The 57,671-nt window shown below is 45.6% G+C and carries 50 protein-coding genes (1 of these 50 only partly in view); 34 read left to right on the forward strand and 16 right to left on the reverse strand.

Going from position 1 to position 57,671, the window contains the following annotated elements; genetic code table 11:
• Positions 1-423 precede the first annotated feature (423 nt).
• Both EPL05_RS01335 and can read left to right on the forward strand, forming a co-directional pair.
• A complete protein-coding gene (locus EPL05_RS01335; protein WP_128531711.1) occupies positions 424-1,167 on the forward strand; it encodes a YoaK family protein in 744 nt (247 codons plus the stop codon).
• Between the two features lie 23 nt (positions 1,168-1,190).
• Positions 1,191-1,862, forward strand: a complete 672-nt coding sequence (gene can / locus EPL05_RS01340; protein ID WP_128531712.1) for a carbonate dehydratase — start codon at positions 1,191-1,193, stop codon at positions 1,860-1,862.
• Positions 1,863-1,998: 136 nt separating this feature from the next.
• On the opposite strand, the gene pruA is transcribed toward can, so the two are convergent.
• The gene (gene pruA / locus EPL05_RS01345; RefSeq protein ID WP_128531713.1) at positions 1,999-3,636 is read right to left on the reverse strand and encodes an L-glutamate gamma-semialdehyde dehydrogenase; all 1,638 of its coding nucleotides are present in this window, start codon (positions 3,634-3,636) and stop codon (positions 1,999-2,001) included.
• 290 nt (positions 3,637-3,926) lie between these two features.
• Here pruA and EPL05_RS01350 point away from each other — a divergent pair, with 290 nt between their 5' ends.
• Entirely contained in the window at positions 3,927-4,214 is a 288-nt protein-coding gene (locus EPL05_RS01350) for a hypothetical protein (RefSeq protein ID WP_128531714.1), read from the forward strand.
• Between the two features lie 39 nt (positions 4,215-4,253).
• Positions 4,254-6,026, forward strand: coding sequence for a DUF4209 domain-containing protein (locus EPL05_RS01355; RefSeq protein WP_128531715.1), 1,773 nt, complete (start codon positions 4,254-4,256; stop codon positions 6,024-6,026).
• 74 nt (positions 6,027-6,100) lie between these two features.
• Here EPL05_RS01355 and EPL05_RS01360 read toward each other — a convergent pair whose 3' ends face one another.
• Together EPL05_RS01360 and EPL05_RS01365 are read right to left on the reverse strand one after the other, a co-directional pair.
• Positions 6,101-6,658: an arylesterase gene (locus tag EPL05_RS01360; protein WP_128531716.1), complete on the reverse strand. Its 558-nt coding sequence runs from the start codon at positions 6,656-6,658 to the stop codon at positions 6,101-6,103.
• Positions 6,659-6,727: 69 nt separating this feature from the next.
• Positions 6,728-7,066 carry a hypothetical protein gene (locus EPL05_RS01365; RefSeq protein ID WP_128531717.1) on the reverse strand — a complete coding sequence of 113 codons (339 nt, stop codon included), beginning with the start codon at positions 7,064-7,066 and terminating at the stop codon, positions 6,728-6,730.
• A 114-nt stretch (positions 7,067-7,180) separates the two neighbouring features.
• Between EPL05_RS01365 and EPL05_RS01370 the strand changes: the two genes are divergently transcribed.
• Together EPL05_RS01370 and EPL05_RS01375 are read left to right on the forward strand one after the other, a co-directional pair.
• Positions 7,181-7,453: a hypothetical protein gene (locus EPL05_RS01370; protein WP_128531718.1), complete on the forward strand. Its 273-nt coding sequence runs from the start codon at positions 7,181-7,183 to the stop codon at positions 7,451-7,453.
• 353 nt (positions 7,454-7,806) lie between these two features.
• Positions 7,807-9,093, forward strand: coding sequence for a hypothetical protein (locus tag EPL05_RS01375; protein WP_128531719.1), 1,287 nt, complete (start codon positions 7,807-7,809; stop codon positions 9,091-9,093).
• Here EPL05_RS01375 and EPL05_RS01380 read toward each other — a convergent pair whose 3' ends face one another.
• Positions 9,094-10,035, reverse strand: a complete 942-nt coding sequence (locus EPL05_RS01380) for a DMT family transporter (protein WP_128531720.1) — start codon at positions 10,033-10,035, stop codon at positions 9,094-9,096. It abuts the gene before it with no gap.
• Between the two features lie 157 nt (positions 10,036-10,192).
• Between EPL05_RS01380 and EPL05_RS01385 the strand changes: the two genes are divergently transcribed.
• From EPL05_RS01385 to EPL05_RS01405, 5 genes are all read left to right on the forward strand, one after another.
• Positions 10,193-10,609: a GNAT family N-acetyltransferase gene (locus EPL05_RS01385; protein ID WP_128531721.1), complete on the forward strand. Its 417-nt coding sequence runs from the start codon at positions 10,193-10,195 to the stop codon at positions 10,607-10,609.
• Positions 10,610-10,815: 206 nt separating this feature from the next.
• On the forward strand, positions 10,816-11,931 hold the full coding sequence (locus EPL05_RS01390; RefSeq protein ID WP_128531722.1) for a M42 family metallopeptidase: 1,116 nt from the start codon (positions 10,816-10,818) through the stop codon (positions 11,929-11,931).
• 74 nt (positions 11,932-12,005) lie between these two features.
• Positions 12,006-12,905, forward strand: a complete 900-nt coding sequence (locus tag EPL05_RS01395; RefSeq protein ID WP_128531723.1) for a nucleotidyltransferase family protein — start codon at positions 12,006-12,008, stop codon at positions 12,903-12,905.
• 279 nt (positions 12,906-13,184) lie between these two features.
• Positions 13,185-16,118 carry a M16 family metallopeptidase gene (locus EPL05_RS01400; RefSeq protein WP_128531724.1) on the forward strand — a complete coding sequence of 978 codons (2,934 nt, stop codon included), beginning with the start codon at positions 13,185-13,187 and terminating at the stop codon, positions 16,116-16,118.
• Between the two features lie 726 nt (positions 16,119-16,844).
• Positions 16,845-17,219, forward strand: a complete 375-nt coding sequence (locus EPL05_RS01405) for a response regulator transcription factor (RefSeq protein WP_128532056.1) — start codon at positions 16,845-16,847, stop codon at positions 17,217-17,219.
• On the opposite strand, the gene EPL05_RS01410 is transcribed toward EPL05_RS01405, so the two are convergent.
• Complete coding sequence (locus EPL05_RS01410) at positions 17,216-18,352, reverse strand: DUF922 domain-containing protein (RefSeq protein WP_128531725.1); 1,137 nt, start codon at positions 18,350-18,352, stop codon at positions 17,216-17,218. The two genes, EPL05_RS01405 and EPL05_RS01410, sit on opposite strands and share 4 nt — an antisense overlap.
• A gap of 227 nt (positions 18,353-18,579) precedes the next feature.
• On the opposite strand from EPL05_RS01410, the gene EPL05_RS01415 reads away from it, so the two are divergent.
• The 8 genes from EPL05_RS01415 (at position 18,580) to EPL05_RS01450 (ending at position 28,623) form a co-directional block, all read left to right on the forward strand.
• Positions 18,580-21,735 carry a tetratricopeptide repeat protein gene (locus EPL05_RS01415; RefSeq protein ID WP_243837185.1) on the forward strand — a complete coding sequence of 1,052 codons (3,156 nt, stop codon included), beginning with the start codon at positions 18,580-18,582 and terminating at the stop codon, positions 21,733-21,735.
• 14 nt (positions 21,736-21,749) lie between these two features.
• A complete protein-coding gene (locus EPL05_RS01420; RefSeq protein WP_128531726.1) occupies positions 21,750-23,597 on the forward strand; it encodes a porin family protein in 1,848 nt (615 codons plus the stop codon).
• 38 nt (positions 23,598-23,635) lie between these two features.
• Entirely contained in the window at positions 23,636-24,736 is a 1,101-nt protein-coding gene (locus EPL05_RS01425) for an HU domain-containing protein (RefSeq protein ID WP_128531727.1), read from the forward strand.
• Between the two features lie 51 nt (positions 24,737-24,787).
• The gene (locus tag EPL05_RS01430) at positions 24,788-25,501 is read left to right on the forward strand and encodes a MotA/TolQ/ExbB proton channel family protein (protein ID WP_128531728.1); all 714 of its coding nucleotides are present in this window, start codon (positions 24,788-24,790) and stop codon (positions 25,499-25,501) included.
• A complete protein-coding gene (locus EPL05_RS01435) occupies positions 25,498-25,899 on the forward strand; it encodes an ExbD/TolR family protein (RefSeq protein ID WP_128531729.1) in 402 nt (133 codons plus the stop codon). The genes EPL05_RS01430 and EPL05_RS01435 overlap by 4 nt, the downstream gene beginning before the upstream one ends.
• Positions 25,900-25,969: 70 nt before the next feature.
• On the forward strand, positions 25,970-26,785 hold the full coding sequence (locus tag EPL05_RS01440; protein ID WP_128531730.1) for an energy transducer TonB family protein: 816 nt from the start codon (positions 25,970-25,972) through the stop codon (positions 26,783-26,785).
• Positions 26,786-26,882: 97 nt separating this feature from the next.
• Positions 26,883-27,311 carry a four helix bundle protein gene (locus EPL05_RS01445; RefSeq protein ID WP_128531731.1) on the forward strand — a complete coding sequence of 143 codons (429 nt, stop codon included), beginning with the start codon at positions 26,883-26,885 and terminating at the stop codon, positions 27,309-27,311.
• 4 nt (positions 27,312-27,315) lie between these two features.
• Positions 27,316-28,623: a bifunctional folylpolyglutamate synthase/dihydrofolate synthase gene (locus tag EPL05_RS01450; protein ID WP_128531732.1), complete on the forward strand. Its 1,308-nt coding sequence runs from the start codon at positions 27,316-27,318 to the stop codon at positions 28,621-28,623.
• A 113-nt stretch (positions 28,624-28,736) separates the two neighbouring features.
• Here the strand turns inward: EPL05_RS01450 and EPL05_RS01455 are convergent, their stop codons facing one another.
• Positions 28,737-29,261 carry a GNAT family N-acetyltransferase gene (locus EPL05_RS01455; RefSeq protein WP_128531733.1) on the reverse strand — a complete coding sequence of 175 codons (525 nt, stop codon included), beginning with the start codon at positions 29,259-29,261 and terminating at the stop codon, positions 28,737-28,739.
• 151 nt (positions 29,262-29,412) lie between these two features.
• Here EPL05_RS01455 and mgrA point away from each other — a divergent pair, with 151 nt between their 5' ends.
• The 3 genes from mgrA (at position 29,413) to EPL05_RS01470 (ending at position 33,623) form a co-directional block, all read left to right on the forward strand.
• Positions 29,413-30,402 carry an L-glyceraldehyde 3-phosphate reductase gene (gene mgrA, locus EPL05_RS01460; RefSeq protein ID WP_128531734.1) on the forward strand — a complete coding sequence of 330 codons (990 nt, stop codon included), beginning with the start codon at positions 29,413-29,415 and terminating at the stop codon, positions 30,400-30,402.
• Positions 30,403-30,601: 199 nt separating this feature from the next.
• A complete protein-coding gene (locus EPL05_RS01465) occupies positions 30,602-33,070 on the forward strand; it encodes a DUF5686 and carboxypeptidase regulatory-like domain-containing protein (protein ID WP_128531735.1) in 2,469 nt (822 codons plus the stop codon).
• A 151-nt stretch (positions 33,071-33,221) separates the two neighbouring features.
• On the forward strand, positions 33,222-33,623 hold the full coding sequence (locus EPL05_RS01470; RefSeq protein ID WP_128531736.1) for a VOC family protein: 402 nt from the start codon (positions 33,222-33,224) through the stop codon (positions 33,621-33,623).
• 189 nt (positions 33,624-33,812) lie between these two features.
• Here EPL05_RS01470 and EPL05_RS01475 read toward each other — a convergent pair whose 3' ends face one another.
• Positions 33,813-34,346 carry a GNAT family N-acetyltransferase gene (locus tag EPL05_RS01475; protein ID WP_128531737.1) on the reverse strand — a complete coding sequence of 178 codons (534 nt, stop codon included), beginning with the start codon at positions 34,344-34,346 and terminating at the stop codon, positions 33,813-33,815.
• Between the two features lie 125 nt (positions 34,347-34,471).
• On the opposite strand from EPL05_RS01475, the gene guaA reads away from it, so the two are divergent.
• The 4 genes from guaA (at position 34,472) to EPL05_RS01495 (ending at position 41,169) form a co-directional block, all read left to right on the forward strand.
• Entirely contained in the window at positions 34,472-36,001 is a 1,530-nt protein-coding gene (gene guaA, locus EPL05_RS01480; protein WP_128531738.1) for a glutamine-hydrolyzing GMP synthase, read from the forward strand.
• Positions 35,958-37,208 carry an ABC transporter substrate-binding protein gene (locus tag EPL05_RS01485; protein ID WP_128531739.1) on the forward strand — a complete coding sequence of 417 codons (1,251 nt, stop codon included), beginning with the start codon at positions 35,958-35,960 and terminating at the stop codon, positions 37,206-37,208. The genes guaA and EPL05_RS01485 overlap by 44 nt, the downstream gene beginning before the upstream one ends.
• Positions 37,205-38,416 (forward strand): RsmB/NOP family class I SAM-dependent RNA methyltransferase, encoded by a 1,212-nt coding sequence (locus EPL05_RS01490; protein WP_128531740.1) that lies wholly within the window; start codon positions 37,205-37,207, stop codon positions 38,414-38,416. The genes EPL05_RS01485 and EPL05_RS01490 overlap by 4 nt, the downstream gene beginning before the upstream one ends.
• 344 nt (positions 38,417-38,760) lie before the next feature.
• Entirely contained in the window at positions 38,761-41,169 is a 2,409-nt protein-coding gene (locus tag EPL05_RS01495; protein ID WP_128531741.1) for an ABC transporter permease, read from the forward strand.
• An 88-nt stretch (positions 41,170-41,257) separates the two neighbouring features.
• On the opposite strand, the gene EPL05_RS01500 is transcribed toward EPL05_RS01495, so the two are convergent.
• The 7 genes from EPL05_RS01500 to EPL05_RS01530 all read right to left on the reverse strand — a co-directional run bounded on the left by EPL05_RS01500 (position 41,258) and on the right by EPL05_RS01530 (position 48,748).
• A complete protein-coding gene (locus EPL05_RS01500) occupies positions 41,258-41,461 on the reverse strand; it encodes a hypothetical protein (protein WP_128531742.1) in 204 nt (67 codons plus the stop codon).
• A 10-nt stretch (positions 41,462-41,471) separates the two neighbouring features.
• Positions 41,472-42,386: a hypothetical protein gene (locus EPL05_RS01505; protein ID WP_128531743.1), complete on the reverse strand. Its 915-nt coding sequence runs from the start codon at positions 42,384-42,386 to the stop codon at positions 41,472-41,474.
• Between the two features lie 5 nt (positions 42,387-42,391).
• Entirely contained in the window at positions 42,392-42,961 is a 570-nt protein-coding gene (locus EPL05_RS01510) for a MarC family protein (protein ID WP_128531744.1), read from the reverse strand.
• 13 nt (positions 42,962-42,974) lie between these two features.
• Positions 42,975-44,141, reverse strand: a complete 1,167-nt coding sequence (locus tag EPL05_RS01515) for an MFS transporter (RefSeq protein ID WP_128531745.1) — start codon at positions 44,139-44,141, stop codon at positions 42,975-42,977.
• Between the two features lie 79 nt (positions 44,142-44,220).
• Complete coding sequence (locus EPL05_RS01520; protein ID WP_128531746.1) at positions 44,221-45,696, reverse strand: amino acid permease; 1,476 nt, start codon at positions 45,694-45,696, stop codon at positions 44,221-44,223.
• Positions 45,697-46,122: 426 nt separating this feature from the next.
• A complete protein-coding gene (locus EPL05_RS01525) occupies positions 46,123-46,422 on the reverse strand; it encodes a hypothetical protein (RefSeq protein WP_128531747.1) in 300 nt (99 codons plus the stop codon).
• Positions 46,423-46,504: 82 nt separating this feature from the next.
• Positions 46,505-48,748 carry a sodium-translocating pyrophosphatase gene (locus EPL05_RS01530; RefSeq protein ID WP_128531748.1) on the reverse strand — a complete coding sequence of 748 codons (2,244 nt, stop codon included), beginning with the start codon at positions 48,746-48,748 and terminating at the stop codon, positions 46,505-46,507.
• 153 nt (positions 48,749-48,901) lie between these two features.
• Between EPL05_RS01530 and EPL05_RS01535 the strand changes: the two genes are divergently transcribed.
• The 6 genes from EPL05_RS01535 to EPL05_RS01560 all read left to right on the forward strand — a co-directional run bounded on the left by EPL05_RS01535 (position 48,902) and on the right by EPL05_RS01560 (position 54,774).
• Entirely contained in the window at positions 48,902-50,380 is a 1,479-nt protein-coding gene (locus tag EPL05_RS01535; protein ID WP_128531749.1) for an APC family permease, read from the forward strand.
• 81 nt (positions 50,381-50,461) lie between these two features.
• Positions 50,462-51,889 (forward strand): D-alanyl-D-alanine carboxypeptidase/D-alanyl-D-alanine endopeptidase, encoded by a 1,428-nt coding sequence (dacB, locus tag EPL05_RS01540; protein WP_243837186.1) that lies wholly within the window; start codon positions 50,462-50,464, stop codon positions 51,887-51,889.
• A gap of 153 nt (positions 51,890-52,042) precedes the next feature.
• Entirely contained in the window at positions 52,043-52,405 is a 363-nt protein-coding gene (locus EPL05_RS01545) for a hypothetical protein (RefSeq protein ID WP_128531750.1), read from the forward strand.
• 123 nt (positions 52,406-52,528) lie between these two features.
• Positions 52,529-53,383: a bifunctional helix-turn-helix domain-containing protein/methylated-DNA--[protein]-cysteine S-methyltransferase gene (locus tag EPL05_RS01550; protein ID WP_128531751.1), complete on the forward strand. Its 855-nt coding sequence runs from the start codon at positions 52,529-52,531 to the stop codon at positions 53,381-53,383.
• Entirely contained in the window at positions 53,371-54,093 is a 723-nt protein-coding gene (locus EPL05_RS01555) for a 2OG-Fe(II) oxygenase (RefSeq protein ID WP_243837187.1), read from the forward strand. The genes EPL05_RS01550 and EPL05_RS01555 overlap by 13 nt, the downstream gene beginning before the upstream one ends.
• 84 nt (positions 54,094-54,177) lie before the next feature.
• Positions 54,178-54,774: a hypothetical protein gene (locus tag EPL05_RS01560; RefSeq protein ID WP_128531752.1), complete on the forward strand. Its 597-nt coding sequence runs from the start codon at positions 54,178-54,180 to the stop codon at positions 54,772-54,774.
• On the opposite strand, the gene EPL05_RS01565 is transcribed toward EPL05_RS01560, so the two are convergent.
• Entirely contained in the window at positions 54,775-55,782 is a 1,008-nt protein-coding gene (locus EPL05_RS01565; RefSeq protein WP_243837188.1) for an MBL fold metallo-hydrolase, read from the reverse strand.
• A 101-nt stretch (positions 55,783-55,883) separates the two neighbouring features.
• Between EPL05_RS01565 and EPL05_RS01570 the strand changes: the two genes are divergently transcribed.
• Positions 55,884-56,189, forward strand: coding sequence for a hypothetical protein (locus EPL05_RS01570; RefSeq protein WP_128531753.1), 306 nt, complete (start codon positions 55,884-55,886; stop codon positions 56,187-56,189).
• A 5-nt stretch (positions 56,190-56,194) separates the two neighbouring features.
• Here the strand turns inward: EPL05_RS01570 and EPL05_RS01575 are convergent, their stop codons facing one another.
• Entirely contained in the window at positions 56,195-57,289 is a 1,095-nt protein-coding gene (locus tag EPL05_RS01575; protein ID WP_128531754.1) for an AI-2E family transporter, read from the reverse strand.
• A 174-nt stretch (positions 57,290-57,463) separates the two neighbouring features.
• On the opposite strand from EPL05_RS01575, the gene EPL05_RS01580 reads away from it, so the two are divergent.
• Positions 57,464-57,671, forward strand: partial view of a CatB-related O-acetyltransferase gene (locus EPL05_RS01580; RefSeq protein WP_128531755.1) — the start only. 440 nt of this gene lie beyond the right edge of the window; only the first 208 of its 648 coding nucleotides appear in the window; it begins with the start codon at positions 57,464-57,466; its stop codon lies beyond the right edge, outside the window.

Raw genomic sequence — 57,671 nt, forward strand, 5'->3', positions numbered from 1 at the left:
GCTTTCTATCTCCCGCGCGTCATTGCTGTAAGGGCACAAAGCAATCTCCCTATAGGCTGAGTCGTCTGAACCGGGATTTATCAGATTTATAGGATTTCTGGGATTTGTTTTGCGAAAGAGAACAACCAACGAAGCCCGCTCCTAAATCGGCCTTGGCCTGTTCGGCAACCACTACAACTGCTAAAACACAACCGTTAATAGAACAGGGCGCAGCCGAGAGTTTTTTCTTTGGTTCGTTTCTTTTTTTCGGAAAAAAAGAAACGAACATCCACAGGCTTAACAAAAACCACCGCTGCTCCTAACAAGGCACAACAGAACGATCAGCCGAAGCTAAATCTACACTTCTAAAATTTGCCCCATCTAATCCCGCATAATTTATATATGTTTATCCATTAAACATTTATCCATTTCATAACCCCTCTTATGCTGCGCGAATCAAAAGCCGACCGTACCCTCCGTGGAAACCTGTTGCTTGCCTCCTCTACGGCGGCAGTTTCGGGCATTACCAATGTGGCAGGCGTGGTGGCATTTTTAGCGTTTACCTCCAACATAACCGGGCATGTAGCCAATTTGGCCAGGCACATGGTTGAGCAGAATTTCGGGGAGATCATCGTATTCGCTATCTGGCTGGCCATGTTTTTCTCGGGAGCATTTTTGGCTACCTATATTGTGCGCAGTTACGAAAGCAAAAGCTATTACAAAGCGCATTCTATCCCTATTATTATCGAAACCATTATCCTGTTGTTCGTGGCCATTTATGGGCACAATTTTTACAAGGAAACCCAAACAGAGCGCGAAGTAGTGATCGCCGCCATCCTATTCGCCATGGGCTTGCAGAATAGTTTGGTATCTACGATCTCGGGCGGATTGATCAAATCCTCGCACCTCACCGGCCTGTTTACAGACCTGGGCGGAGATATTGCCGACTGGATGCACGCCAAAAAAAATGTAACCGAAACCACCCGCCACAAGGTATACATCCGCACTACGGTGCTGGGCTTTTACTTTTTGGGTTGCCTGGCCGGCGGTTACCTTTTCGATCTGTACGATTTTGCTATTTTTTATTTTATACCTGCAATACTTTTAACAATTTTGTATTACGATCTTTCGCCGCTGGCGCTGCATAAAGTGCTGCGGCGGTTTTCGCGAAATAAAACATCAGCATAAAACATCATAAAACCTATTATACCATGTGCGCAAAAACTACAAAGCCTATACACGATACCAGCCATATCACCTATGAAAGCCTGCTGGAAGGTAACCGCCTTTTTGTTGAAGAGACCCTGCAGGAAGACCCTGATTACTTTACTACCCTGGCAAACGGACAAAAGCCGCCGGTTTTATGGATCGGCTGCGCCGATAGCCGGGTACCCGCCAACCAGATAACGAATACTAACCCGGGCGAGATATTTGTACACCGTAACATTGCCAACATGGTGATCCACACCGATATGAATATGCTGAGCGTGCTGGATTACGCCGTAAACGTACTACAGGTAAGGCATGTAATTGTAACCGGCCATTACGGTTGCGGCGGCGTGCTGGCATCCATGACCAATAAACAATTTGGTATTATTGACAACTGGCTGCGCCATATTAAAGATGTTTACCGCGTACACGCCCAGGAGCTGGATGCCATTACCGACGAAGGCAAACGTGGCGACCGCCTGGTAGAACTCAACGTGATAGAGAACGTAAATAACCTCTGCAAAACCTCCATTGTACAAAACGCCTGGCAAAACGGGCAGGAACTAAGCGTACACGGTTGGGTGTACAGCCTTGCTACAGGTATTATTACCGATATGAAGGTAAGCGCCAACAACAACTCCAAAATGGATGAGGTGTTTAGGTTTGAGAGGTAGAGTCAAGAGACAAGATAAAAGTAAAACAACCGATTTATGAGAAGAGCCAGAGATTTGGATAATGATTATCCAAATCTCTGGCTCTTTCTTTTTCTATGAAGCTGTCTTGTCTCTTGGTTCTTATTTCTTGATTCTATTAAACTTCTTTCTGCAAAAATGGGTACCTGTAATCCGTAGGAGAATCAAAGGTTTCTTTAATGGTACGTGGCGATACCCAACGCAGCAGGTTGATCATTGAGCCTGCCTTATCGTTAGTACCGCTTCCGCGGGCACCGCCGAATGGCTGCTGGCCCACTACGGCACCGGTTGGCTTATCGTTGATGTAGAAGTTACCCGCGGCATTGCGCAGCTTGTAGGTAGCCTCGGCAATGGCATAGCGGTTTTGTGACAGCACCGCGCCGGTTAAGGCGTAGATGGATGTTTTATCGATGATGCTCAGCGTTTCGTCCCATTTGGCATCCTCGTAAACGTAGATGGTTAATACCGGGCCGAATAACTCTTCGCACATGGTCACGTAGTATGGGTCCTGCACCTGCAGTACGGTTGGCTGCACGAACCAGCCCTGGCTTTTATCGTAACCGCCGCCGGCGATGACCTCTACGCCTTCGTCCTTTTTGGCAGCGTCGATATACTTAGCCAGTTTATCAAAACTTACTTCGCTGATAACGGCATTAATAAAATTCTCAAAATCTTCGGTAGGGCCCATTTTAAAGGTGGCCATTTCGCGCTGCATGTGTTCCTTTACCGCAGGCCAAAGGCTTGCCGGGATGTAGGCACGTGACGCTGCCGAACATTTCTGTCCCTGGTATTCAAAGGCGCCGCGCATCAATGCTACCGCAACCGCATCAGCATTGGCACTTGGGTGGGCAAGCACAAAATCCTTACCGCCGGTTTCGCCCACAATGCGCGGGTAGGTTTTGTATTTGTGTATGTTGGTGCCTATAGTTTGCCAGATGTGCTGGAAAACCTTGGTAGAACCGGTGAAGTGGATGCCCGCAAAATCAGGGTGGTTAAATACTACCTCGCCAACTTCGGGTCCGTCGGCGTAGATCAAATTGATCACACCATCGGGCACGCCGGCTTCTTTAAAGATCTGCATAATTACGTTGGCAGCGTACACCTGTGTATCGGCAGGTTTCCAAACCACTACGTTACCCATCATGGCCGCGCTGGCTGGCAGGTTACCCGCTATAGCCGTAAAGTTGAACGGCGTAAGCGCGAAAACGAAGCCTTCTAAGGGCCTTTGCTCCAAACGGTTCCACACGCCTTTGCCCGATACAGGGGGCTGCTGGGCGTAGATCTCCGTCATGTACTGCACGTTAAAACGCAGAAAATCTATCAGTTCGCAAGCCGAATCTATCTCGGCCTGGTAGGCATTCTTACTTTGGCCAAGCATGGTGGCCGCGTTCAGTTTATAACGGTACGGACCGGCTATCAGCTCTGCTGCTTTTAAAAATATGGCTGCACGCTGCTCCCATGGCAGGTTCTCCCAGTCGGCTTTAGCGGCAAGGGCTGCATCAATGGCGGCGGTAACGTGGGTTTTATCTCCGTAGTGAAAAACGCCCAACAGGTGCTGATGATCATGCGGCGGGCGAAGCTCCACCAGTTTGCCGGTGCGTACCTCTTTGCTGCCAATGTACATAGGTATATCCAGTTGCTGGGCGCGGGCCTCGGTAAGGGCCGCTTTAAGCGCTGCACGTTCCACACTGCGCGGGCCGTAGTTTAAAACAGCCTCATTTACAGGCGGCGGAACGTTAAAAAATCCTTTAAGCATAGGTAATAATTTAAGGCTGCAAAGATAAGGGTAAATGTGCAGATGTGCGAATATGCAGCTAAGCGGATTGTTTTTTGTGACAGGAGGGGGACAGTTGGCAGTGGGTAGTCTCCCCAACGTCCTTGCGAGCGATAGCGCGGCAATCATCGGCAAGAAGAGCGGCTTGCAATCTATTGGTTCTGTTGTGCCCTGTTAGGTATAGCAGTAAATTATATTAAGCCTGTGGATGTTCATTTCTTTTGACAGCAAAAGAAACGAACCAAAGAAAACTGCCGGCTGCGTCCTGTTCTATGAAAGGTTGTGCTTTAGCAGGTGCGGTAGTTGCCGAACAGGCCAATGCCGGTTTTGCGGGCTTCGTTAGGTCTGGCTTATTACTTTGTCATGTTGAAACGAAGCATCTACTCATAGCCATACTCGCCACATCGTCTTTGCGAGCGATAGCGCGGCAATCGTCGGCAAGCAGGACGGCTTTGCAATTGGCTACCTTGCATGCGGGCCACAAATCGGGGATGCTTGTGGCGGCAGCGGCGGAACGACCGGCTTTTATACTAATAGACCCTGCCCATCACCGAATTTAAAATCCCTCATAAGGTTAAAAAAAAATTGCATATTTATATGTGTATTCCATTCAAGCCATATTAGAGCCGATTGATGTCCTATCCTGTACAAGACTGGATGAACGCGGGGTAGCAAAGCACATCGACAACTTCATTCAATCCTGTGATGGCCATGTTGATGAAACTTTGCATTGGGAAAAGGCAGCATTCGAATTTCACCCGAATTATAAAAACAAAGAAACCGGTTGGGGAACATATCACGGACCTATGTACATCTGGCCAAATGAAAAAGGTCAATCGATGGAATGCCCATCAATCCAGATGCTTTCTGAAACCATATTAGATTATTACCACAGTCGAGCAGTGCAGGCACAAAATCCCATTTTAACCGCCCGCTATTACGGACTTGTTTATGACTTTTACCACCGAATTACAAATAAACGGACTCCGTACGATATCAAAACAAATTATGTAAAGGCTTTAGTCGAAACTGCAAATGGCGCTTATTACACGTCGCCGATATATGTTGTAGAAAAACTCAGGCGCGCCTTGGAAATAGCACTTTCTATTTCGAATCGTGAACTGATAAACCTGACGAAAGACGGGATTATTTCATTTGAAAATAAGACGGCTGAAGACAAATTTCCTGGACTTTGGGGATACTCATTTGATTTGTTAGTACTCCAAAACCGGAATAAATCTATTCTCGAGGATCTAGAAGAGCAACAGATTGTCCAAACGATGAAAGATAGATTGAAAAGGCTTCTTTTATGTGAGAATGATAAAAGTTCCTCTTTTAGAAACTCAGAGTTCGCTGCAACATACCTCGCTAAACATTTCAGATCGAAAAGTGATCATAAAAGTAAGATTAAACACATTGAAGAAATTACCGACAGGATTGAAAGTAGAATGCTGGATGAAACTTCCGGAAGCAAAGCAGTTGCAGAATATGAAAGACTTCATAAATTGTGCACAGAGTTTGGGCTCAATGACCGCGCGAAACGTTATTTAATTAAAATAAGAGAGTTGGGCCGCAAGGCCCATGATGAAATGTCAGTATTCAGGTTTGAACACTCTATTTCCAATGAAAAGCTCGAAGCATTTGCATCTATCATATTCAAAGGTAGGCCGGTTGATAAAATCCTCAAAATTGCCCATAGCTTTATTCCTGATTTGGGCGCAATAGAGCAATATGTTAAGGATGACTTTAAGGCGAACCCAGTCAGGTACATTGTAACGCAAAGGCTCATGGATCGGCAAGGGCGTACAATGGCTGTGATTGGCCCAATTGAAACCGATTTGGAAGGACATATTTTCTATTACGCATTTAGAGTTCTAAAAATAAATGTAGCTCCTTATTTAAGCTATGTACTTCATAAAGCAAAAACCGATATGGAATTTGAGAAAAGTGATATTTTGAAAGCTTTCGAAGGAAGCCCCGTTGTAAGTCCTGCGAGATTAAAAATAATCGAAGCTGGTCTTGATGCTTATTTTGACCAGAACTATCTCGTCGCAATTCATTTGCTGATCCCGCAGATTGAAGAAGCTCTGAGAAATACTCTCGAGATTCATGGCGGCGTAATATTAAATTATAGGGAAGATGGTTCAAGCTACGTAAAGACACTTGATAGCATCTTACGTGACGAAATTACCGTGAGAGTCTTAGGTGAACACGTTACAAATTATTTCAGATTGTTACTTACTGACCAACGCGGATGGAATTTGAGAAATGACGTTTGTCATGGCCTAAGTGAACCGGAAAGCTTTACAAACATGGCAACCGACCGGGTTATTCACGCGATTTTATGCCTCACGAATATCAAGACCTTTTAAAATATGTAATCAGCCTATGCCGGTAGTATTACCGCACCATCCCAGTGCCCGGAAGATTAGCAATAAAACCAACCTTAGGCTAACACGCCCTTTAACACGGGCCAAACCAGTTCGGCCACTACTTTATAGCCTTCGGCGGAGGGATGCAGCCTATCCCATAAATTAAAATGCTTTTTGCCGGCCACGCCTTGCAGGAGGAAAGGAACCAGCGCCATGTTGTTGGCGTTTGCCAGCCTGGGGTAAATAGTGCTGAATTGTACGGCCACATCGCCGCCCAAAAACACGGGGATCTCCATGCCCAGCATCACCAGCTTTGCCTGCGGATATTTTGTTTTTACCTTATTGATGATGGCCTGCAGGTTTTGAGCGATGGTGTTAGGCGGCGTACCGCGGCGGATATCGTTAATGCCCAGCTCCAGGACAAAAACATCTACAGGCTGGCTCAGCCAGTAATCCAGTCGTGCCAAGCCCCCGGTGGTGGTATCGCCGCTTTGGCCGGCGTTACTCACGCGATACTGCAAGCCCGCGGCAGTCAGCTTGTCCCCTATCAACGCCGGGAACGATTGCGTAGCCGCGTTGGCCAATCCATAGCCCGCCGTTAAACTATCGCCAAAAAACAGAATGTGCTTCATGGCAAATTAACGTGATACCGTTTGAGTTGTTTTATTTCCGAAACCATTAACCCGCTACCCCAACGGTATTTATATCCGCCATAAACCGGGGTGGTCGCGGTAGTGGCTAATGTTTTCTATGATCTCCTGTACGTCGTCTGTGCTGAGTTCGTAATTGCCGTCGGCTGTGTAGGTGAAAAGTTTTCCCGGTTGTTCAAAGGTGATAAAACCCATGTAATTTGGGCTTTTCTTTTTTTCCAGCAGCAGTTCTTTTTCCTTCAGTTTTATCATGGCGGCATCCTCAAAGCCCTCGTCGCGGTAAACATTGTAAGTGTAAGTAATTACGGTGTGCCCATCCAAATGCGCCTCGGTATTGGGGATCACCATCACGGGCAATTCGGCTCCAACTTTAAAAAATATAGGATTCATGGCGTCTATGGGTTATTCACAAATAACACCACACTATTCAATTAGTTTAGGCGATTTATAAAATGAGTTTAAATACTTTGTTTTTGTATTTTAGAGCAACAAATCACCCTGCTGATGATCCAGTTCAACCTTCCCGGCAACCTCACCCTCCTGTTAGAGCCTGCCAATAAAAAGTTCCGGCTGGTATTAATCGACGGCACTCAGGAACTTGCCTGCCGCAAAGAAACCCGGACTAATCTCAAAAGGTTTATCACATCAACAGAAAGCCAATTATTTAAAGGCAGGCTCCAATTATACAAGAACGATGACGCAATTATAATAAAGCTGAAAGGGGAAGATGTTGGTGCGATAACGTTATCTGAATTGGAAAAGGCGTTAGAAACTTAAGCAGGTGCAAAAGCCTCACCTATATCCTCTCCAACGGAGAGACTTAGAGAACCCTCTCCTTTGGATAAGGGCACAGGGAATCCCTTTTAAAATTCAGGATTGGCAATTTTCGGCTAAAGCCAGTTCTTTCGTTCCATTGTAACCGTTGGCTAAAGCCGAACGGCAATGGATGAAAAAAAGTATTGTTTCTACATTTATTGCCGCCCCCTTTAGGGGACGGATGGCATAAAACATAACATGGCTTTAGCCAAAATCAGCCTAAAAGTTTAAAATCGATTTCCCCGGAGAAGGACAGGTTGAAGCTACAACCTACCCAAAAAATCACTATATTACCGCTACCTATTTTACCCTTTATGACAAACGCTGCCGAACCCGCCTACTGGTCCGCCCCGAGAAAAATTGCCTGCCGTTTTTTTGTGGTATTTTTTATCCTATACGTTTTCCTCAACCCAAACGGGGTAGTACCCAACGTTGATACGGCTTACGAGTTTTATATCGCACCTTTCCATTGGTTAATGGTGTGGATAGCCGCGCATATTCTGCACCTGGCCAAACCCGTAACCCAGTTTACCGGCGGCAGCGGCGATACTACTTATGATTACCTCATCCTGCTGTTTATCACCTTTGTGGCTACGGTAAGCGCCATCATCTGGTCGGTTATTGACAGGAAAACACGCAACTATAACAAGCTTTTTTATTGGCTAACGGTTATTGTACGATATTATTTGGCTATTACCATGGTGGTTTATGGCGGGGTAAAGGTTATTAAGCTCCAATTCCCCGGTCCCTCTCCGGATAGGCTTTTGCAGCCTTTGGGCAGCATGTCGCCTATGGGGCTGGCGTGGTCGTACATGGGCTACTCCGTAGGTTTTAACTACTTCACCGGCTTTGCCGAACTTAGTTGCGGGCTGCTGCTTTTCTTCCGTAAAACGGCAACGTTGGGCGCGGTAATAGGGCTTGTTGTTACCGGCAATATCATGGCCATTAACTATTGCTTTGATGTACCTGTAAAACTGCTGGCAACCATGCTGGTGGTGATGAGTATTTTCCTGCTGAGTAAGGATTCTATCCGGCTCATTAATTTCTTTTTCCTGAATAAACCGGCGGAGCCGGCCAACCTCGATCCGCATAAATTTAAAGCCCGATGGAAGAATATTACACTCGCAACTATTAAATACGTGTTTATTTTCTATACCGTGGTAGGCAACTTTGTCAGCGATGTGCAGGCCATGAGCCTATATGGCGATAAAGTAAAAAAGCCGCCGCTGTACGGCATTTATAATGTGCAAAGCTTTGTGCGGAATAACGACACCATCGCTCCCCTGAACACCGATACCACCCGCTGGAACAAATTGGTAATTAGCTACGCAGGTAGTGCAAGGGTAAAACTAATGAACGACAGCAGCAAGCGGTATAATTTTGTGATAGATACCCTAAAACATACCATTGTAATGAATACCTATGCCGATACTGTTAAGAAAGCACACTTTACTTACCAGCTCAAAAAAGACACCCTTTTGATGGTGAGTACATTCCCAAAAGACTCGCTGCGCATCCGCATGAAAAAGTTTGATATGAATAATTTTATCCTGATCAAACGCGGCTTCCATTGGGTGAATGAGGTGCCTTTTAACAGGTAGCTAAGCGGCAGCCTTCTTTCGGAATTTGCTGAAATCTATCCGCGTGAGGTAAACGCCGCCAAGGATGATGAACAGGCAGCCAATTTGCCCTATGGTGATGGTTTCGCCGTAGTACCAGCCCCAGCCAAAGGCCACAAAGGGAATGCCGTAGCTGGCCGTAGAGGTAAACAGCACACTGGTGCGTTGTACCAGTGCGTAAAACAGTACCCAGGCCAATGCAGTGCCCAGCATCCCTAATGTACACACGGCCACAACGGCCTTAATGTACCGCGGCTGAAGAAGCGGCAGGCCGAAGAAACCTGTTTGCCATAAAATAATGAGCGAGGGCAGGCCTACTGATACTAAACTGAAAGCGGTAATAATTAGCGGACTCACTCCATTAAGGTACCTTTTCACCACAATGATATTGATCCCGTAAAATATAGTAGCCAATATCACCAGCCCGGCATAACCTATTTGCCCGTACCCGGTATGCTTTTGCACTACATAGAGCAGCACAATACCGCCGAAGCCTATGATAATGCCTATGATATGGGTAAACGGGATCTTATTCCCGAAGAACAGGAAACCGAAGATGATGGCGAATATGGGCGTAAGTGAGTTGAGGGTGCCGGCGAGGGCACTGTCTATCCTGGTTTCGGCAATGGTGAACAAAAAGGCGGGTAAAAAGCTTCCGAAGAACCCCGAGAACACCAGCCAGCCCGAAAGCTTAAAGGGTATTTTACCACGATGCCTGATAAGCACCGGCATAAGCACCACCCCGGCAGTTATAATGCGGATGGCGGCTACCTGCGATGCGGTAAGCAGCGGTTTGCGCTCATCATCATACAATCCCAGTTTCATCAGGATGAACGAACTCCCCCATATTAAACAGATAGCAAAAAACATGAGCCAGTTGATGAGTTTGGGCGGGAAAATAGTATTGGGGACTTGCTGCGGCATGGTGCTGCAATTTAATATAAAGAAGGTTAAGCTAAAGGCAAAGTTTTAATTTGTCCGTTTTGGTCCCGCCTTACTGCATTTGTGGTTACTTCTGCTGTCTTCTTTTTCAAAAAAACATTTTGTCTCCCTCATCAAAAACCTTTTACCTTTACCGGTAATGTTAAGCATCGAACAAATACGCCCCGAACTTACCTGGCGCTTACGGCGCGAGGTGCTGTACCCCAACGAGCAACTGGCCGATATGGCCATGGAAGAAGATAATCAAGGCTATCATTTTGGTGCCTTTCACGATAACGCGCTGATAGCCGTCGTTTCCTTGTTTCAGCGCGAGCGCGATTGGCAGTTCCGCAAATTCGCGGTAGTCGATGCCTTGCAGGGGCAGCAGGTGGGTACGCAGTTGCTTGATTATATTACCGCTTTTGTGGTAAAAGAAAACGGCGGCTTGCTTTGGTGTAATGCCCGGTTATCGGCCATTGGTTTTTACAATAAATTTGGCTTTAGCGCCGTTGGCGAAGTGTTCCATAAAAATGGCTTCGATTATATTATTATGCAAAAGGATATACCCTCGGGATAAAAAAATAACAGGTCAGCCTGCCTCGCGCAAACTGACCTGTTCAATTAACTGATCTTATTTATTAACGGGGCAAAGTTGAGTTTATAGTGTTAAAACTGTGTTAACAAACAAACATTATTTAATATACCGTGTAAAGGGTATTGCGGCAATATCAACCGCTTTACTATATTTGCGAATGGCCATCCAACGGCCTCATACTTATATCAATGGCTAAAAAGAAAACTGAAGTTGAGCAGAAACCTGCCGTAGTTACCGAAAATTCCCTTGCATTCTTCGAAAAATATATCAATAACGCCTCGCCTACCGGCTTTGAGTGGAAAGGCCAGCAAATGTGGCTGGATTACCTTAAACCTTACATCGACGATCATTTTGTAGATAATTATGGCACCGCTGTAGGGGTAATAAACCCTACTGCCGAATACAAAGTAGTGATTGAGGCCCATGCCGATGAAATATCGTGGTTTGTAAATTACATCACCAGCGATGGTTTGATCTACGTGATCCGCAATGGCGGGTCTGATCACCAGATAGCACCTTCAAAACGGGTAAATATCCATACCGATAATGGCATTGTAAAAGCAGTTTTCGGTTGGCCGGCCATACACACCCGCCTCGGCGGCGAAAAAGAAGAAGCTCCTACTCTTAAGAACATTTTTCTGGATTGCGGCTGCACCAGCAAAGAGGAAGTTGAAAAACTGGGCATCCACGTAGGTTGTGTGATCACTTACGAAGATGAATTTATGGTGCTTAACAACCGTTATTATGTTGGCCGCGCGTTGGATAACCGCGCCGGGGGCTTCATGATAGCAGAAGTTGCCCGTTTATTAAAAGAGAACAACGTAACCCTTCCTTTTGGTTTATACATCGTAAACGCCGTACAGGAAGAAATTGGCTTGCGCGGTGCCGAAATGATAGCCCACCGCATTAAACCGCACGTGGCCATTGTTACCGATGTTACCCATGATACCGGTACGCCAATGATCAACAAAATTACCCAGGGCGACCTGAGCTGCGGCAAGGGCCCGGTTATTTCCTACGCTCCTGCGGTACAAAACAACCTGAACAAACTACTGATAGAATCGGCACAGAAAGCAAATATCCCATTCCAGCGCCAGGCCTCTTCGCGCAGCACCGGAACGGATACCGACGCGTTTGCTTACTCTAACGATGGCGTACCATCGGCGCTTATCTCTTTACCGCTGCGCTATATGCACACCACGGTAGAAATGATCCATAAAGAAGACGTAGATAACGTTATCCGCCTCATCTATGAGTCGTTACTCAATATCAAATCCGGGCAGGATTTTAGATATTTTAAGTAATTATTAATAATAAACGGAAAAATCATTATTATTGGCAACAATTTAAGCAATACTATAAAATTCTCTTAAACAATATGAAACCTACCTTATTAATCTTGGCTGCAGGTATGGCAAGCCGCTATGGAAGCATGAAACAAGTTGACGGATTTGGCCCAAACGGCGAAACCATTATCGACTATTCTATCTACGATGCTATTAACGCCGGCTTTGGCAAAATATCATTCATCATACGCGAAGAGTTTTTAGACAGTTTCAAAGCTATTTTTGAGCCTAAATTGGCAGGTAGGATAGAAACAGATTACGTTTTCCAAAACTACGATCTTAAACAGTTCGGCATTGACGAAGAAATTGAGCGTGCAAAACCATGGGGAACTGCCCATGCGGTACTGGCTGCCCGCAACCAGATAAACGAACCTTTCTGCGTAATAAACGCAGATGATTTCTACGGATTCGACGCGTTCAAGAAAATGGCCGATTTTTTAACTACCGAAGTAGCTGATGACACTTATTCTATTATAGGTTACCAGGTCGATCGTACTTTGTCAGATCACGGTTCGGTATCTCGCGGCGTTTGTCAGGTAGAAGATGGTAAAATGGTTGCCATAAACGAGCGCCTTAAAGTATATTTTAAAGAAGACGGTACCGTTGCTTACGAAGAAGACGATAAAGAATACCCGTTGGATCCGCTTACCCGGGTATCTATGAACTTCTGGGGCTTTACACCGGCTGTTTTCAAACAAAGCCTGCCAATGTTTAAGGATTTTGTTGAAGCCAACAAAACAAACCCTAAAGCAGAATTTTTTATCCCGTTGGTTGCCGATGGTTTAATAAAAAGCGGCGAGGCATCTTTTAAAGTTATCCCTACCGATGCAAAATGGTTTGGCGTTACTTACAAAGAAGATAAACCAATTGTACAAAAAAGCATATCAGACCTGGTAGAGAATGGCACTTACCCTGCCAACCTTTGGTCGTAGTTTTACATTAACTTATAATAAATCCTGCTCAATTTTGAGCAGGATTTTTTTTTGATTTGCTATTTAACCGCAAAGGGTGCAGAGTTTTGCGCAGAGAGCCACTGAGATAAAAAATAGCAGGTGAATTTTATGAATTAGAATAGCCACACCACATGCAGGGCTCTATGTACCTCTGCGCCCTCTGCTGTTAATTGCCGATAATTCCCCTACTAACTTTTTAGTTCAATTCTTTTCCACCTCGTCTCTCTTTTGGTTATATTTATAGCCTAACACCTCAGCATGAAAATAAAACTGATCCTTACCCTTTTACTGCTCGGCTCATATACAGCCAGAGTATCTGCCCAAACGCCATACGTTTGGAAAACAGCTACCACAGGCGGCTATACATATAAATATGTAACCAACGACCCAACACAGGCACGGTTCTATACTTTAAAGAATGGCTTAACGGTCATTCTTAGCCCAACCAATAAACAACCCCGCATACAGGCATACATCGCTGTAAAGGCCGGTAGTAAAACCGATCCTGCTGACCATACCGGCCTCGCCCATTACCTGGAGCACATGATGTTTAAGGGCACCGATAAGTTTGGATCTCTTAACTGGGCTAAAGAAAAACCCCTGCTGGATAAAATAGACGACCTGTATGAGCAATATAACTCTTCTAAAGACGAAGGAAAGCGTAAAGAAATTTACAAGGAGATAGACAAAACATCGGGCGAGGCTGCAAAATTCGGAATTGCTAATGAGTATGATAAAATGATGGCCGCCATGGGCGGGCAGGGCAGCAACGCCTTTACCTCTTTTGAGCAAACCGTTTATACCGAAGATATCCCCGGCTCGGCAGTTGATAAATTTTTAACTATGCAGGCCGAGCGTTTCCGCGCGCCTGTGCTGCGCATTTTCCATACCGAACTGGAAGCGGTATACGAAGAAAAAAATCGCGGACTGGATAACGATGGCCGCAAAGCCCAGGAAGCTATGTTCGAGGCTTTGTTCCCAAACAACAACTATGGCAAACAAACTACCATTGGCACTATAGAGCATCTAAAAAATCCCTCGCTGAAAGCTATTCGCAAATATTATTACGATTACTACGTACCCAACAATATGGGGATCATCCTCTCCGGCGATTTTAACCCCGATGTGATGATAAAAAAGGTTGCCGCTCACTTTAATTACATGGTGCCAAAGGCTGTTCCGGCCTACACCTTCGCGCCGGAGGCACCGATTGCCAGCCCCGTTAAAAGAGATGTTTACGGCCCTACCCCCGAGAATTTGACCATTGCTTTCCGTTTCCCGGGCGCAAGTACCAAAGATGCACGCATGCTTAGCCTTATCGGTTCTATATTAACCAACGGCAAAGCCGGTTTATTCGACCTCGACCTCACCAAAAAGCAAAAACTCCTTGGCGCATCGGCTTCGCCTTATGTGCTGAAAGATTACAGCGTGTTGATGCTACGTGGTACGCCGGTTAAAGGGCAATCGCTTGATGAGGTAAAGGCTTTGATGCTTGCCGAAATTGACAAGTTGAAGAAAGGCGAATTTGCCGCCGACCTGATCTCCTCTATTGTAAACAACTTAAAAAAGAGCACCATACAGCAAAACGAAAACTACGGCAACCGCGCCGGAAACCTGATGAGCGATTTTACATCCGGTGTGGATTGGCGGGTAGACCTGGCCAGTATAAATGAGTTGGCCAAAGTAAATATTGTACAGGTTACCGCCTTTGCCAATAAGTATTTAACGGCCGATAACTATGTAATTGTTTACAAACACCAGGGCGAGGATAAAAACATCCTGAAGGTTGAAAAACCACCTATAACACCTGTTGAGGTAAACGCGGGCGAACAATCGGCATACGTTAAAAAAATAAACGCCATGCCCGATAACCCTATCCAGCCTTTGTTTTTAGATTACGCGAAGGATATCCAGCGGGCAAAAGCGGGTAAGGTTGATGTATTGTCGGTTCAAAATAAGGATAACAGCATCTTCCGTATGTATTACCGTTTTGATATGGGCAGCTGGAACAATAAACTTTTACCGGTTGCGGCAGCTTACCTGCAGTTTTTAGGCACCGATAAAATGAGTGCAGAAGATGTTAGCAAGGCATTTTATAAACTGGCTTCCACTTACAGCGTTAGCGCCAGCCCCGAAAACACCAACGTAAATATTGGCGGCCTGCAGGAAAACTTTGGTGCTACAGTAACCTTATTAGAAAACCTGCTGGCTAACTGCCAGCCCGATGAAAAAGCGTTGACCAGCTACAAAGCCCGGCTAAAAAAAGTACGCGAAAACCAAAAATTGAATAAAGGGTCTATTATGCAAGGCCTGGTTAACTACGCTCAATATGGCATCAATAACCCTTTTAATAACGTACTTACCGATGAGGAAATAGACAATATTAAAGCGCAGGACCTGGTTGATATTTTACATAGCCTGGTAAATTACAAACACACCATATTATATTACGGCCCGCAAACAGCCGTACAGGCAGGCGCAACTTTAGCCAAACTGCACAAAACCCCGGCAACCTTTTTGCCTTACCCGGCGGCTAAGAAATTCACGCGGGTAAAACCGGGCGAAAACCAGGTATTGTTTGCCAACTATGATATGGTACAGGCAGAGATCAACTGGATCCGCAACGAAGAGCCATACGATGTTGCTAAAACACCGGCTGTTGAACTATTGAACAACTATTTTGGCTCCGGTATCAGTTCTATCATCTTCCAAAACATCCGCGAATCTAAGGCGCTTGCCTACTCTACCTACGCCTACTATAGCCAGGCCGCCAAAAAAGGCGAAAACGATAGTTTTGTAGCCTATGTGGGTACTCAAGCCGATAAAATGAATGAGGCCATAAAAGCGATGAACGAATTGCTGAACAGTATGCCCGAATCTGAAAAAGGCCTGCTTGCCGCCAGGGAAAACGTGCGCAAATCTATAGAAACAGAGCGCGTTACCCAGGATGATATTTTGTTTAATTACCTGGATGCAAAACTACGTGGCCTGGATTACGATCTGCGTAAAAACACCTTCACAGCTATTAAAAAATTAGGGCTGGCGGATGTAAAAGCTTTTCATGATACCGAACTAAAAGATAAGCCATATACTTATTGTATTGTGGCATCCGAAAAACGGGTAAGTGATGAAGACCTTAAAAAATATGGTGTACTTTCAAAGCCCGATCTTAAAACCATATTTGGGTATTAAATAATAAGTTATGCAATGGTAAAAGGAGGCTTGTGTACAACAAGCCTCCTTTTTATTGCACAAAAACAGCAAATATCCCTATTAACCTATTGGGCGGCCATATAAATATTATATATTTGTTTGAACATTGATATATAACAATACAATACCCTAATTGTATTGCTAATAAATTTTCCCGTGCCAGAAACCCTTACCACCCGTAAAAAAACGGATGCAATATGCGCTAAATGCAAAGCTGTTTTGGAAACCCGTGCCCACCGCGGTTGGTTTGTAAAAACCTTCCTTTTCTGGTTGCCTATCCGCAATTTTAAATGCTATAAATGTATGCGTACGCAATACGTACTGGTTAATCGATAGTTAATAAAAACAGCTCGTGTAATCTGTTTTTTACAACAAAAGGCTTGTTTCGTTGTTTCAAATTACTAATATTACATTTTAGTAAACATTTATAGCCGAAACCTTGGAAAAGACAACTAAACCCTTAAGTTCAAAATGCCCTAAATGCGGCAAATATTTTCATCATAAATTACACCGCAGCTGGTTTATAAAAAACATACTGGGCTTTATTCCCTTTAAAAAATATTTTTGTGCCAACTGTAAAAAGGCATATTACATCATAAAAAAGGGCCCTAATAAGGATGAGTAGACTTTTGGTATAAGTATTGCAGTAGAATCATGGATTATTATGCGTTTCGGCGCATTGTGCAGATACTTAATTATAATTACATGAGCATGGGGCGGATTTTAGCTGTAGACGACGACATTGATATACTGGAAGTACTACAATTTATTCTTGAAGATTCGGGGTACGAAGTAGATACCTTGTCAGACGGGCACTATTTACTGGACACTATTCGTAAAAAAGCACCAGATTTAATACTGCTTGATATTATGCTGGGAAATATGGATGGGCGCGAACTTTGCAAAGAAGTAAAAAATCAAGACTTTACGCATGATATCCCGGTGATCCTGATCTCGGCAAGCCATAATATTTCTAACGCCATGAACCAGGATGGCGCACCGAATGATTTCATCGCCAAACCATTCGATATTAATAACCTGCTTGCTAAAATAAAAAATCACTTAAGGCCGGCAGCCTAACTTTTAAACGGTTTTATCCCTAACGCCTGCAACTCCCGCTCAATCCGTGTGTTCCACAATTGCTGCTGGTAGGTATTAGTGCTATGCCCGGTTTCTGTATCATACTGCTTTTGCAGGGTATTAATTTCTCTTAACGCGTCAAAATAAGCCATGTTAATTGGCCCATCGTAATTACCGGAAGTTAGTTTTTCAGCTAATATCTGCTTCTTAAAATGCTCGCCAACTATTTTTACAATATCAAAATGATGTTGCTCGTGTACAAGGCTGCTGTTAGTCATGGCCTCATATCGCACCCAGCACGCACTTTTGGGCAAGTATACCTTAATATCCAGCTTAATGTTTACGGTGCCATTCACTACGCTCACGCTTTCGTTATAGCCTAAACCCGCGAAAACCTCGGCCCCAAATTTACCGCTTTGTGGTTTTAGCTGAAAATCTGCCCACTTTAAAGGCCGGTTAATATCATAGTATATGGTATCACCTTCAAGTTCTTCAGTATAGTCGATACAGATAACCTTTACCTTCTTAGCAAGTTTAATATTGGTACCCTCCTGCTTATTCATCCAGCTATCAAGGTAAGTTAAGGTATTCGTTATAGCGTTCCTCAATAATGGTTCAACCTGCTGTGCCGGCCCGGTATTACGCTGGTAAGTACTTGTAGTGTTGTAGTCGCCAAGCTTTACAAAATCTTCGTCTCGCTCATAGCCAAAGGTTATTCTTAAGCTAATCCGCCCGTCAGCCCGCTCATTCGCCGCATGGCTTTCTAATACAATAAATTCAGTTATTTTAATAATGATGGGGCGCAGGGTTTTATCGGCAGTAAAACTGTTATCAACAAAATGCTTTACGGCCACTGCTGCACCGCCTTTAAGGTCAACCTTAACCATTTCATCAGTTTTACCGGAAACGTTTTTTACTGGTAATAGCGAGCCAATTAAAGCTTTATCGGCGCGTTCGTCATCTATGCGGGCAATATAAAAATCCTTAGGCGCAAAGGTAAGGCGCTGTTTTTGCAGCTCGATAAAGGCAACGGGCGTGGTGTTTAATTTAAACGCAGGCGATATCGCAACAAAAGCCACGGCCATGATAGACACTACATGAATTTTTAACCGGGCTAATTTCACTGAAAGCATTCTGTAAAACATAACGTTGCAAAATTTGCAAAATTTTATGCTACTTATTGGTTTACAGCGCGATAATTCTTACCGTGCATAATTACTTTTAAACACCGCCTTCTAATTCCCCACATCCTCCTGTTATCTACAAACATTCTCGCTACTTTTAATTTTCCACAGGCATACCATCACGTTTTTGCCTTCGTTTAAAAAAAAGTGCTTATTCACATTTGTTAATTACTATTGTGGATTGCATTTTTGCGTTTAGCTATTTTAGCACCATCATTAGTATGCGCTTTATGATTAAAACTAAGTATATTATCCTCGTTGCACCGGTATTTTTTGCCCTAACCACGCAGGCGCAGCAAAATCCTTCCTTCCACATTAACCAGGTTTACAACACCGCTGCCGACCTGCTGGATAAAGGAAAATTCGCCTCCGCCGCAGAGCAATTCCGGTTGGTAGAAGAAAGCCGCCTTAAACCCGCGCCGCAATCAAAATTCGAATCGGAACTCTCCCTTCTAAAAGAAAACGCCCAGTATTACGAAGCATTTTGTGCGCTTGAATTGGGCAACGACGATGCGGAGAGCATGTTTCTGCGCTTTATAAAAGAACACCCCGAAAACCCGCTTACCAAACTGGCGTTCTTCCAGGTGGGGCGGTCGTATTTTAAACAGGGCAAATTTGAGCAAGCCCTCGTTTGGTTTAACAAGGTGCAGGCTGGCGAGCTTACAGGCTCACAAAATACCGAGTACAAGTTCCAAAAAGGATACGCCTATTTTATGCTGAACGACTACAAAAACGCGCAGGCCCTTTTTGGCGAAGTGAAGAATAAGAGATCGGCGTTTACAGATGATGCCGTTTACTACTTTGCCTATATCGCCTATTTAAAAAAGGATTACAGCATCGCATTGGTCAACTTCGAGCGGTTAAAGAACTCCAAAAAATACGAAAGCAGTTACCCTTACTATATCACTGCCGTTTACTTTTTAGATAAACGCTACAACGATGTACTGGCATACACCATTCCAATCCTAAAAACAACCAAACAGCAAAACGAAACCGAAATGCTGCGCATTGTTGCTGCATCTTATTTTGCCAATAGCGATTTTGATAACTCGGTGAGTTACTACAGTCGTTTCCAGGATCAGGACCAGGGTAAAACCCAAAACACGCAGGACAGCTATCAGATAGGTTACGCCTATTATAAGGTGGGCAATTACGGCAAGGCATCCAGCGAACTGGAGAAACTGGTAGCCCAAAACGACAATTACAGTCAAAGCGGCAGCTACACTTTGGGAGATGTGTTCCTGAAAATGAATAATAAACAAAGCGCGCGCAACGCGTTCCGTGTTGCCTCCAAGCTTGATTTTGATAAACAGTTGCAGGAAGACGCGCTTTACCAATACGCCAAACTCTCTTACGAACTCGACTTTAATAACGAGGCGCTGATAGCCACCCGTGCCTATTTAAAGAACTACCCACGCAGCAGCCGCAACGATGAGGTAAAAACCTTATTAGGCGAAGAGCTGCTAAACTCGCATAATTATAAAGAAGCTGTTGAGATATTGGAGCCGATCCCCAATAAATCGGCCAGTGCCCAGGAAGCCTATCAAAAAGTGGCCTACTACCGCGGGCTGGAGTTTTACAACGAACGTGCTTTTGAAAACGCCATCGGTATATTCCTGCGTTCGCTTAAAAACCCTGTAGATACCAAAATACAGGCGCTTACTTATTACTGGATGGCCGAGGCCATGTACGAAGTACGTAAATACGGCGAATCCGTTGATAATTTCCAACGGTTTTTGGCCATGCCCGAATCCAAGGAGACCGACGTAGCTAATTTTGCCAATTACGCGCTTGCTTACGCTGCTTTCGGTGGCGAGCAATACCGCACAGCCGCTACTTACTTCGAGAAATTTTTAAAGGGAGACATTAAAGATAAAAACAGCGAGAACGATGCGGTAAGCCGCCTGGGCGACAGTTATTTTGTACTGAAAAGTTACGATAACGCGATGGGTGCATACAACCGCATCATTGCGCAGCAAAGCCAGGACCAGGATTACGCGTTGTTTCAGCGCGGTATTATACAAGGTTTACAGGGCAACCTGGATAGCAAGATAAGTACGCTTAACGATGTGTTGTCTCGTTTCCCAAATTCGGATTACGCGGATGATGCATCCTTCGAGATTGCCTATACTTACTTTTTAAAGAACGATGGCGACCGCGCCAAAACAGACCTGCAGGCCATGATACAAAAGTATCCGCGCAGCAGCTACGTGCCACGTGCCTTAACAACCATCGGCCTAATAGATTATAATGCCGGTCGCGATGATGAGGCCGTTACTTCCTTTAAACAGGTAGTTGCCGATTATTCATCAAGCGATGAAGCTAAACAGGCGCTTAAACAGGTAGAGAAAATTTATACCGATAAAGGCGATGCGCAAACGTTCATCAACTATGCAGGCACTACCGCTATAGGCAACTACTCCACTGCCGACCAGGAGAACATTATGTACGCCGCTGCCAACAACCTTTACCTGCGTGCCGACTGGCAAGGCACCGTAAACGCCGTTAGCGCTTACTTTGATAAATTCCCAACCAAGCAGATCTTTGAGAAAGAAGCAAGGTTTATCCGTGCGCAAAGTTTGGTGAATTTGGGTAAAACCGATGAAGCTGTTGTGGATTACAACGTTATCCTGAACGACTGGACCAGCGCCTACAGCGAGAAAGCGCTCATCAGCATGGCCAAGCTTTACATGGCGCAAAAGAAATACAACGATGCCATCGTGTTCCTGAAAAGGTTGGAAACCAACTCGGAGTACAAGGCAGATTACTCGTACGCCATTAACAACCTGCTGTTTTGCTATTCGCAGATAAACATGCCGGATGATATCCTGAAATATGCCAACCTCATCCGCGATAACGAAAAATCGGCGCAGGAGGATATCTTTAAAACAGGCACTTACGCGGGTAAAGCTTACCTGGCAAAAGCAGATACAGCATCGGCCATTACCGAGTTTAACTACACGCTAAAAAACACCAAAACCGTAGCCGCCGCCGAAGCTAAATATAACCTGGCTAACATAGAATATCTGCGCGGCAAGTACAAAGCGTCTCAAAAAACCTGTTTCGACCTGGTGAAGGAAATGCCGAACTACGATTACTGGGTGGCAAAAACCTACATCCTGCTCGCTGATAACTATGTTGGGTTAAAAGATGCTTTTCAGGCGAAAGCAACACTGCAAAGTATTATTGAGAACTATAAAGGCGATGATGATATTTTGCCTATAGCTAAACAAAAGTTGGCGCAAATGTCGCCTCAGAAGGCTGGCGCGTTAAAACCTGCCGCTGATAAACCGGCGGTAACAGACACAACTAAACAAGGAACTAAAGAATAAAAGAGGAACAAGCAATGAACACAAGATACACCTACATACTGCTCGCCTTGTTAATGAGTTTTTTCTTTGTCCCGGCAAGTGCGCAAACAAAGAAACCGGCTGCAAAAAAACCCGCCGCTAAAACAGTTCAGAAACCGGTAGCTAAAAAGAAACCGGCTAAGGCAGTTCCTGTAGTACAAAAATCATCGGCCAAGAACCTGGGCGATGCAGCTTCTACCGTTACGGTAGATACCACCAAAAAAGGCGGACAAAACAAACCGAATAATACGCCAGGGGCCGGCCTTACAGAAGAGATAGTAGTTACCACAGCTTACAAACCGGTATTGGCCGAGGCGGTAAAAATACGCCGCAACCCAAATCTCGAAGAGGCATCGCCTTTTAAAGCGCCTTTGGCTTACGCCCCTATCGACAAAAAGCTGCAGCAGGATAATAACATTGGCGAATTGGAGGCCATGAAACGCCCCGCCGAGCAAGATTCTGTATTGATCAATAACTATGTAAAAGTGGGTGCCGGAAGCTTAAAAACCACATACGGCGAGGCTTATTTTGCCAACGGTCGCGATGAAGCGTTGCAGGTTGGCGGCTTTTTAAAGCATTTTGCACAAGCCGGCAACCAGTACAAGCAAAACGAGATCAGGGATGAGATTGGCGTTTTCGGTAAAAGCATCAACGCTGAAAACACTATCAGCGGACGGATCAGCTACAAACGGCACGGCACATATTTTTATGGCGATAACACTTCCGGGGTTGCCCCTGCCGCTTACGTTTTCGATCCGCAGAAGCAAACTTTTAACACCATAGGTGCCGAGGCTGAACTGGCTAAAAACTATAAAGACGTGGAGAACGATTTCACCTACGCCTTAAAGCTAAAGGGCTATATTTTCAGCAACGCCTACAAGGCCAAGGAGAATAACATCATTTTATCGGGCTTTGTAAACCAAACGGTAAAACAGTTTTACGCGGGCCTGGCCGGTTCATTGGACATTAGCACCCAAAAGGATGCGCTTTATTCTCTGAATAACAATATTGTAAGGGCAAACCCTTACATCAAGTTCCAGGGCGAAAACTATAAAATTGACGCGGGTATCAACATAGCCAAAGAGTTTGGCCTTTCTGACAGGTTCTTCATCTTCCCGGCCGCTAAATTAGAGTACCAGATAGTACCGAAATATGTGCGCTTATTTGCCGAAGCCAAGGGTGACGTAAACCGCGCCTCGTTACTGGAGTATACTGATGTAAACCCTTTCCTGGGCGAAAATATCAACCTTATAAACTCGGTAGATCAGCTGGATGTCACCGTTGGGCTGAAGGGAACCCTTGCTCCTGGTTTGAGCTTTAAAGCAGCCATTTTCCGCAACAGCATAAAAAACCTTCGACTCTTTGTAAACGATTTTGCTAACACCGGTAACAAATACGGCGTTATTTACGATGGCGGTAAAACACGCATCAGTGGATTTAACGGCGAACTAAACTTTAAAGCAGCCGATTTCGATCTGTTTGGCCGTGTAGAATTTAAAGATTACAAGATGGCAACTGAGGCTGAACCATGGAATTTGCCAACCTTTAAGTTAACCGCAGGTACCGTGATCCACATCAGCAATACGGTAGATATAAACGGTTCTTTGATGTTCCGTGGTTCCACGCAGGATAGGCCGCTTGGTGCAGGTGGGTTATCGTCAACACCCGTGAGTTCTAATATAGCGTCTTTTGCCGACCTGAGCGGTGGGGCCACATACAAGGTGAATAAAAAGTTTTCGGTATTTGTACAGGTAAATAATATACTAAGCACTACTAACCAAACCTGGCTTTATTACCCAAATTATGGGCTTAATGTGTTTGGCGGAGTGGGTTATGCTTTTTAAGCTTTTTGATGTTTTATAATTATCCGTACTTTTAGCGAATGGATGTAGGCTACTATATAAGCGAATTGCTTGGGCAGCACGGCGATGTAAACGTGCCGGGGCTTGGCTATTTTGCTCATACCCGTGTAAACGGCTATTATAACGATAGAGAGGGCAAATTTTACCCTCCTGGTTATAGCGTACAGTTCGATCCGCAATATTTAGACGATGACGCCTTGGCTATCCATATTGCCGAAAAGAAAAAGATCTCGGTAGCATCATCCAAGTACTTTACCGAAAAATTTGTATTGACTCTGAAACAGCAGGCTGCAATAGGCGAAACAGCGCTTGCCGATCTGGGCTGGTTCACCATGTATAATTTACAGCTTATTTTTAGGCCCAATAGCGTTACCAGTACCGACCCTGAGTTTTTTGGATACCCGACTATCAAGCTGCACAAATTAGGGAAACAATCTGTTATTGAGCACCATGAGCCGGGAGAGCCCACGTACAGCCCCGATGCCGCAGCACAGCCGCAATACAATCCGCAACCATATATTCCCGGGGAACAATACCAAACCGAAGAGGAACAGGAAGAATACCTGATAGAACTCACCCGCAAAAAGCGCCGTAAAACTACCTGGGTATTTATTTTACTCACGCTTATAACTACCGCGCTTGCTGTATATATGGTAAAAAGGTACGACCCTGAATCGTTTAAATTTTCGTTCGGATCGAAAGAAAAGGAACCGGCAAAGGCTCCAATAATTTTGGAAACAATTGATACCGGCAAAACAAAAGCTGATACAGATTCTGTGTCGATGATACGTAATATAAAGCCGGATTCCGCAACAAGTACTGCAATAGCCGCCCCTGTAAAAGAGGTTTCATCACTACAGCGCTATGAGGTTATTGCCGGTTCGTTTAAAAGCCTTGCCCAAGCGGGCAAAGCAATTTTAATGTTTAAAATAGCAGGACTGGATAGCGCGAAAATAGTTCCCGACGCTCCGGGCAGACGCTTTAAAGTTTCCGTAGGTACTTTTATTACCAAAGAAAAGGCTGATGCCTTAAAGCAAAGTTTAATAACTGCAAAAAAAATAAAACCCGATTCCTATACATTACCTATTAACCCGAAAATAGTGGTAAAACAGCCGCGGTAAAAAATTAGTCCGCATGTATTTCCTCTAAAATAAATCCAGAAACAACAACAAATGACTTTATTATTCGCCCAGGTTACAGATACAGCAACAAAGCTGATAGATACAGCAAAACAGGCAGGCCAGCAATTGGCGCAGATCCCTGATGAAGAACTACGCTTTGGCGACCTGCTTATAAAAGGTGGCTGGGTGATGATACCCATTGGTATACTGGCCGTATTGGGCCTCGTGATATTTTTCGAACGCTTTTTTACTATCCGCAAAGCCTCTAAGGACGAGTCGCACCTCATGATCCAGGTTCGGGCCAGCATCATGTCGGGCAATTTAGAGTCGGCCATTGCTATCTGTAAAAACAGCAACTCGCCGCTTGGCCGTATGCTGCAAAAAGGGCTTTTACGCATTGGCCGCCCCATCAAAGATATCGAAGGCGCTATCGAAAATATTGGCAAGCTGGAAGTATCCAAACTGGAGAAAAATATCGGCATTATTGGCATTGTGGCCGGTATTGCACCCATGTTCGGCTTCCTGGGTACCATCGCGGGCGTTATCAAGATCTTTTATGATATTTCCAAAACGGATAACATCAGCATGGGGGTAATTTCCGGTGGTTTATATGTGAAGATGGTTACATCGGCAGCGGGTTTGTTTGTAGGTATCATCGCTTATGTGTGTTACCATATTTTAAATATGATGGTTGATAAGGTGATCTTAAAGCTGGAAACCGATGCCATTGAGTTTATTGACCTGTTAGAGGAGCCAAGCAAATGAATTTAAGAAAGAGAAAACGCGGTGCATCAGCAGAGGTACACACCTCGGCCATGAATGATATCATGTTCTTCCTGCTTTTGTTCTTTTTGATAGCATCTACGGTTACTAACCCAAACGTTATTAAACTGATGCTGCCAAAATCATCAAGCGGGCAATCGGTATCTAAAAAAACGATCAATGTTTCTATAGACAAGGATCTGAAGTACACCGTTGATAAAAAAGAAGTCCCCGTTGCCGACCTACCCACCGTAATTGGCAACTACAAAAAACTGGCAAGCGAATTGACGATAGTACTATATGTAGACCGCACTGTTGCCATACAGGATGTAGTACAGGTAATGGATATAGCACAAAAACTAAATATAAAACTGGTACTGGCAACGGAACCGAAAGGATAAAAGTGGCGGTTGCAGTAGCAGTAATAATGCAAATAACTGCTACTGCAACCGCTACTACCAACTAAGAAAAATGGACTACAGGGAACAAAATAATTATCCGAAAGCGTTTGCTGCAACAGGTGTGATACTTACCGTGGTGATTGCCCTGTGCTATTTTATCGTGTTTCAAACTCCACCAAAGGATGAGGACGGTACCGGCGGTATATTGGTAAATTACGGCACGGTAGACGAAGGTACCGGCAGCGATTATATGAGCATTGAGGAACCATCTGTTGCCGAAAACGCTAATAAAACCAAACCGGATAAAGTAACCGAAACCCCGCCTACGGAAGAAAAACAGGAAGTAGATAACAGCGATAAAAACGTAGTTACCCAAATTAACGAAGATGCGCCCGAAGTAGTTGCAAACTCCAAAGCACCAAGCAAAACGGTAGCCACACAACCGGTAACAAAACCTGTAGCCGCGCCAAAAGTTAACCAAAACGCGCTCTATAAAGGCAAAACTAATAACGGCACCGGCGAAGGCGACGGAACCGGCAGCACACCCGGCAACCAGGGTAAAACCACCGGAACAACGCTTACCAACAATTATAACGGCACAGGCAGCGGCAACGGCGGCAACCTTAACCTTACCCAACGAGCCTTTGTAAGCCGCCCAAGCGTAAGCGACGATAAACGCCATAGCGGCAAGGTTGTTGTGGATATCACCGTAGATAAAAATGGGCGGGTAGTAACCGCGACAGCCGGGGCACGCGGCACCACCATTACAGATGCCGCCCTGCTGCAGAAATGCGAAGAGGCCCTGCTTAATTCTCAATTCAATTCATCAGATACCGCGCCGGACAGCCAACGGGGAACGATGACGTTTGTGTTTAAGCTGAACTAAGATTAAGTGGCGGTCGCAGTTGCAGTGTGCGAATTAAGATATTAGTTTGTAGTGCTGTATTTTTTTAAGACGTTTGCTTAAATAATACGCTTTACCCATGACCGGTAGTTTTAGAGACCTTAAGGTTTATCAATCGGCTTTCGAAGCAGCCAGAGCAATATTTCACCTTTCTAAAAAATTCCCTAAAGAAGAAACCTATTCCTTAACGGACCAAATCAGGCGTTCATCCAGGTCGGTATGTGCCAATATTGGAGAAGGGTATCGTAAAAGGATATACCCCAAGCATTTTACTTCGAAAATGACAGATGCCGATGGTGAGGCAACAGAAACCTCCATTTGGTTAGACTTTGCCTTAGATTGCGGCTATATAGAAAAGCAAAGCTATGACCTGCTATTTGCGAAATATGAAGAAATTGCAGGATGCTTAATGCTATGGCCAACAGCCCAGAAAAGTTCCCTCCGAAACCAAAGCCTTAAACACTTTACCGCTTTCCAAGACTGCTACCGCCACTGCAACTGCTACTGAAATAATGAACTACAACGACACCCTCAATTACCTATACACCCAACTGCCCATGTTTACGCGCGTGGGTGCCTCGGCCTTTAAAAAAGATCTGGATAACACCATTGCGCTTTGTGACAGGTTGGATAATCCGCAGCACAAATTTAAAAGCATCCACGTAGGCGGCACCAACGGGAAAGGTTCAACTTCGCATATGCTGGCGGCAATACTGCAAACGGCAGGCTATAAAACAGGCTTGTACACTTCACCCCATCTGAAGGATTTTAGGGAGCGGATCCGCATTAATGGCGAAATGATAAGCGAGCAAACCGTTGTTGATTTTGTGGCGGAACATCAAACCAATTTTGAAGAGATAGAGCCTTCTTTTTTTGAGATGACAGTTGCCTTGGCTTTTGATGTATTTGCAAAAGAACAGGTGGATATAGCACTGATAGAAGTAGGTTTAGGCGGCAGGCTCGATTCCACCAATATCATCACCCCGCTCCTCTCCGTGATAACCAATATTGGCTGGGACCACATGAACATCCTGGGCGATACCCTGGAACTCATTGCATCCGAAAAGGCTGGCATTATAAAACCCGGCATACCAGTGGTGATAGGTGAGCATCAGCCGGAGGTATCGGAAGTTTTTTTGAATAAGGCAAAAAAGGGGAACAGCCCCATTGAGTTCGCTTCTGAAGAATGGGATGTATTATCAGAAAGCAGCGATTTGAATTTACTGTCTGTAGAGATTCAAAGACAAGTGCTGCCCACTTTTGCATTTTCGGAAGAACCCATATTTACATTTCAGCTCGACCTGCCCGGCAGCTACCAGGTAAAAAACCTGAAGACCGTTTTAACAGCAGTAGAAGAACTGCGCAATCGGGGTTTTAATATTACCGATGAGCACCTCTCCACCGCGCTTCAAAGCGTTAAAAGACTAACCGGCTTGCACGGCCGTTGGGAAGTGATCAATACCACCCCTCTTACCATTTGCGATACCGGCCACAACCCAGAGGGGATTGCGGAAGTATTAAAGAACATAGCCTCGGTAACCTACAAACAACTGCACTTTGTAATAGGTATGGTGAACGATAAGGACATTACCAAGGTGCTGGCCATGTTACCAAAAAAGGCCATATACTATTTCTGCAAGCCCGATATCCCCCGGGGATTGGAAGCTGAAAGTTTAAAGCAAAAAGCAGAAAGCGTTGGGCTGAATGGCGTGGCTTACGCATCGGTAAAAGACGCCTTAAAAGCCGCGCAAACTGCCGCTACGGACAATGATTTGGTATTTGTTGGTGGAAGTACGTTTGTGGTAGCGGAGGCGGTATAACACTCATGACAAATTGTGTGATGGGTCATGGTGAGCGCGTCGAACCATAGCGGGTAGGCCAGCCCCCCTTCGACAAGCTCAGGATGACCCTACGCTCTTCATCATTTCCTTGTTCAGAAATCGCGGGTTACCTTATACCAATTATGCTTCACCCCATCATGCTCAAACTCCTCCACAAACTTTAACCCGGCTTTTTGCAGGGCTTTGTTCGACGCGATATTATCCACATCGGCCATGCCGTACATTTCTTTTAGTTTCAATACCTCAAAGCCATATTTTACCGATGCTATAGCTGCTTCGGTAGCGTAACATTTGCCCCAGTAGTGTTTGATGAAGCGGTAACCCAAATCGTAAAAATTGCTGTGCCCGTTACGGGTTTCGGTCATAAACTTTAGTCCGGCCCAACCGATGAACTCACCTGTAGCTTTTTCAATAACCACCCATCGGCCTATGCCGTTGGTAACGTATTGTTGCCTGACGTGGCCGATCATATCTCTTGCCTGCTGCATTGTTGTAATAGGTTTGTTGCCGAGGTAGCGGTGTACATCGCGGTCGCTGTCCAGTTCGAACATCGCTTGCTCATCGCTGGGCAATAGTTCACGTAAAATAAGGCGTTCGGTTTCCGCGAAGATCTGCATAGTGGTTGGTCTGAGCTCGAATGAAACGAATTTAAGGAATTTATTGAATGGGAACTTTGCTACTTCTCTATAAATTCTGCTCTTTCTAAAAATTCGTTTAATTCGAGTTTGAAACAAAAAATCCTATTTTTATCGCCATAAACCAAACAACATGGCCTACCAACCCTCAACAGAACGTTACGATAAAATGCAATACCGCCGCTGCGGTAAAAGCGGAATAAAATTACCGGCCATCTCACTTGGCCTTTGGCATAACTTCGGCCATGTGGATGTGATGGAGAATTTCCGTAAGATACTGCACCTGGCATTTGACAGTGGCATCACTCATTTCGACCTGGCTAACAACTATGGCCCGCCTCCCGGCTCTGCCGAAACCAATTTTGGCAAAATCTTAAAAGAAGATTTTGCAGGCTACCGCGATGAGATGATCATCTCTACCAAGGCAGGCTACCACATGTGGAATGGCCCGTACGGCGAATGGGGCTCCAAAAAATATTTAGTGAGCAGCCTCGACCAAAGCCTGAAACGCATGGACCTGGATTATGTGGACATATTTTATCACCACCGCCCGGACCCGGATACCCCGCTGGAAGAAACCATGATGGCACTTGACCTCATCGTTCGACAGGGCAAAGCCCTATACGCCGGTATCTCCAACTACAATGCCGAAGAAGCCGACAAAGCGATAGCCCTATTAAAGCAATTAGGTACGCCATGCCTTATCCATCAGCCAAAATACTCCATGTTCGTTCGCGACGCGGAAGAGGGTTTGTTGGATGTGCTGGAAAAAGACGGCGTAGGCTGTATCCCTTTCTCGCCATTGGCGCAGGGCCTGCTAACCAATAAATACCTGCACGGTATTCCAGAGGATTCGCGTGCGGCAAAATCAACCGGCTTTTTACAAACCAGCCAGGTAACTGATGAAGTTATCGGTAAAATAAAGTCGCTGAACGAATTAGCTGTACAACGCGGCCAAACCCTCGCGCAAATGGCATTAGCCTGGTTGCTTAAAGACGCGCGCGTTACGTCGGTGCTAATCGGTGCCAGCAGAGTTGAGCAGTTAGCCGACTCGTTAAAAGCACTGGATAATATTGATTTTTCTGCGGGTGAACTGCAAAAGATAGAGGGAATATTGGGATAGTAGATCATTGAAAGTTCCGGTGAGCGCACCTGCACCAGGGATATAATATACTTCCCCGCTGGCGGTGTCCCCACCGCCAGCTTACAAAGGCATATTTAAGGCAACTTAAATATGCCTTTTGCTTTAACAATAATTAACATTGGGCGTCTAAAATCTTTCGCATATAACATCCATCTTAGTAAAAACTTTATCCTACCTGATGAAATCACCCCTATTCCTTGCATTTATATTGTTTTTCTCGCTTAAATTATCGGCGCAGGACGCCACCATCAGCGGAAAAATAACCGCCGAAGACGGCAAGCCCATCCCTTTTGCTACTGTTTATATAAAAAGCACCACCAAAGGCACATCTGCAAACAGCGAGGGCGAATACAGTATCAATTTAAAAAGCGGCACTTACGATATCCAATTTAAAGCCATCGGCTACCGACAGGAAAGCCGCAAGGTAGAACTAAAGGCCAGCCAAAGCATCAGTGTTGTTTTAAAGAACGAAGACTACCAGATAAAGGAGGTAACCGTACGCGTTGGTAGCGAAGACCCTGCATACGCTATCATTCGCAAGGCCATAAAAAAGCGTAAGGGCTACTTAAACGCCGTGAATGCCTATACCTGCGAGGTTTATATAAAAGGGCTGCAAAAACTTCTGGCAGCGCCAAAAAAGTTTTTGATGTTTGATGTGGAGAAGGCTACCCGCGAGGCCGGTTTGGATAGTAACCGCAGGGGTATTGTTTACCTGTCCGAGTCGCAATCCAAACTGAGCTTTATGCGGCCGGATAATATCCACGAGGAGATCATTTCTTCCAAAGTTTCGGGCAGCAACCGGGCGTTCAGCTTTAACCGGGCATCAGACCTGAGCGTAAACTTTTACGAGAACTCGCAGGTTTGGCAGGGATTGAGCAATCGCCCGTTGGTATCGCCCATTGCCGATAACGCGCTTTTTTATTACCGGTATCAGTGGATGGGCATTTCGATAGAGAATGGCGAAACCATCAACAAAATAAAAGTTACCCCCCGCCGCGAGCACGACCCATGCTTCAGCGGCTACATTTACATATTGGACGATAGCTGGCGTATGCAAGGCCTTGCGCTATCGATCACCAAAAAATCGAACATTAATTTTGTGGATACCCTAACCGTAAACCAGGAGTTTGTGCCGGTTACGGGCAATGTGTGGATGCCGTCCTCCCTTAAATTTGAGTTTACCGGCGGCTTATTCGGCTTCCGTATCGGCGGGTATTATATCTCGATATACAAAGATTATGACATTAACCCCGCTTTGGATAGGAAGCAGTTTGCCGAAGTGCTGCGTATCACCAAAGGCATAAACAAAAAAGATTCGGCCTTTTGGGAGCAACAGCGCCCCATCCCGCTAACACTGGAAGAAAAAACCGACTATACAAAAAAGGCTGTGCTGGCAGCCAAGCGCGAATCTAAACCCTACCTCGACTCGCTCGACAAAGAGAACAACAAAGTAAGCTTTACAAAACTGCTTTTAAGCGGCTACAACCACCGCAACCGGTACAATCATGAGTCATACAACTTCAGCTCCATCATCAATTCGGTTTACTACAACACCGTGCAGGGCCTCGCGCTGGATTATGGTGCTTCGTACACCAAGGGCTTAGATAGTGTAAACCGATTCCTTTCTACCAAATATTACTCGGTATACGGGCGGGCAGGTTACGGTTTTGCCAATCATATTTTCACGGGCAGCGCCGGCATTACGCTATCCAACGGCCCTACCATCTTCAACGTAAGTGGTGGCTCGGGCATAGTGGATATGAACGACCGCCAGCCAATTACCCGCTTTATGACCACCGCTTACAGTTTGCTTAACCGCGAGAACTTTCAAAAGCTTTATCAAAAGCAATATGTATCGGCAAGCCTATCCACCCGCATCAGCGGCGGCTGGCGCGCAAGCGGCACTGTTGAATGGGCTGACAGGCAATGGCTGCCTAACACGGCAAACTATAGCCTCTTTCACCCAAAGGGGAATGAATTCACATCCAACAACCCTTTAAACCCGGCTGTAGATGCGCCCCTGTTCCCGCAAAATCAATCTTTTAAACTGAGTTTGCGTACCTCGTACGATTTCAGCAACAAGTACGAGACCTATCCAAACGGCAGGCGCTACCTTCCCTCCAAATACCCTACCATCGGTATTAACATAACCAAAGGCATTAAAAATGTATTGGGTTCGGATGTGGATTACACCCTGCTTTCTGCGGATATATCGAAATCCGATATCCCGCTGGGTTTTTACGGCAAAACGAGTTTTTATGTAGGCGTGGGTAAATTCTTTAATGCCAGCAGCCTGTTTTATACCGATTACCAGCACTTCTCTGGCAACCAGGTATTATTATACAATTCAGGCATCAATCATTTTTTACTACTCGATTATTACCGCTATAGCACCGGCGACAAATACCTCGAAGGGCACCTGGAGCATAATTTCTCAGGCTTTATTACCAATAAGATCCCGCTGATCCGCAAGCTGAAACTACAGGAGATATTTGATGTAAATTACCTCTACACCCCTACTTTAAAGCATTATACCGAATTGGGCTTTGGCTTGCAAACCAACACGGGCATCCGGGTGATGTATGGCATGGCCTTTAACCAAGGCGGCAAGGTGGATAATGCGCTGCGGATAGGGGTCAGTTTTTAGTGGTGAGTGGTGAGTGGTGAGTGGTGAGTGGTGAGTGGTGAGTGGTGAGTGGTGAGTGGTGAGTGGTGAGTGGAACGCATCTCGCTTCAAATGTGTTTGCATTATTGGAAAATAAACCCTTAAATTTATTTCAACAAAATCAACCTCTGTTATGATCTTTAAAAACGCCATTAGCTGGTTCGAGATACCCGCAGCAGATATCAGCCGTGCTCAAAAATTTTACGAAACCATTTTTGATATCGAGATGATCCCGATGGAGATGCCCGGCTTCGAGATGCGGATGTTCCCCATCGAGAACCCGATGGAAAATGTAGGTGGTGCCATTTGTAAAAGCGGCGATTTTTATAAACCATCTCCAGATAGCGGGCCAGTAGTTTACCTGAACGCCAACCCGGATGTACAGATCACCTTAGACAAGGTAGAAGCAGCCGGCGGTAAAATTGTAGTACCCAAAACAGAAATATCTCCCGAATATGGTTTCATGGCTGTATTTATAGATAGCGAAGGAAACCGGGTAGCCTTACATTCGGTACCGGCAGGGGTAGCTGAGTAAGCAGTGCGATAGGTCTTCGACAAGCTCAGACTGAGATGCTGGATGTGTCATGGTGAGCCAGGCGAACCATTAACGAACTGTGCCGTGCGTACGAGTATTCGACAAGCTCAGACCGACATGCTGGACGTGTCATGGTGAGCCTGGCGAACCATTAACGAACTGTGCCGTGCGTACGAGTCTTCGACAGACTTAGACTGACGAGAATTCTTTCCTCATCCTTACAATCCCCAGCACTTCGCCATCTGGCAATTGAGCATCAATCCGTTCAACAGCCATATAGCCCATTACCTCATAAAGTGGCACGCCAGGTAAAGTTGCGCCCAGTTCCATTACCGTAAACCCGTTTGAGCGGGCGGCATCTTCGCAGGCGGTTATCAGTTGCCTGCCTATCCCTTGCCGGGCAAAATTGGGATGTACAAAAAAAGCGCGGATGCGTGCGGCATCTGTTGACGGGTCGAGCAGCGGGTCTTCAACTTCCTTATGCTGGTCGCCGCCGAAGAGGGTGTTGCGTTTGCTCCATCCGCCGCAGGCAGCAATAACGCCATCTCTTTCAACCACGTAATAGGTACCATCAATCACCAATTGGCTATCCACCCCGAAAATATATTTGATCGCGCTCTCTATCTGTGCTTCGGTATAATAACCCCTGCTTAATCCGCGTACAGATTCTGCTATGAGTTGTTGCAAAGTTGGAACGTCGTTGAATGTGGCTAATCGTATCATGCCTCCCAATCCCCTAAAGGGGGAGCTTTTGATTTGCAAGGTAAGCATAACTATAAAAAATCTGAAATTGAAAATTCGACATTCGAAATCTTCTCAAATTTCCCCTTAAAAACCTATCTTTGCCCATGCAAGAAAAAATCCTCATTCTTGACTTCGGTTCGCAGTTTACCCAGCTTATCGCGCGCCGTGTCAGGGAACTCAACATCTACTGCGAGATCCACCCCTTTAACAAAGTTCCTGAAGTTGACCAAAGTGTAAAAGGTATCATTCTTTCGGGCAGTCCATATTCTGTTCGCCAGGACGATGCACCACATTTCGAATTTGTAAAACATCATAAAACGCTCCCTATTTTAGGCGTTTGCTATGGCGCGCAATACATCGCGCATTTCCATGGCGGCGAGGTTTTAGCTTCCAGCACAAGGGAATATGGCCGTGCCAATTTGGATTATATTAAAGAAGGCAACCCGCTGTTTAAGGATGTACCAAAGGAATCGCAGGTGTGGATGTCCCATGCGGATACTATTGCTACGATCTCCGATGATTTTGACATCATTGCCAGCACCGATAGCGTAAAAGTTGCGGCATACCAGGTAACCGGTACGCAAACTTACGGCATCCAGTTCCACCCCGAGGTAACGCACAGTATCGACGGAAAACAATTGCTGCAGAACTTCCTGGTAGACATTTGCGGATGCAGCCAGGATTGGACGCCCGATTCGTTCATCGAAACTACCATTGCCGAGTTGAAAGCTAAGTTAGGTGATGATAAAGTTGTATTAGGCTTATCAGGCGGTGTGGATTCATCTGTTGCGGCGGTATTGCTGCACCAGGCCATCGGCGCTAACCTGCACTGTATATTTGTAGATAACGGCCTGCTGCGGAAGGACGAATACCAATCTGTTTTGGATTCGTACCAGCACATGGGGCTCAACATAAAAGGCATTGATGCCAAGCAGCGTTTTTACGACGCGCTGGCCGGCTTAACCGATCCGGAGAAGAAACGCAAAGCCATTGGCCGCGTATTCATCGAGGTGTTTGATGATGCCGCGCACGAGGTACAGGGCGTAAGCTGGCTGGGTCAGGGTACTATTTACCCGGATGTTATTGAGTCGGTTTCGGTGAAGGGGCCATCGGCCACCATCAAATCACACCACAACGTTGGGGGCTTGCCTGATTTTATGAAATTGAAGGTGGTTGAGCCTTTAAACACCTTGTTTAAAGATGAAGTACGCCGTGTGGGTAAAGCCTTAGGCATCGACCCGAATATATTAGGCCGCCACCCTTTCCCGGGCCCGGGCTTGGCTATCAGGATCTTAGGCGACATCACACCAGAGAAAGTTGATATTTTACAACAGGCAGATGCGATTTATATCAACAATTTGCGCTCTGCGGGTGTTTACGATAGTGTTTGGCAGGCTGGTGCCATATATTTACCGGTACAATCGGTAGGTGTTATGGGCGATGAGCGCACTTACGAGAACGTAATTTGCCTCCGCGCTGTAGAATCGGTAGATGGTATGACGGCAGATTGGTGCCACTTACCGTATAACCTGCTGGCCAAGATCTCTAACGAGATCATCAACAACGTAAAAGGAATTAACCGGGTAGTATATGACATTAGTTCGAAACCACCGGCCACCATTGAGTGGGAATAAGTGGTTTATTTTATTAGTAGCACTTTTGGTGGGCGCCTGCTCGCCAAAAGTGCGTACCGTACCCGTTGCTACCAAACCCGCAGCCGAAAAACCGGTTGCAAAGCCCGAAAAAGCACCCGAAAAACCTAAACCCGCAGAGGCTAAATCTTCGGTAGTATCGCTTATTTTACCTTTGAGCTTGGATAAGCTTGCGCCCGGGCAAAGCTACAGTTCTGCCGATCTGAAAAAGGCGAACATGTCGGTAGAATATTACCAGGGCTTTAAGTTGGCGCTGGATTCTGTAGCTACGGACGGACCCAACTTTAAACTACAGGTTTACGATAGTAAGGATGATGCCGCTATACACAGCCTCGGGTTGAACCCACAGGTAAAAAATGGCGACCTGATTGTCGGGCCGATATTCCCGGAGGATATCAGGCTGTTCGCGGGTATGTTCAATTACTCGCGTAAGCCCATTGTATCACCATTATCACCGGCTTCTCCAACCCTGTTCAACAACCAAAATTTGGTTACCATGACACCGCCGCTGGAGTACCATGCTAAAGGCGCCGCAACTTACATAGCCACAAAACTGAAACCGAAGAAGGTTTACATCCTGAACTCTGGCTTTAGCGACGAGAAGCTTTACACCGTTCCTTTCAAACGCACTATAGATAGCCTGAGCAAACGCAAGATCCAGGTAGTGAACTTTACCGTTGTGCGTGGCGATCTAACTCCATTGGTAGCTCAATTAAACAATAAAGAGCAAAGTGTTTTTTTAGTACCTTCAACCAAACAGGCGTTTTTAATGGTGACCTTAAAATCATTAGATACTTTATCAAGGAGATTCCCGGTTACCGTGTTTGGGCATCCCAACTGGGAAAAGTTCGCATTTTTAAAAGCTAACTTGCTTCAGCGCCTCAAAACGCATATCACCAGTACTGATAAGGTAGATTACAAATCGCCCGAGGCCAATGCCTTTATTCGCCTGTACCGCAGAGTATACCGTACCGACCCTACCGATTTCGCCATAAAAGGCTTTGATGAGGGACTTTACTTTGGGCAGCTTTTGGCTCGCGATGATGATAGCTACCGCCGCGTAGAGCAGAACGATTTTACAGGGCTACACAACAGCTTCCATTTTGAAAAGAAGCCGGGGCAAGGCTGGATAAATACCCACGTGGATATCCTCCGTTACGAAAACTTTGAACTTAAACCCGTGCAATGAAAGCCATAAACCAGCTTAAAACATTTCAGCGCATTTTGGGTGATTACCCGGCAGACACGCCTTTAGGCAAATTTCTCCCCGGCTTTTACAGGCAAAACAAACAAATGGGCAGCACCGACCGTAAGGTTGCGAGCCGTTTAATATACAACTACTTCCGTTTAGGCAAGGCTCTTTACAATACCACTACCGAAGACCGGCTGATGGTTGCCGAATTTTTGTGCAACACACAAACCAACTCCTTTCTGCAACATTTTAAACCCGAATGGGCTGCCTGCATAGGCTTTGGCATTGATGAAAAGATAAACCTCGTAAAAACCTCCCACCCCGATTTCAAACTGGAAGACGTATTTCCCTGGACTTCGCAGCTATCCGCAGGAATCGAAAAAGACGCTTACTTAAAATCGTTTTTTGTGCAGCCCGATCTGTACATCCGAATGGCTAAAGGTTTTGAGGCACAAGTAAAGGCCGAATTAACTAAGGCATCAGTTATATTTAAGGATGAAGGGAACGGCTGCTTATCGTTACCCAACGGCACCCGTTTAGAAACCATTTTTGCCAAACAGCATTGGTACGAGGTGCAGGATTATTCGTCGCAACAGACCGCAAATTACTTTAAACCGCAAAAATGGGATAGCTGGTGGGATGCCTGCGCGGCGTCGGGTGGTAAATCACTCCTGTTGCATAGCCTGCAACCTGATATCAAGCTCGTTGTATCAGACATCCGCGAATCTATCCTGTCCAATTTAGATGAGCGTTTTAAGCAGGCGGGTTTGCGCAAGTACCAAAAGAAACTGATGGACCTTACCGAGAACAACGAGCAGCTCCTCTATCAGTATGCTTTCGATGGTATTATACTTGATGCGCCATGCAGCGGCTCGGGCACCTGGGGGCGCACCCCGGAGATGATCAGCCAGTTTGATATTCACAAAGCCGATTTCTTTAAGCGCCTGCAGCAAAGCATTATCACCAATGTAGTGAAACACCTTAAGCCCGGTAAACCTATTATCTACATTACCTGCTCGGCCTTTAAAGCCGAGAACGAGGACGCCGTAGATTTTATGGTGAAGCATTTAGGCCTCAAATTGGAAGAAATGCAGGTACTAAAAGGCTATGAACGCAAAGCAGATACCATGTTTGTAGCGAGGCTGACAGGCAAAGCAACGACCCCCCAACCCCCTGAAGGGGGAGCTTTTGAAGAGCTGAGTTAACCACCACAATACGTACAGTTCAGACGAACCCAGCGACACCAAAAAACCGGCATCAGTAACGTTCGGTTAGCAAAGGCTCTGATCAATCACTAACTTTCATAGAACGGGACGTGGCCGGCGCTTTTCTTTGGTTCGTTTCTTTTGGTGTCAAAAGAAATGAACATCCACAGGCTTAGCATAATTTACTACCCAGCTCCTAACAGCGCACTAATCGATTAACAATTTACGTAGAGCTTGATTCGTCCCCCCCATCACGCCTAAGTTTTAAGGGGGTGTTAAAATATGTTAATCTTTTCATTATTTGCCCTTTACCTCCCTACATTAGGGTATTAAACTTTCAACCTATGCTGCAAAACTACTTCATCATCGCATGGCGTAACATTATCAAGCACAAGCTTTTCTCGCTCATCAATATATTCGGGTTATCGGTAGGCATTGCTTTTACCATGCTGGTTGGCTCCTATGTTTGGCACGAAGCAAGCGTCAATTCAGATCTGAAGAACGCCGAAAACCAATACATCATCCAAAGCAAATGGAGAGACCCAAACATGGGCTACGCGTTGCAGGCGCTGGCACCTATGCCCAAAGCCCTGAAGGATGGATACCCAACATTGGTAGCCAATTACTACCATTGGGACGGGGTAAGTTCAAACGTAACCAAAGGTGATAAACACTTTAGGGAAAGCCTGCAGGTGGGCGACAGCACCTTCTTAGTCACCTACGGTTTTAAACTGCTGCATGGCGACGCCAGCACCGCGTTAAACGATGCGTTTTCGGTTGTGATAACCGAAGACAAGGCTATCAAATATTTCGGCAAAACCGATGTGATAGGCGAAACCCTGAGCATCGAAAACTTTAAAGGCGATAAGCACGATTTTGTGGTACAGGGTGTATTGGATAAACTGAGCAAAAACTCAGTAACTAACGTAATTGAGCAGAGTAACAGCACTTTCTTTTTACCCGGCGCGGCTGCAAAGTTTATCGGCAGGAGTTTAGACGGCTGGAATAATACCGTTGTTGTTGGCCTGGTAGAACTTCGCCCCGGCGTAAAACCCGAAGCACTTAACGGCCCCATGCTCAGCCTTATGAAAAAGAATGCGCCAGAGCAAATTAGCGCCAATCTTACCCCCTACCTTGTCCCTTTGTCTAAGTATTATCTGGAAAACAACAACGGACTGGTGAAAAAGATGCTTTACACGTTATCATTTATCGCACTGTTTATTTTGCTGATGGCGGTTATCAACTTTGTAAATATCTGCATCAGTCGTTCCTCGCAGCGCATGAAGGAGATGGGCATCCGCAAAGTGTTGGGCGGATTAAGGAAGCAGCTCATCTGGCAATTCCTTACCGAATCGGTGTTAATGGTATTTATTGCAACGGTTGTAGCTTTAGGTATTTATGCCCTGGGCAGGCCGTATTTTGCCGAGCTGTTGGCTACCGATATTAAAGGCTTGTTTTCATTCCCACTCTATTTTTACCCGCTGCCTTTTGCGTTGGCATTGGTTATAGGCCTTATTGCCGGCCTATACCCCGCGCTGGTATTATCATCGCTTAAATCAGTGGACTCATTAAAAGGCAAACTGAACCAAGTGAAGGATAACGTGATCTTCCGCAAGGCACTTATTGCCTTCCAGTTTGCTACGGCTGCTGTGGTGCTCATTAGCGCTATGGTAGTTTCCAAACAAATAAACCTGTTCTTTAGCAAAAGCCTGGGTTACGATAAAGATTATGTGGTTTACGCCCAATTACCGCGCGATTGGAGCAAACCCGGCGTGCAAAAAATGGAGGGCATCAAGTACCGGTTGGCACAATTACCGCAGGTCAGTTCAGTATCCCTTTCCTGGGAAATACCAGATGGCAACAACGGTGGCAGCTTCCGTGCCACTAAAATAGACGCTGATTCCGCAGCAGGCTTTTCATCTCAAACATTGATGGCAGATAACCAATATGCCGCCACCTACGGATTAAAGATAAAAGCCGGCCAATTTTTCATGCCGCAATACGTGCAGGCCGATTCGGCCAAAGTCGTTATTAACGAAACACAGGCTAAAGCGCTTGGCTTTACCAATCCAAATGATGCCATTGGGAAGCAGTTCAAAGCCATCGGCAGCCCCGACCCACTATCCATCTGCGGCGTAGTTGCCGATTTTCAGTTTGGGTCGATGCAGGGCAAAATACAGCCCGTTACCTTCTACAATGTAAATCAAACCACTTTTTACCGCTATTTCTCCGTTAAACTCCGCCCGGGCAATATCCAAAACAGCCTGAAAATTCTCCAAAAGAAATGGGCCGAGGTAATGCCCGGCGCACCATTCGAATATAATTTTATGGACGATGCCCTCGCCAAAATGTACAAAACCGAACTGCAGTTAAAGCACGCCGCCTACCTGGCAACAGGCCTGTCTATCATTATTGTGCTGTTGGGTGTGCTTGGCCTTATCTCGCTAAGCATTCAAAAGCGCACCAAAGAAATAGGCATCCGTAAGGTATTGGGCTCATCGGTAAACCATGTGATGATGCTGTTTATGAAAGATTTTTTAGGAACAGTAGTTATCGCCGGTTTGGTTGCCTGCCCGCTGGCTTATTACCTGATGCAGCACTGGCTGGATAACTACGCTTATAAAATAAGCCTTACACCAATGCCCTTCGTAATTGCGGTGCTTGCATTAACCTTTGTTACAGCGGTGCTCATCTGCATACAAACTGTTAAAGCTGCACTGGCGAACCCGGTGAAGAGTTTGCGGAGTGAGTAAGGCAATTTGAAAATGAGATGATTTGATGATTTGAAGATTCTGATTAAAGAATTTTCAAATCATCTTATTTTCAAATCTTCAAATTGTTTCATTTGGCAACTCCCATAAAATAAGCAATAAGGAGGCAAGCCGCGCAAAAGATAACGATAAAGCTAAACACGAATGTAAAGATGCTTAAGCCGTTGCTGTACTTGTTTTGCGACCGTACCAGCATCTTCTTCACAGCAGAAGCAATCAGCATGGCCAGGAATATTGCAACCGACAAGATAAGGATAAGGGCGAGCAGTATCATTTGTATTGATTTACATTTTTGACTTAGCCAAATAAGCCGAAGCTATCCCACCGCCAATTAAGCCGATAGGCAAAATAACTACGCCGGGAACAAGGACATAAGAAATAATAGCCAATGCCACCCCTATACCTACCCGAATTAAAGCGACATTATAAAAGGGAGTTTGCTCGCTCACCGCATCAATCTGTTGCTGGATGCTGAGGTTTTTGATAACCTGGACGATGAGATCCTCCGGAATACCCATTTTATCTAACCTCGAACGTATCACTTCGTTATCATAGCCTGCTTTTTTCAACTTACTCCCTTCGAGGTAAGCTTTGTTTTTTAATCCTTCGTCCATATTGTAATTTTGGTTAACTCGTTCCTCTATTTCTTCGAATACTACCGCTGTTTGATTCGCTGGATTCCATTCTCTCAGTTCATTAATCTCATGTTCATTTTTACACTCGATCAATAGGCCTGTGTTTATTTTATTGGCAGAAGGATTCAATACGGCTTCCACCCCGGCGATTTTCCTATGCCATATATAATATGGCGTAACAAACTCGATTGTATTCCCCACCAATGGAGTGCCTTCCTTTATATAGCCGGCAAAAACAAGCCCACGGCCTGTAATTTTAAATGTTTCGGCAATCACAAACGTCCCAGCCATCTTGGCGGATATAGTACTAATATATTGCTTCGCAACACATTCCGCTGTTTTTCTTGAAGCTTCCCCACTTATAAAACGCTCATCTGTGCTATTAGAGTCGTTTATTATGGCCCCTCCTTTTTGTATATCGTAAACACGCCACCACCAATAATCCTCATCCATCCATTCGGCACGTAACATTAAGCCACACCACTCGGCTGTGCAATCATCCAAAAGGTCGCCTGTCCAAATAATTGGCTCATCTGCACGCGTCTTTCTTTGGTAACTATCCATACATTTTACAATCCCGAATTACTCCTAAACAATTTTATCGCGATAGCCAATAATATCACCCCGAAAGCTTTCCTCAAAATATGCAAGCCTGTTTTGCCGAAAAGCTTCTCCAGCCATTGCACGTTCTTGAGCACCAGGTAAACAAACAGGGTGTTTACAATGATACCTACTATGATATTCTGAGTTTGATACTGCGATTTGAGGGAAAGCAACGTAGTCATGGTACCGGCGCCGGCTATAAGCGGGAAAGCAAGCGGAACGATAGATACGGACTCGGGCACCTCCTCCTTAAAAAAGTCGACGCCCAACACCATCTCCAGCGCAATGATAAATATGACGATAGAACCCGCTATGGCGAACGAAGAGATGTCGAGCCCGATAATGGCAAGTAACTCATCACCCACAAATAGAAACGCGATCATCAGCACTAAAACCGCGATGCTTGCCTTCTCCGATTCGATATGGCCCGAACGCTGCCTTAACTGGATGATAACGGGGATAGCGCCAAGGATATCAATAATGGCAAAGAGGATCATCGTTACCGACAGGATCTCTTTAAAAATGAAGTGTGGCATGGGCGTTCGGTTTTTATTCTCTCGACTTTAAGCGAATACTGAACAAAAATGCAATTAAAATATATAACGCAGATAAAAAGAAGATACTATGCACCGATATAGCCGTAATTAAACCCGCGGTAACCGGCCCTAAGGTCTGTCCAATAGAGGCGTAGGACTGATTGATGCCCATCACCTCGCCTTTTTCGGAGTCATTGTTATGGTCGGCAATGATAGCGTTGAGCATGGGGTTACGCAAGCCGTTGAACAAGCCGTATAAGCCCATGCCAACAGCAAACAGAACCATACCTGTAGCAAATCCCGTTAGGATCATCATACCCAGGCATACGAGGGTAGAGAGCATCAGGATCAAAGCCTGAGATGTAATGAGTTTTTTGATGAGCGGCACGGCAAGTTGCATCAGGATCCCGGTTACACCGAAACCCGCGTACATCAGCCCGATCTTGGTTGGGTTAATCTTCAAAACATCTACCGTAAAAGTTTGAAAACCGATGATCATGGTGAACTGCGCCATCGTGAGCAAAAAGCCAACGAATACTGCGGTGCCAATTACCGGCTTCTTCATTACGGTTATTAGGGAGATAAAGTTGAAGTTATGTCCCTTATCCTTACTCTTCCCATCTTTCGTCTTCTTATTGGTTTCTTCCAACAGAAAGATAGTAAGCAACACACCTACCATAGCTATCCCCGCTGCAAAGAAGAAAGGCACCTTCTCGCCAAAATTGCTGAGCACGCCGCCCACAGCAGGGCCTATCACAAAGCCAAACCCAAATGCCGACCCCAGGATCCCGAAATTTTTGGCGCGGTCTTTTGCGGAAGATATATCCGATACCATAGCTTGCGCCACAGAGATGTTTCCACCTGTAATACCGTCTAATATTCGCGCGGCAAAAAGCAATATTAGGCTATTGGCCAGGCCAAACATGAGGAATGATACACAGGTCCCCACCAGGCTAATGGCCAGCAAAGGCTTCCGCCCAAACCTGTCAGACAGCGAACCCAGTACCGGCGTAGCAAAAAACTGCGCGATGGAAAACGCCGCTGTAAGCAAGCCAATAGTTTGCTCTGTAACGCCGAATTTTTTGCCATAAGAGTACAGCAGCGGTACAATAATACCGAAGCCCATGGAATTGATCACCGAAATAAATACAAGCACCCAGAGCGTTTTGCTGGCTTTCATCTGCTACAAAAGGGTTGAAAACAAAAAAGGTTCTGCGTTTAACAGAACCTTTTTTGTTTTATCAATTTTATAACGGTAACTACTTGGTATCAGAATAACCGCTTACACCCTGTGCAATGTTTTTTCTAACAAGCGAATGCTTTTTACTATATACAAAATAAATAATAAGCCCTATAACCATCCATATTACTAAACGTATCCAGGTATCGCCAGGTAATGAAACCATCATGGCAATACAGATCAATATACCGGCTATCGGCACAAATGGCACCCACGGTGTCCTGAACGGGCGCGGAGTATTTGGATCACTTTTACGCATTACCATTACGCCAATACAAACCAGTACGAATGCAAACAGCGTACCTATCGACACCATTTCGCCTACAATTTTCACCGGTACAAATGCAGCAAACAAGCTCACAAAAACAGCGAAAAATAAGTTCGCCACGTACGGAGTTTGAAATGTGGGGTGTACTTTGGAGAATACTTTAGGCATAAGGCCGTCTTTAGACATAGTGAAGAATATACGCGACTGCCCCATAAGCATCACCAGGATAACCGAAGTATAACCGGCCAATATGGCTATGATAACTGCTTTTTCTAACCAAACGTAACCCATTGCATGGATTGCCACAGCAACGGGTGCAGCACTGCCTTTAAATTCTGTGTATTTAACTACACCCGTCATTACGTGAGAGAATAGTACATACAGAACGGTACACACCAGTAAGGAACCGATAATGCCGATAGGCATGCCCTTTTTAGGGTCTTTAGCTTCCTGTGCGGCTGTTGATACGGCATCAAAACCAATAAATGCAAAAAACACCACTCCCGCGCCACGCAGTATGCCGGATACGCCAAACTCACCAAATGTGCCCGTATTTGCAGGGATATATGGAATATGGTTTTCCGGTTTGATGAGTGGCCATCCTACAGCGATAAAAACCAATACAACTGCAACCTTTAAAATAACGAGTGTATTGTTTACAAAAGCCGATTCTTTATTTCCTCTTATCAGCAATAGCGAAAGGCATACAATAATGAAAACAGCAGGCAGGTTACAATAACCGCTAATAACGCTACCATCGGCCATGGTTACATGTTCCCATGGCGACATGGTCCATTGCGGGGGTATTTGCATACCAAAGAGATGCAGAAACTTAGTAAGGTATTGCGACCAGCTGATAGAAACCGTTGCCGCGCCCAGCGCGTATTCTAAAACAAGGTCCCAGCCAATTATCCAGGCCACAAACTCGCCCATAGTAGCATAAGAGTAAGTATATGCCGAGCCTGCAATAGGTATCATACTGGCGAACTCCGCATAGCATAAGCCTGCAAAAGCACAACCAATGGCACCAATAATAAATGAAATAGTAACGGCGGGGCCTGCATTATTTGCCGCAGCCAAACCAGTCAGTGAAAATAAACCAGCACCTATAATGGCGCCTATTCCCATAGTCACCAGGTTAAAACTGCTTAACGTTCGTTTTAAGGTTCCTTCGCCACTTTGCGCGGCTTCTTTTAATAGTAAATCAAGAGGTTTTTTAAATCGCATACCTATCAGTTAAAGTTGTTCAAACGTACTTAAATTTATTGAAAAGATAAAGAGCAGAATGTAACAACAGTATGGTTGTTATAAACAGAATTAAAAGTTGAAGAAAATGCATTTCGGGGGAGGAAAAGACAAAGGATTAAGGACTAAAGATAAAGATTGAAAAAAATCTAATAATTAAGGAATTTGGGGTGAGTTCTTCCCGTCTTTTATCTTTCCTCTCTTGGTGTTTCTATCTAACAAGGGCGATGCCTGCGGCCCGGGCTTTACGTTGCAACTCCTCATTCCGCGCCGCTGATAGAAGCGGCCCTCCGTTCCGGGGTTTCCACTGCAATCCCTATCGCGGGTATGGCGGCGAGTATGTTGCGGTGAGGACACCGCAATCGGGGTGGGCGGGAAAGAATTTACTCTCCCCCTTTTGCGGTGTCCTCACCGCAAAGCCCCAATTTCATGGCAATGCTTTAAACAAAACCACGGCGTTAGCACCACGTTCATCAGTATCATCAACACGCCCAAAAATCCGTTAAACTTCCCGCCCATCCTCAACAGAATTATTCCCAATACAACCCCTCCTATCAACATCATAGCGGCATCAATGTAAGTGAGTATATCCGGGTCGGGCGGGTAAAAGTCAATGTTCAACAGCCCGAGGGTATCCGGCAGGTAGAGGTAGATATCGTACAGGCAGAGGAAGTAGACAATTGATTTTAATATCGGCTTTCGGTTCATTGCCCAGCAAGTTACCAAACTTTCGCCCACAAAAAAAGCCCCAACTTCCGTCGGGGCTTTCCAATATCTCAACAGAAAAAAACTACAACTTCTTATCCACATGCACTACATGCACGTTCATAGATTGTACTTTCTCTTGTTTCTGCATCATTTTGTTTGTCGCATCGGCAGTGTTTAAGTGCGGTGCAATAACCAGGGAAACGATAGACATCAGTTTGATCAGGATGTTCATCGATGGACCCGAGGTATCTTTAAAAGGATCACCCACAGTATCACCGGTTACAGATGCCTTATGCGGTTCAGATTTTTTGTAATAGATCTCGCCGTTTATCTCCACGCCTTTCTCGAAAGATTTTTTTGCGTTATCCCATGCACCGCCTGCGTTGCTCTGGAAGATGCCCATCAGCACGCCGCTTACAGTAACACCAGCCAATAAGCCGCCCAATACCTCAGGACCAAAGATAAAGCCAACCACAATTGGCGTAATTAAAGCGATAAGTCCCGGTGCAACCATCTCGCGGATAGATGCCTTGGTGGAGATCTCCACGCATTTTTCGTACTCAGGGCGTGCCTTGTACTCCATAATACCCGGTATCTCGCGGAACTGGCGTCTTACCTCTTCTACCATGGCCATTGCCGCGCGGCCCACTGCCGAAATACACAACGCCGAGAAGATGAAAGGGATCATCCCCCCCACAAATAGGCCGGCCAAAACGTTGGCCTTATAAATATCAATATGCTCGATGCCTGCAACACCCACAAAGGCGGCAAACAAGGCTAACGAAGTTAATGCCGCAGAAGCGATAGCGAAACCTTTACCGGTAGCAGCGGTAGTGTTACCTACAGCATCGAGGTTATCGGTACGGCCACGAACTTCTTCGGGTAAGCGGCTCATCTCGGCAATACCACCGGCGTTATCTGCTATTGGGCCAAATGCATCGATAGCTAACTGCATAGCTGTAGTGGCCATCATACCGGCGGCGGCGATAGCCACACCATACAGGCCTGCAAAAAAGTAAGAACCGTAAATACCGGCAGCCAATACCAAAATTGGCAACACGGTAGATTCCATCCCCACAGCCAAACCGCCGATGATGTTGGTAGCATGGCCCGTTGCCGATTGCCTGATGATGCTCATCACCGGGCGTTTACCCATGGCGGTATAGTATTCGGTAATGATAGACATCAAGGTACCTACAACCAAACCCACCATAATGGAACCAAAAACACCGTTTTTGGTGAACACAAGGCTGCCCGGCTTTAACTCATGCGTATTATGATTGATTTCATCACGTATCATAAAAAAACTGTCATTAGGCAACATCCACTGTACTAAAAAATAAGTAGCAATTGCTGTTAGCACAATAGACGACCAGTTACCAATGTTCAGCGCTTTTTGCACGCTGTCTGTTTCGTTTTTAATTTTTACCAGCGATGCGCCTACGATAGAGAATATCAGGCCTAAACCTGCAATTACCATCGGCAACAAAACCGGCGCAATACCACCAAAAGAATCGTTAGATACAATTTCGCGGCCCAAAACCATGGTAGCCAGCATAGTGGCTACATACGAGCCAAAAAGATCGGCACCCATCCCTGCTACATCACCCACATTATCACCTACGTTATCGGCAATGGTAGCAGGGTTACGCACATCATCTTCGGGGATGCCGGCTTCAACCTTACCTACCAAATCGGCACCTACGTCTGCTGCTTTGGTGTAAATACCGCCGCCTACACGAGCAAAAAGCGCGATAGATTCGGCACCTAAAGAGAAACCCGCCAAAACATCAAGTGCTTTCGCCATGTGTTCGCCGTTAACGGTTGCGCCCGGTACGCTGGTTACGTACATCGTATAAAAAACAATAAATAACGACCCTAAGCCAATAATTGCGAGGCCTGCAACGCCAAGGCCCATAACCGTACCACCCGTAAACGATACTTTCAGTGCCTGCGCTAAACTGGTTTTAGCAGCTTGTGTAGTACGTACGTTTGATTTGGTAGCTATGCGCATACCCAAATAGCCTGCAAAGGCAGATAAGAAAGCGCCTATCAGAAATGATATAGCGATAACAGGGCTGGAAGTAGCAACGGTAGTACCGCTCCAAGCCAATAATAAGCCTGCAACTACAACAAAGTAGCTCAGTACCTTCCACTCGGCGCGTAGAAAGGCCATTGCGCCATCGGCAATGTAGCCGGCAAGTTCGTTCATTGATGCGTCGCCGGTTTCCTGTTTGGTAACCCAGGCCGATTTAATCGCCATAACGAGTATGCCGATGAGTCCAAATACCGGAATTAAGTAAATTAAGTAACTGTTCAGATCCATATTCAATAGTTAGTTTATAAGTGTGCTGGTTAAAACAATGCGCAGGGCGCATAAATAATTGGTTGGTGCAAAATAGTAAAATTAATTTCTTTACAATAGAATGTCAAAATTTAAAGTTTTTGAATAGCTTAGAGACTTAAAACTAAACTATTAATGGCATCAGATACTTCACAACCTAAAATGAAGCACGAACTGAGCCTGCTTGACGGCACCATGCTGGTAGCGGGCTCTATGATCGGTTCGGGGATATTTATTGTAAGCGCGGATATCACCCGCAACGTAGGCTCGGCCGGCTGGCTCATAGCCGTTTGGCTTATCACCGGTTTCATGACGCTCACCGCAGCCCTCAGTTATGGCGAACTAAGCGGTATGTTCCCAAAAGCGGGCGGGCAATACATTTACTTAAAAGAATCATACAATAAACTCATCGCCTTTTTATACGGCTGGAGTTTTTTCGCGGTGATACAAACGGGCACCATTGCAGCGGTAGGTGTGGCCTTCTCCAAATTTGCGGCGTATTTGTATAAACCCATCAGCGAAGACCATCTGTTATTTCCATACAATCATTATTTACAGCCAGGCGAGGTTAAGCCCACGTTTAGTTTAAGCGCCGCGCAACTGGTTTCCATCGTATTGATATTCCTCCTAACTTTTATCAATACCAAAGGCGTTAAGGGCGGCAAAATCATCCAAACCACTTTTACCATGACCAAGCTTCTAAGCCTTTTCGGGCTTATTATCTTTGGCTTCCTGGCGTTTAAAAGCGACATATGGACCGCTAACTGGACCAATGCCTGGGACATGCACAAATTAGATCTCGGGGCAGCAGCCGGCACTCCCGGCGATTACAGCACCTACGCCATCAACGCGGCTCTGGGTGCTATCGCCATCGCTATGGTTGGTTCCATCTTCAGCAGTGATGCATGGAACAACGTTACTTTCATTGCCGGCGAAATGAAAAACCCAAAACGCGATGTTGCATTAAGCTTATTCTTTGGTACGCTTATAGTTACCTTTATATATGTGGCTGCTAACGTGGTTTACACCGGCGTGCTTTCCTTGCACGATATTGCTACTGCCGAAAAAGACCGTGTAGCGGTTGCGGCTTCGCATGTGATATTTGGCGATATCGGTACAAAAATTATCGCTATCATGATCATGATCTCCACCTTCGGTTGTAATAATGGCTTGATATTGGCCGGCTCACGCGTATATTATTCAATGGCTAAAGATGGCTTGTTTTTTAAAAAGACAGGTACGCTTAACAAAAACGGTGTACCTGAATTTGGGTTGTGGATACAGGCGGTTGTAGCATCTGTTCTATGCCTGAGTGGCCGTTATGGCGACCTGCTGGATATGATTTCCTTTGTGGTAGTGCTTTTCTACGTGCTTACCATTATTGGCATCTTTATTTTAAGGCGTAAGATGCCTGATGCAGAACGCCCATACAAAGCGTTTGGCTACCCGGTGCTGCCAATAATTTATATTTTAATGGGATCGGCGTTTTGTACGCTGCTTATCATCTACAAACCGGAGTTCACTTGGCCAGGCTTAATTATTGTATTAATAGGGATTCCTATTTATTATATATCCCAAGCCAACGTTAAACCAGAGCGCGACGCGGTAGTTTAAGTCTTCGACAGGCTCAGACTGACATATTATTAATGTATTGGGCAGGCACGGTGTGCTTGCCCTTTCTAAATTTAAAAAGTATTGAATACCATCAGCAAAATATCATCGGTAGCATTATTAGTGCTGCTAACTATTGGCGGCCAGCTACAGGCACAAACCCTGCAGCAAAAACTGCAAACCGCCTTTAACAAGTTGCAGCAGGATAGCCAGTGCAAATACGCCACGCTGTCACTTACCGTATTAGATGCTAAAACCGGCGAACAAGTTTTTGCCGCTAACCCGGATATGGGCCTTGCACCCGGCTCTACGCTGAAAACGGTAACCAGCATCACCTCGTTCTTTGTCCTGGGGAAAGATTTTCAGTTCGAAACGCAGGTGGGTTACACCGGAGCTATCGATAGTAAAGGAACCCTTACCGGCGATATCATTATCAAAGGCAGCGGAGACCCTACCCTGGGCAGCTGGCGTTACGCGACGACCAAAGAGGCCTATATTTTGAACACCATGGTAATGGCCATTAAAAAGGCCGGCATAAAAAAAATAAACGGTAAAATTATTGGCGATGACGGCCAGTTCAACCACCAAAGCATCCCAGATGGCTGGATCTGGCAGGATCTGGGTACCTACTACGGCGCAGGCATTGCCGGGCTTTGCTGGCGCGAAAACCAATTCGACATCAAGCTGAGCACAGGCAGCGTTGGCCAACCCATAACCGTGGCCGGTACCGTGCCCGATACCTATTACCTGCAATACAAAAGCGAGCTTACCACCGGTGCCTCCAAAACCGGCGATCAAGCCTACCCCTACCTGCCCGGCTTTAACAGTAAAACCATGTACTTGCGAGGTACCTACGCTATTGACCAAACAAAAAAAACGATCTCCGCCGCCATCCCCGACCCGGCCTATGATGCCGCCTTACGCTTGAGCGATACCCTAAAAAAAATGGGGATCGCGGTAGGCGGCGAACCCGCTTCCTCTTTGTCCCTAAAGGAAAAATCGCTGGTTATGCCTGCGGCGAGTAATAGCTTAACGGTTATTAAATCGCCCGAGCTGAGCAAGATCGTTTACTGGCTCAACCAAAAAAGCGTTAACCTGTATGCCGAGCAATTGCTGGCCACCGTATCCGTCAAATTAGGTAAAGGCGCTGTAACAAGCGATGGTGTAGACGCGGTAAAAGATTTTTGGGAAGCCAAAGGCATCGACCACCGCTCCATGAACATCTACGACGGCAGCGGTCTCTCGCCCGAGGATAGGATCACATCATCTACCATTGCGCACATTTTGCAGGCCGCCCACCAGGAAAAATGGTTTGGCGACTTTTATGAGAGCCTGCCCGTTTACAACGATATGAAAATGAAAAGCGGCAGCATCAGCGGCGTGCAGGCCTATGCCGGTTTCCAAACCAATAACGGTCGCGAACTTTGTTTCTCCATTATGGTGAACAACTACAACGGCCCGGGCAGTGGGATACGGGAGAAAATGTTTAGGGTGCTGAATGAAATGAAGTAGGGTTTAGAGGCAAGAGGTTAGATTCAATAGACAAGATAAAGAGCGGCTACTCTCCTATCGCGTCATTGCGAGGTACGAAGCAATCTCACGATAGGATAGGCGGACCTGTAAATCGCCCAAAATAGGTTTTAACCTGGTAACTTTAAATAAACGATGAGTACCATTAATAAGCTGATATCCTCCAAAACGCTCTATCCACATCTGTTGATACGGGTGGTTGTGTTTTGCCTTTTTGTGGGAGTTAGCTATATTTTTTTGGTGCCATTAATCTATTGGGCCATCGTTGGTGAGGGCTCTGTGGGCGACGGCATTACCAGCACACCCTTAAATACATTCCTTATAAATTATTTGGCGTTAATAATTGGGATTATTTTGGCCGCGGTATTCGGTTACCTGCACCTAAAAAGCGGTGAATTCTCCAAGGCCAAATCGTACGTGATAGCCGGCGCATTCGTTATCTTGATATATTTCTTTAAAGAGCCCATTTTTAATTTCATTTTTTATACCTTTCAGTAACGTGTTAATTGCAGGCAAGGAAATCGGTGTAATCATAAACAAACCGGTGTAATCCAAACACCGCAACTTTCGGGTTCTTTAGCCTCCATCACCAGGGTACATTTGTGTTATAATATTCATATAATGGAAACACAAAACAACATCAACTTTGATCGTATTGCCGAGGCGATAAACTACATCAAGCTTAATTTTAAAGCCCAGCCCAGTTTGGATGAGGTGGCCGAAAAGGTGAACCTTAGCCCATACCACTTCCAGCGCATGTTTACCGATTGGGCGGGCATCAGTCCCAAAAAATTTCTGCAATACCTTAGTTTGGATTATGCCAAAGGCATCCTGAAAGAACAACAAGCTACCCTGTTTGACGCCGCTTTCGAGACCGGCCTCTCCGGCACCGGCCGCCTGCACGATCTGTTCATCAACATCGAGGGCATGACCCCGGCTGAATACAAAAACGGTGGCAAAGCGCTTTCCATCAATTTTAGCTACGCCGAAACACCGTTCGGCCATATCATTGTGGCGTCAACCCCAAAAGGTATATGCTACATCGCCTTTGCAGATGATAAGGATGAGGCCTTTAACCAGCTTTACGCCCAGTTCCCAAATGCCAGTTATTACCAGGTAGTGGATCTGGCGCAGCAGAACGCGCTTTACATTTTCACACGCGACTGGTCGCAATTATCATCTATCAAACTGCATTTAAAGGGCACCAGTTTCCAGCTGAAAGTTTGGGAAGCCTTGCTGAAGATACCGATGGGAGGCTTAAACACTTACGCCTCGGTAGCTAAAACGGTGGAATTGCCCACCGCCAGCCGTGCCGTTGGTAGCGCGATAGGTGCAAACCCTGTGGCTTTTTTAATACCTTGCCATAGGGTGATCAAATCTACCGGCGAGCTTGGGCAATACCATTGGGGTGCAAATCGTAAATCGGCCATTATTGGCTGGGAGGCCGCAAAAATTAACCATTTATGCATCGTATAGATATGGACTTGCAGCAAAGAATTGAACAAACCGATTGGAAGGAAATAGCCGAAAGCTTAAATAACAAGGGTTACGCAACCGTCCCCCAGATATTATCGGCAGATGAATGTGACGGTTTGAGACACCAATACGGCGATGATACCCTTTACCGCAAAACCATAGTGATGGAAAATCACGGCTATGGCATGGGGCAATACAAATATTACAACTACCCGCTGCCCGGCATAGTAGAGGGCCTACGCCGAATGATTTACCCCAACATTGCACCCGTTGCCAACAACTGGATGCAGGCTTTGGGTATAGCGAAAACATTCCCGGGCACCCTAAAAGAGTTAACGGAACTGTGCCACGCACACGCTCAGAACCGCCCCACGCCATTGATCTTAAAATACGGCAAAGGCGGCTACAATGCCATGCATCAGGATCTGTATGGCGAGATCTTCTTCCCTATGCAGCTGGTGGTTTGCCTTAATCAGCCGGGCCAGGACTTTGAAGGCGGCGAATTTGTACTGATAGAGCAACGCCCAAGGATGCAATCAAAAGCGATAGTGCTAAACCCAGGCAAGGGCGATATGCTGATCTTCACCACCAACTTCCGCCCGGCGAAGGGAAGCAAAGGTTACCACCGCGTAAACATGCGCCACGGCGTAAGCGAACTGAGCGGCGGCGAAAGACATACCCTTGGCGTAATTTTTCATGATGCATCATAAGGCCTTGATGTAATTTAAATCTACCGCACAATCCCCCTGCTATTTCTGCGTTAGCTGATTATATTTGCACCAAATTGCTATCCGATGTTTAAGAAGGCTTCACTCGTGTTATTCGCCGTTTTCTCGCTATTTACCGCCAAAGCGCAAACCGTTGAGGAGGTTTATAACCGCTACCTGGATTTTAACCTCACGCGTTTAGAGGGGCCGGCAAGCAAAACACTTGAAGCAGGCGAAGCTTTGCTGCCAGATACCGCCAAACTCACACCCAAGCAAAGAATAAGCTTTTATTACTCAATCGGTAAAGCGTACGAGGATGATGCACAATCCATAAAAGCGCAGCAGTTTTATGAACGTGTTGCGGCTGCGGTGCCCAACTATTACGTAGTACAGCGGGCCTTAGGTTATATTTTTGCTAAGCAGGCAGAAGGTTATGCCGACAAACTGAACGCAACCGCATCAAACATTACCGAAAACAGGAAGGTGATGGCCCTTTACAGCGCTGCCGCAAAAAAAGCCATCCCCTACCTGGAAAAAGCACAAGCCTGCGACCCGGATGATGATACGCTTACCCGGATAAATATTTTACTAAAAAACACAAAGGATGCCGCCGGTTTAGCCAACTTAAAAACAAAGCTCGCCACGCTCGCCAAAACCTGTGTTGACCTGCTGGACGATAAATAATTAAAACTCCAGCGGCTTGCCCTGGCGTGGGTACACCAAATTCATTTGCCGTTTATTGGCGTAATTTAGCTGCGTTTTTATTTTGGAGATGCTTTTGTAAGGAGGTTTAAGGTGGGTAACCACTACATTTAAACCTTTTAATGTAGTGCCCGAAAGCTGCGCCAGCACATCCAGTTCATTCATCAGCAAACGCGGCGTAAGGTGGCCAAAAAGGGTTTTATCCGGTTGTTCATTAGGAAAACTTACCTCTATCATCAGCGCTTTTAATTTGCCGGCCGCAACCAGCGGCGCAACAGCCTCCCATAACTTGTGCAGGTTCTGGCTTTTTTCTATCTCATCGGCACCGGTATCACCCAAATACAGTACGTAACTATCTTTGTTTCGAACCAAAAAAGCGGTGCTTGTTAAATTAGAGTGGCTAAGCGGAAACGCCTGCACATGCATTTCGGTGTTGTCTATAGGGATTTCGGTACCGGGCTGTAGTACGCTGTAATGGTACTTTTTTAATTGCGGACTGCCACCGTCATCGGCGAAGTTGGCCCAGCTTTCCCAGGTAAAATAATGCGTTTTCACGATTTCGAGGGTGCTGTTCAGTCCGTAGATGTTTTTGGTACTGTCCTCGGGCGAATTGATAATGAGCCCGGAAATATGATCCAGATGCGCGTGTGAGATAAAGTAACCCTTAATATATTGCCTCAAAACCTTATCGCCCCGTACCGAAAACGCCTTGTTTTCGATGGCTTTTTCTATCCCGGCGTGCAGGGTTCCCGCATCCAGGCAGGCATAATTATCAGAACCAACCGGGGCTATCATATAGGCAGAAAGATTGCTTTCATCTATCCCACCCAAAACGCCCAATGGCACAACGCGGAATGACAACGATAAGTTAGCCGCCGGTACGGCTGATACGGACTTATGCTTGAGCTTTGCCTGATGCTTGCGTTGCGCAAACACAAATATGGGCAAAAATAACATGCAAATTACGGCTAATAGTTTACGGTGCAGCATAAAATTGGGGATTTGTGTCCGCTCAAAAATAATCATCCATTTTAATAGAAAGGAATTATTTATAAACGCCATTTGCTGCAAAAACTTTTACTTTGTAAGGTATGAAAGTTAGTCAGGTAGCGGCGAAAGCAACAGTGCGGGTATTTTTTATTTTATTGCTGATAGCCCTCGTGCCCTTTTTGCAGGGCGATAGCAGCAAACTGCAGCATCTTTACCTCACGCCAAAACACGCCTATATGCTGGTCTTTCCCATCCTGCTCATACTGGGTTTTATTACCTTACTGGTGCTCTGCTCCGTTAAAAAATACAGCAAGCCCGATATGAACTGGCTGTTGGTGGTAAATACCGTGGTATTGATTGCGTATGCCGCGACCCTGTACATCAGCATATATAAGTTGATAAAATAGCAAGGTTACTCCGTCTTCATTTTCTTTTCTGCCGATTCTTTATACTCATAATCGCCGCCCAGCAAGTAACCCCATGGCTTAAGGCTTTCCACCCTGTCGAAAATGATTTTGAAAATAGCGATAATAGGGATAGAGAGAAACATGCCCGACAATCCCCAAAGCATCTCGCCCAGTATAATTCCCATGAACGTGATGAGCGCGTTAAGCCTCACCTTAGAACCTACCACGGCGGGCAACAGCACATTGGCATCAAGCAAGTGGATGCCAATTACGCTTGCCCCTACGGTTACCGTATCGCTAATAGTACCCGTGGCAAAAGTGATGAGCACGCTTAAAAATAAAGCTGTAAAAATACCGAGGTATGGGATAATATTAAACAGCCCCACAATAAGGCCAAGCAGCGCGGCGTATTTGATGCTGATGATCCAAAAAGCGGTCATGGCAACCGCTGATACGATCACCATTTCCAATAACAGGCCGAAAATATATTGCCGCAGTATCTTCTGTATATTCTCGGCAATATCAATTACTATATGCGAATGATCGTCCTCGAAAACAGAGATCACAAAACGGAACAAAAGCCGCCTGTAAAACAGGATGAAGAAAGTGAATATCAGGATAAAGACGTAAAACAACATCAACGAAGAAATGGCGCCGAAGGTAGTTTCGAGAACCGCACCGCCCGATGCCATTATTTTGCGCGCGGTATTGTCTACATAGGTCATTTGCTTGGTGGCATCTATCTGGAAAGCATGCTCCACCCATTCCTGTAAACCGCCTATAGATTGGTAAACTTGTTTTTTAAGCATTGGCCAATCGCTGGCCAGGTTTGAGATCTGCGCGCCAACCAGGTACAGGATGCCGCCAACAAAACCGATCATCAGCAAAATAGAAATAAATGATGATGCGCTGCGGGGCAGCCGCAATTTTCTTTCTAACAGGTTTGCCAGGGGCAATAACAGCACGGCAAACAAAAACCCAAACAAAAGCGGATCGAGTATTTCTTTAGCTACAATAACAAGGTATCCCAATATGCAGAAGCCTATGAGCACCAGGGCAAAGCGTTCGTAAAAGGGGGCAATTAATTTTTTAGCGGACATATAACAGTGGTAACGTTTTTTCCATGATGAACATACTTATAAATGCGCATTTTTTTGCAATACAATTCAATTAACTCAAAAACCACAAATAGGTTGCAGATATTTACCTTTATATGTCTGCGCTGTTTTGCGCATTGTCATCCAATTGCCTAAATTCAATAAATTTTCTCACCCATGCTTAACGGACCAAACCCCGGTATGCGCTACCCTATGGAGCCGTACCAAAACCTCGTATTTTTAAAAAACATGATCACCCGTCCCAACATTGAAGTAGGCGATTATACCTATTACGATGATTTTGAGGACCCGGGCAACTTCGAAAGAAATGTGCTATATCATTTCGACTTTATTGGCGACAAGCTGATCATTGGGAAATTTTGCG

The organism is Mucilaginibacter gilvus (genome assembly GCF_004054195.1).
Lineage (GTDB): Bacteria > Bacteroidota > Bacteroidia > Sphingobacteriales > Sphingobacteriaceae > Mucilaginibacter > Mucilaginibacter gilvus.

Excerpts from the sequence above, each read along its gene's own strand:
- EPL05_RS01335 (WP_128531711.1), top strand. The coding sequence starts at position 424 with ATGCTGCGCGAATCAAAAGCCGACCGTACCCTCCGTGGAAACCTGTTG.
- can (WP_128531712.1), top strand. The coding sequence starts at position 1,191 with ATGTGCGCAAAAACTACAAAGCCTATACACGATACCAGCCATATCACC.
- pruA (WP_128531713.1), bottom strand. The coding sequence starts at position 3,636 with ATGCTTAAAGGATTTTTTAACGTTCCGCCGCCTGTAAATGAGGCTGTT.
- EPL05_RS01350 (WP_128531714.1), top strand. The coding sequence starts at position 3,927 with ATGAAAGGTTGTGCTTTAGCAGGTGCGGTAGTTGCCGAACAGGCCAAT.
- EPL05_RS01360 (WP_128531716.1), bottom strand. The coding sequence starts at position 6,658 with ATGAAGCACATTCTGTTTTTTGGCGATAGTTTAACGGCGGGCTATGGA.
- EPL05_RS01365 (WP_128531717.1), bottom strand. The coding sequence starts at position 7,066 with ATGAATCCTATATTTTTTAAAGTTGGAGCCGAATTGCCCGTGATGGTG.
- EPL05_RS01370 (WP_128531718.1), top strand. The coding sequence starts at position 7,181 with ATGATCCAGTTCAACCTTCCCGGCAACCTCACCCTCCTGTTAGAGCCT.
- EPL05_RS01375 (WP_128531719.1), top strand. The coding sequence starts at position 7,807 with ATGACAAACGCTGCCGAACCCGCCTACTGGTCCGCCCCGAGAAAAATT.
- EPL05_RS01380 (WP_128531720.1), bottom strand. The coding sequence starts at position 10,035 with ATGCCGCAGCAAGTCCCCAATACTATTTTCCCGCCCAAACTCATCAAC.
- EPL05_RS01385 (WP_128531721.1), top strand. The coding sequence starts at position 10,193 with ATGTTAAGCATCGAACAAATACGCCCCGAACTTACCTGGCGCTTACGG.
- EPL05_RS01390 (WP_128531722.1), top strand. The coding sequence starts at position 10,816 with ATGGCTAAAAAGAAAACTGAAGTTGAGCAGAAACCTGCCGTAGTTACC.
- EPL05_RS01395 (WP_128531723.1), top strand. The coding sequence starts at position 12,006 with ATGAAACCTACCTTATTAATCTTGGCTGCAGGTATGGCAAGCCGCTAT.
- EPL05_RS01400 (WP_128531724.1), top strand. The coding sequence starts at position 13,185 with ATGAAAATAAAACTGATCCTTACCCTTTTACTGCTCGGCTCATATACA.
- EPL05_RS01405 (WP_128532056.1), top strand. The coding sequence starts at position 16,845 with ATGAGCATGGGGCGGATTTTAGCTGTAGACGACGACATTGATATACTG.
- EPL05_RS01410 (WP_128531725.1), bottom strand. The coding sequence starts at position 18,352 with ATGCTTTCAGTGAAATTAGCCCGGTTAAAAATTCATGTAGTGTCTATC.
- EPL05_RS01420 (WP_128531726.1), top strand. The coding sequence starts at position 21,750 with ATGAACACAAGATACACCTACATACTGCTCGCCTTGTTAATGAGTTTT.
- EPL05_RS01425 (WP_128531727.1), top strand. The coding sequence starts at position 23,636 with ATGGATGTAGGCTACTATATAAGCGAATTGCTTGGGCAGCACGGCGAT.
- EPL05_RS01430 (WP_128531728.1), top strand. The coding sequence starts at position 24,788 with ATGACTTTATTATTCGCCCAGGTTACAGATACAGCAACAAAGCTGATA.
- EPL05_RS01435 (WP_128531729.1), top strand. The coding sequence starts at position 25,498 with ATGAATTTAAGAAAGAGAAAACGCGGTGCATCAGCAGAGGTACACACC.
- EPL05_RS01440 (WP_128531730.1), top strand. The coding sequence starts at position 25,970 with ATGGACTACAGGGAACAAAATAATTATCCGAAAGCGTTTGCTGCAACA.
- EPL05_RS01445 (WP_128531731.1), top strand. The coding sequence starts at position 26,883 with ATGACCGGTAGTTTTAGAGACCTTAAGGTTTATCAATCGGCTTTCGAA.
- EPL05_RS01450 (WP_128531732.1), top strand. The coding sequence starts at position 27,316 with ATGAACTACAACGACACCCTCAATTACCTATACACCCAACTGCCCATG.
- EPL05_RS01455 (WP_128531733.1), bottom strand. The coding sequence starts at position 29,261 with ATGCAGATCTTCGCGGAAACCGAACGCCTTATTTTACGTGAACTATTG.
- mgrA (WP_128531734.1), top strand. The coding sequence starts at position 29,413 with ATGGCCTACCAACCCTCAACAGAACGTTACGATAAAATGCAATACCGC.
- EPL05_RS01465 (WP_128531735.1), top strand. The coding sequence starts at position 30,602 with ATGAAATCACCCCTATTCCTTGCATTTATATTGTTTTTCTCGCTTAAA.
- EPL05_RS01470 (WP_128531736.1), top strand. The coding sequence starts at position 33,222 with ATGATCTTTAAAAACGCCATTAGCTGGTTCGAGATACCCGCAGCAGAT.
- EPL05_RS01475 (WP_128531737.1), bottom strand. The coding sequence starts at position 34,346 with ATGATACGATTAGCCACATTCAACGACGTTCCAACTTTGCAACAACTC.
- guaA (WP_128531738.1), top strand. The coding sequence starts at position 34,472 with ATGCAAGAAAAAATCCTCATTCTTGACTTCGGTTCGCAGTTTACCCAG.
- EPL05_RS01485 (WP_128531739.1), top strand. The coding sequence starts at position 35,958 with ATGACATTAGTTCGAAACCACCGGCCACCATTGAGTGGGAATAAGTGG.
- EPL05_RS01490 (WP_128531740.1), top strand. The coding sequence starts at position 37,205 with ATGAAAGCCATAAACCAGCTTAAAACATTTCAGCGCATTTTGGGTGAT.
- EPL05_RS01495 (WP_128531741.1), top strand. The coding sequence starts at position 38,761 with ATGCTGCAAAACTACTTCATCATCGCATGGCGTAACATTATCAAGCAC.
- EPL05_RS01500 (WP_128531742.1), bottom strand. The coding sequence starts at position 41,461 with ATGATACTGCTCGCCCTTATCCTTATCTTGTCGGTTGCAATATTCCTG.
- EPL05_RS01505 (WP_128531743.1), bottom strand. The coding sequence starts at position 42,386 with ATGGATAGTTACCAAAGAAAGACGCGTGCAGATGAGCCAATTATTTGG.
- EPL05_RS01510 (WP_128531744.1), bottom strand. The coding sequence starts at position 42,961 with ATGCCACACTTCATTTTTAAAGAGATCCTGTCGGTAACGATGATCCTC.
- EPL05_RS01515 (WP_128531745.1), bottom strand. The coding sequence starts at position 44,141 with ATGAAAGCCAGCAAAACGCTCTGGGTGCTTGTATTTATTTCGGTGATC.
- EPL05_RS01520 (WP_128531746.1), bottom strand. The coding sequence starts at position 45,696 with ATGCGATTTAAAAAACCTCTTGATTTACTATTAAAAGAAGCCGCGCAA.
- EPL05_RS01525 (WP_128531747.1), bottom strand. The coding sequence starts at position 46,422 with ATGAACCGAAAGCCGATATTAAAATCAATTGTCTACTTCCTCTGCCTG.
- EPL05_RS01530 (WP_128531748.1), bottom strand. The coding sequence starts at position 48,748 with ATGGATCTGAACAGTTACTTAATTTACTTAATTCCGGTATTTGGACTC.
- EPL05_RS01535 (WP_128531749.1), top strand. The coding sequence starts at position 48,902 with ATGGCATCAGATACTTCACAACCTAAAATGAAGCACGAACTGAGCCTG.
- EPL05_RS01545 (WP_128531750.1), top strand. The coding sequence starts at position 52,043 with ATGAGTACCATTAATAAGCTGATATCCTCCAAAACGCTCTATCCACAT.
- EPL05_RS01550 (WP_128531751.1), top strand. The coding sequence starts at position 52,529 with ATGGAAACACAAAACAACATCAACTTTGATCGTATTGCCGAGGCGATA.
- EPL05_RS01555 (WP_243837187.1), top strand. The coding sequence starts at position 53,371 with ATGCATCGTATAGATATGGACTTGCAGCAAAGAATTGAACAAACCGAT.
- EPL05_RS01560 (WP_128531752.1), top strand. The coding sequence starts at position 54,178 with ATGTTTAAGAAGGCTTCACTCGTGTTATTCGCCGTTTTCTCGCTATTT.
- EPL05_RS01565 (WP_243837188.1), bottom strand. The coding sequence starts at position 55,782 with ATGCTGCACCGTAAACTATTAGCCGTAATTTGCATGTTATTTTTGCCC.
- EPL05_RS01570 (WP_128531753.1), top strand. The coding sequence starts at position 55,884 with ATGAAAGTTAGTCAGGTAGCGGCGAAAGCAACAGTGCGGGTATTTTTT.
- EPL05_RS01575 (WP_128531754.1), bottom strand. The coding sequence starts at position 57,289 with ATGTCCGCTAAAAAATTAATTGCCCCCTTTTACGAACGCTTTGCCCTG.